Below are 56,096 nucleotides of genomic sequence, written 5' to 3'. Positions count from 1 at the left end.
CGGCTGCGATGATCTCTTGGCTCGCATCCGCGACCGCGACCTGAACTCGTCCGTGGTTGAAGTCAATGCCGACGACCTGACCGGCGCCCGGGTCAAGAACCAACCGGTCGGCGGGGCGACCCCGACCGACGCGATCGGCGGCATCCGGAGCAACCGCAACGATCGCACGCCGCTCGATGAGCTCACCGGTGATCTCGGAGGTGGTCGTGCGTGAGAGGCCGACACGGTCGGAGATCTCGCCGCGACTGAGGGGGCCGAACTCACGCAGAGCACGCAGAATGCGCTCCTCGTGGGTTCTTCTCACGAGGGTGTGCACTCCAGCGGGCTCGGACATATTTGGAACTGTAGGGAGGGTGATTTTTTCCGTCAACACTCCGGCAAAATTACAGCATTATTTCGTCAGATTCTTCGCAAATATGCCTCGCTGGCCGTCGCTGGCGCTGCCCTGCCGGCGTCGCTGAAGCTGTCTTTGCGGGTGCTGCCGCCGCTACGCGAACGCGTTCAGCCCCGTCAGCGCCCGACCAAGCACCAGCTGGTGGATCTCATCCGTGCCCTCATAGGTGCGCACCGACTCCAGGTTCGCCAGGTGACGCATCACCGGAAACTCGCTGGTGATGCCATCGCCGCCGAGAATGCCGCGGGCCTCCCCCGCAATCTTGATCGCCTCGCGCACGCTGTTGAGCTTGCCGACACTGATCTGCGCCGGGGTGAGCGTGCCGCGTTCCTTCAGCCGTCCGAGGTGCAGAGCCAGCAGCACGCCCTTCTCATACTCAACGAACATGTCGGCCAACTTGGCCTGGATCAGCTGCATCGCCCCGATCGGCTTGCCGAAGACGGTGCGGGAGGTCGCCCGCCCGATCGCCGCGTCGAGGCAACTGCGTGCCGCCCCCATTGCACCCCAGACGATGCCGAACCGTGCCTCGTTGAGGCAGCCGAACGGGCCGGACAGCCCGCGCGCATCCGGCAGCATCGCGTCGCCCGGCACGCGCACACCCTCAAGCAGCACGTCGCACTGGATCGACGCGCGCATCGAGAGTTTCGTGTCGATCGGGGTCGCGGTGAAGCCGACGGTCTCGGTCGGCACCAGAAAGCCGCGCACCCCCTCGTCAGTTTTCGCCCAGACCACGGCGACGTCGGCGATGCTGGCCAAGCCGATCCACCGCTTGGACCCGTCGATCACCCATCCGTCGCCGTCGCGCTGAGCGGTGGTCAGCATCCCGGCCGGGTCGCTGCCGCCACTCGGCTCGGTCAGCGCGAAACAACCGATCAGCTCGCCGGCGGCCATGCCAGGCAGCCAGCGCTGCTTCTGCTCTTTGGAGCCGTACTTGTAGATGGCCGACATCGCCAGCGAGCCCTGCACCGAGACGAAGGTGCGCCAGCCACTGTCGGCCGCCTCGAGCTCGAGACAGACCAGCCCGTAGCTGACGGCCCCCGCGCCCGAGCAGCCGTAGCCGGTGAGGTGCATGCCGAGAAAACCTGCGGCGCCCATCTCAGCAACCAGCTCCCGGCGAAAGTACTTGTCTTCGAAATCTTGCTCAATCGTCGGCAGGATGCGCTCGCGCGCGAAGGCGCGCGCCTTCAGCTGCCACGCGCGTTCCTCCGCGCTGAGCAGAGCGTCAATGTCGAAGACGGCATCGACCAGCGGGGCAGCGGCTGCCTCCCGTGCTGAATCCGGCGTCGTGGGTGCTGCGGCGTCTGATGTGGTCACGGTGTTCCTTCACGGGGTGGGGTGGCGGGTCGGGGCAGTGGGGCGACGGGCGAGTCGGTGGCGGGTGGGGTGGCGGGTGGGGTGGCGGGTGGGGTGGCGGGTGGGGTGGCGGGTGGGGTGGCGGGCCGAGCAAGCCAGTCGGCGCCGGCATGCTCGCCCAATCGGGGCGGCAACAGACGGTAGTCGGCGGGCAGCCCCGAGAGGTGGATGGGGTTGGCGACCTGGCGGCTAATCCGGGGCGTGCGGGTCTCGGCGCGCAACCCGTCGGCCCGCGACACCTCGGCGCGCACCTCGTCAGCGCGCAACTCGACGGCTGCCTCCAGTCCCAGCTCGGCGGCAAACGCGAATGCCTCGTCAATGGAGTTGACGAGTCCGGCCGGCACGCCGGCATCCGTCAGAATGCCCACCCAGTGCGCCGCCGGTTGCACCGCGAGCAGACCGTTGATGCGCTCGCGCAGCACGGCACGGTGCGCGACCCGGGCGCTGTTCGAGCTGAACCGCTCGTCGTCAGCACCCTCTGGGGAACCGAGCAGTCGCATCAGGGTGCGAAACTGCCGGTCGTTGCCGACCGCGATGACGAGGTCGCGATCCAATGCCTGAAACAGCTCATAGGGCGCGATACTGGCGTGTGCATTGCCGAGCCGCGCCGGCGTCTCACCGGTCGCGAGGGTGCCCGCCGCGAGGTTCGTCAGTGCGGAGAGCAGGGTCGTCAGCAGGTCCACCTCGACGAGGCGCCCTGCGCCGGCGGCCGAGTTGACGGTCGAGTTGGCAGCCGAGTTGGCAGCCGAGTTGGCAGCCGAGCCGTCGCGATCACGCAACGCGAGCAAGATGCCGGCGAGCGCATTCTGCCCGGTGAGCACGTCGACGAGCGCGACGCCGACCTTACTCGGCTCGGCGTCGGGCTGCCCGGTCACGCTCATCAGCCCTCCGACCGCCTGCACCAACAGGTCATAGCCGGGGAGCGCGGCGCCGGCCCCGGAACCGAATCCGGTGATGCTGCAATAGACGACACCGGGGTTCACCGCGCGCACGCTGTCGTAGTCGAGTCCGAACTTCGCCATCACGCCCGGCCTGAAGTTCTCAATCACCACGTCAGCGGATGCGGCGAGCCGGGAAGCCTCGGCCAGGCCCGCCTCGGTCGTGAAGTCGCAGACGATTCCGCGCTTATTGCGGTTGACGCTGCCGAAGTAGGTGGAGTCCCCCTGCGCATCGACGGGCGGGCGCCACTGCCGAGTGTCATCGCCGGCCGGACTCTCGATCTTGATCACGTCTGCGCCGAAATCGGCCAGCATCATCGTGGCGTACGGACCGGCCAGCACCCGGGAGAAATCGGCGACACGGATGCCGGCCAATGGGCCGGCGAGCGGGCCGGAAAGCGGACCATCGGGACCACCATCGAGCGGGCCGGAAAACGGTCCATCGGGACCACCGGCGAGCGGGCCGACGCGTGGGCCAGTGCGCCCTGTCGCGTTCTCCTGCATCGAGTCCTCCACCGTTGGCCAACCGAGTCGTGCTGCGCGACCAGGATCACACATCACGCCGGTCGCGTGAAATAAATCCTATACCGGATCTTTGCGTGCCCAGTAGATTGGCAGCATGGCGGCTGACCGACGACCCGGAGCGCGCGAAGCGGTCTTCGCGCAGCTCAACGACGCCGGGCGCGCCGAACAGGTGGCCCAACGACTGACCGACGCCATCATCCTCGGCGTGCTGTCCCCCGGTGAACGCCTGCCGAGCGAGCCGGAGCTCGCCCGACGTTTCGGGGTGGCTCTGATCACCGTGCGCGAGGGTCTCGTGATCCTGCGGGACACCGGCTTGGTCGAGACGCGGCGCGGCCGCGAGGGCGGCAGCTTTGTGATCGCCATCGATGCTCAGCACCACGCCCTGCTGCGCACCCGGCTCCGCGGGCTGACCCAGGTCGAACTCTCTGACATCGCGGTCTACTTCAGCGTGATCGTGGAGGGCTGTGCCGCCCGAGCGGCCGTGCGCACCTCGACCCTTGACGCCGAACGCCTCGCCGCCTGGCTGCAGAAAGCGGATTTCACGTCGACCGCTTCCGCCCGCTCCAACGCCGGCGGCTTCTTTCTCGAACTTGCCGTGCTCACCCAATCGGCCCGTCTCGTGCGCGAACAGATTCAGGTGCAGGCCGAGTTCGGCCCGCTCCTCTTTCTCGGCATGGATGATCCGGCGCTCCGTGAGCGCATCGCCGCGGGTTTTCGGGCCGTCGTCCCCGCACTCCAGGCCGGCGATGGCGCTCTCGCCCGCCGTCTGGTCGGCGACCAAGTGCAGTCTCTGGCGGAATGGTTACTCGCGGCGAAGGCGCGTGTCGAGCGAGGAGGGCAGCTGGATGAGACATCCGTTGACGACAACAACGCCTGAACGGTGCGCGGCGGCCGTCAGCGACCTGTTCGACGTCGTCTTTCAGGATCTCGAATCGTGGCGCGACAGCATCGCTCAGGCCGGTGCCTCGACGCGGCCGGCTGAACTCGATGCACTCGTCGAATCGCTGGTCATTCCGTCGCTCACACTGCCCCACCCCACCCTGATCGGCGCTGGATTCATCGCGGCACCGGAGTTCGTGCACGGCCGCGATGTTCACTTCTCCTGGTGGCTCGGCCCCCTCGAATCGAACCCGCTGCTCGGCATCACGACGGTACCGACGCGCCTCGACCTCGGCGCCCGGATCTACACCGAATACCTGCGCGACGTGCGCCAACTCGAGTGGTATTCGATCCCGGAATCGACACATCAACGGCACGTCACCGGCCCCTACGTCGACCATCTCTGCACCTGCGACTACATCTTCACCGTCACGATGCCCGTGCGGGTCGGTCAGCAAATGATCGGCGTGGTCGGGGCGGATGTCTCGGTGCGCCGCCTCGAGACCGCCCTGCTTCCGCTTTTTCTCGCGGCCGACCAGCCGCTCGCCCTCGTCAACGCCGTTGGTCGGGTCGTGATCTCGACCGAACCCACGGTGCAAGTCGGCCAGCTCGCCCCGCACGACGGGGCCGCAGTGGACTGCGCGGGTGTGCCGTTTCGGGTTCTCATCTCCCCTGCAACGCCGTCTCGTGATTAATCATCCGTTGTTATATCTTTGACAACGAGAGTTTGCATCGGCGCCGGTTCCTTAGGCGCACCGACCTGTGAAGGATAGGCCTATGAGTAACTACGCAGTCATCAACCCGGCTACCGGAGAGACCGTCAAGAAGTACGAGACGATCACGGATGCCGAACTCACCGCAGCGATCGCAGCCGCCGATGAGACGCACCGCACCTGGTCTCGCTCAACGAGTGTCGAGGAGCGCGCAGCGCTCATCCGCCGCGTGAGCGAACTGCACCTGGAGCGTCGCCAGGAGCTCGCCGAGATCATCGTGCGCGAAATGGGCAAGCCCATGGACCAGGCGCTCGGCGAGGTCGACTTCAGCGCCGACATTTATGCCTACTATGCCGATAATGCGGCCGATCTGCTGAAGGACGAATCCATCACGCTGCTCGCAGGCGAGGGTTCGGCGCTCATTCGTCGCAGCTCGCTCGGGGTGCTGCTCGGCATCATGCCGTGGAACTTCCCGTACTACCAGGTCGCCCGCTTCGCCGGACCCAACCTGATCATCGGCAACACCATCCTGCTCAAGCACGCCGAGCAGTGCCCCGAGTCGGCCGCCGCGATCGCGCAGATCATGCACGACGCCGGTTTCCCGGCTGGCGCGTACACGAACATCTACGCGTCGCACGATCAGATCGCGACGATCATCGCCGACAAGCGTGTGCAGGGTGTCTCGCTCACCGGCTCGGAGCGCGCCGGTGCCGCGATCGCTGAGATCGCCGGCCGCAACCTCAAGAAGGTCGTGCTCGAACTCGGCGGCTCAGACCCGTTCATCCTGCTCTCGACCGACGACCTCGACGAGACTGTCGGCGCCGCCGTCGCCGCCCGCCTCGACAACAACGGTCAGGCGTGCAACGCCGCGAAGCGCTTCATCGTCATCGAGGAGCTGTACCAGCCGTTCCTCGACAAGTTCTCCGCGGCGATCGCTGCGGTCGAGCTGGGTGACCCGACTCAGGACGGCACCGGCCTCGGCCCGCTCTCCTCTGCAAAGGCCACCGAGACGCTCATCGAGCAGGTTGACCGCGCGGTCGCGCAGGGCGCAACCCTGGTCACCGGTGGCACCTCCGAGGGCAATTTCTACGCCGGCACAGTGCTCACCGATGTGCAGCCGGGCTCCGACGCCTTTCACGAGGAGTTCTTCGGCCCGGTCGCTCAGGTGTTCAGCGTCGCCGACGAGGCTGCCGCGGTCGCCCTGGCCAACGACACCCCGTTCGGCCTGGGTTCCTACGTCTTCACGACCGACCCGGAGCAGGCGCTGCGAGTCGCCGACGGGATTGAGGCCGGCATGGTCTTCATCAACGTGGTGGGTGCCGACGGCGCCGAGCTGCCCTTCGGAGGAATCAAGCGTTCGGGTTCGGGCCGCGAGCTCGGCCGTTTCGGCGCCGACGAGTTCGTCAACAAGAAGATGATCCGCATCGGCTAGCACTGCGTTTCGCCGCTTTCGAGCCCGTCGAGTTCCGCCCCGCGCGACTCGACGGGCTCGATCTGTTTCGCCGCCCTGTTTCGTCGCCCTGTTTCGTCGCCCTCTCGCCCACTCTCGTCTCGCGCGCGTGCGCTCAAAACGTCGCCTCGCCGGGCATCCAGGCGACGATTCGGGCGCACGCGCGAAATCTTCCCCGTCTCTTCTTCGAGTGCGGGCAATCGGTGCTCTGACCTGACGCAGAGCGGCCATCTGGCTGCCCTGGCGAACCTGACAGTCGCCATCCGCCCGCTTTCACTGGCCCTCTCGCGTCGCTTCTGCCCACGCGTGCGCTCAAAACGTCGCCTCGCCGGGCATCCAGGCGACGATTCGGGCGCACGCGCGAACCTGGCTGTCGAAACCGGCGCGGATGCGTAACCAACTCAGCCGGAATGACAGCACGACGTCCACTCCCATTCGACGGAGATATTGCCTCAAACAGCCCCTTTACGGCCAAAACAGGGTGATTACGTGAAAATCTCCGTCGAATGGGGGCTCCCAACCATGCGAAGGCCCCGACGATGCGAGGTTGCGACGATGCGCAAGCTACGGAGACGGCTACGGCCATAGCCACCGCTCTCGACAAGTCCGACCTTCGAGGCGGATGATCAGGGTGAAGGCCATGAGGGAGGTCACCATGGAAATTCTGCAGGTCGCCCAGCACGCCGACAATCTCGACCGCGCTGCTGCGTTCTACGAGGCACTGCTCGGCGGACCGCCGGCCGCTCGATTCGACCCGCCTGGCCTCCTCTTCTTCAACGTGGGCCGGTCCCGGCTACTGCTCGAGACGGCTGCAGCCCCTGCGCTGATCTATCTGCAGGTCGACGATGTGCGCGTGACCGTCGACGCCCTGCGCGCGCGTGACGTCGAGATCATCGATGCGCCGCACGTGATCTTCACTCACACCGATGACACCCTGGGCCCCGCCGGCACCGACGAATGGATGGCCTTCATCCGGGACAGCGAGGGCAACACTGTCGGCCTCGTCAGCCACGAACCGCGCCACGACCCGTAACGGGCTAAGAGATCGACTCGCCGGGTCTCGAGCGCAGGGGCCGCTGTGCTGCATGGTGTTGGACGAATATCACCATTTCGGTGGTCGAGCGAGCGTCAGCGAGTGTCAGCGAGTGTCTCGAGACCTCGCGAGCCGACGTTCAAACGCAACCCGAGCTCAACGATTGGCGCGCGAGATCTCGAGCTATTGGGCCGCTGCGCGGCATTGTGGTCAACGAATTTGACCATTTCGTTGGTCGAGGAGGCCGCCCGCGATCGGGTCGAGACCTCGCGAGCCGACGTTCAAACGCAACCCGAGTTCAAGGATTGGCTCGCGAGATCTCGAGACGCGTGCTCGCAAGCTCGCGCGCTCCTCGATCAACGAAAAGGCCATATACCCCATAGAAATGGCCCCTACACCTCATAGACACGGCCGACTCCGTCGGCTACTCCTCGACCAACGAGATTGCTACAACGCGCCCGTCAGCTCCTTCAGCAACGCGATCTGCTGCAACCGACCCACGGCATCCTGCGCCAGCGGCGCGACATTGAGCGACGTCACCCCGGCCTCGGCGAACGCGGCAAGGCGCTCGGCAACGAAACTCTTCGGGCCGATCAGCGAGATCGCTCTGACCAGCTCATCGGGCACCGCCGCCACGGCCTCTTCTCTGCGGCCGGCGAGATAGAGGTCCTGAATCGTCTCGGCCTCCGCCTCATAGCCATACGAGCGAACCAGGTCGTTGTAGAAGTTCTTTCCGCGCGCGCCCATCCCCCCGATGTAGAGCGCCAGTTGCGGCTTGACCGTGGCGAGCAACGCCTCGGTGTTCTCGCCGATCGAGAGAACCGGGCTGGCATGGATGTCCAGTGGTGGCAGCGCGGCATCCCGCAGCGCAGCGCCGGCCGCGAGCGACGCGCCCCACACCGACTGCGCCTTCTCGGGGTGGAAGAAGATCGGCTGCCAGCCTTCGGCGATCTCGGCGGTCTGCGCCACGCTCTTCGGCCCGAGCGCCGCGATGATGATCGGGATGCGTTCGCGCACCGGCTGGTTGATCAGCTTGAGCGGCTTGCCGAGGCCGGTGCCCTGGCCGGCCGGCAACGGAATCGTGTAATGCTCGCCGTGATATTCGACCTTCTCGCGGCGCCAGACCATCCGGCAGATCTCCACGATTTCACGGATGCGCGACACCGGCGCGTCGTAGGGAACCCCGTGGAACCCTTCGACCACCTGTGGTCCGGATGCCCCGAGGCCGAGCGCGAAGCGCCCGTCAGACACATAGTCGAGGCCCGCCGCTGTCATCGCCGTCAAGGTGGGCGTGCGGGTGAAGATCTGCACGATGCCCGACGCAATGGTGATGGTGTCGGTGACGGCAGCCAGATAGCCGAGCTGGCTGACCGCATCAAAGGAGTACGCCTCAGGTACCGAGATCTGGTCGAGTCCGGCCTTCTCGAGTTCTGCCACCTCAGCCGCCGCCTCACGGAAGCCACTGGAGTAATTGATCGCCATTCCGATGCGCATCTCGCTCCTTCGCGTTGTCGCCCCCGAGTCTACGGTCAGGCCGAGTCGGCGTGGGACTGCACTTTCGACCGGCACGAGCGGTGCCGATGGCTGCGCGAGCGGCGCCACCGAATTCAATCATCCGGTTCTATAGCTTTGGGGGCGCCCCCGGCAGTATGTTTGGCACACACAATGAGGTGTCGCTGGCCGCCCTGGCCCGTGCGCCTTGCGGCTTGAACCGAAAGGTCACCATGTCAGTGAAAGTGCCAGCCCAGGAAGGCCTCGGCGACAGCGAGCACCTCAAGGTTCTCGGTTACGACGACTCCTTCAACCGTTCAATGACCCTCTGGGCGAACTTCGCCCTCGGCTTCACCTACCTGTCGCCGCTTGTCGGCGTGTACTCACTCTTCGCCGTGGCACTCTCGATCGGCGGCCCGCCGTCGATCTGGTGGCTCGTCATCGTCGGGTCCGGTCAGCTGCTCGTCTCGCTCGTCTTCGGCGAGGTCGTCTCGCAATACCCGATCCACGGCGGCATCTATCCGTGGACACGGCGCCTCTGGGGCCGACGCTACGCCTGGATGGCCGCCTGGGTATACATCTGGGCCATGATCGTGACGATCACCGCGGTGGCCGAGTTCGGTTCGGGTTTCGCTGCGAGCCTCTTCGGCATCGAACACACGAACGAGTCCACCCTGTTCATCACGCTCGGGTTTCTCCTCGTCGCGCTGGCCATCAACTTCACCGGCACCAAGTGGCTCTCTCGGGTCGCCCGCATCGGCCTGGCTGCAGAGCTCGTCGGCGTGATCGGCGTCGGACTCTACTTGCTCATCTTTCAGCGTAAGCAGGAGTTCAGCGTGTTCTTCGACACGATGGGGGTGCAGGGCGACGGCAGCTATCTTCCCGCCTTCCTCGGTGCCGCTCTCGCCGGCCTGTTTCTGTTCTACGGCTTCGAGGCCTGCGGCGACGTAGCCGAGGAGGTCGAGAATCCGGCCAGACGCATTCCGGTGGCGATGATGATGACGATCCTCGTCGGCGGGGTCTCTGGCCTGCTCGCATTCGGCGGCTATGTGATGGCCGCACCCGATCTGGCGTCGATCGTCAACGGCACCGACACCGATCCGATCCCCGGCATCCTCGAGGCGAGCCTCGGATCGGTGGGGGCGAAATTGTTCCTCGTGATCGCCATCACGGCCTTCCTCTCCTGCGTGCTGAGCCTGCAGGCCGCGGCGAGCCGTCTGCTCTTCTCGTTCGCGCGCGACGGGATGATTCCCGGCCACCGCTGGCTCTCGAAGGTGTCGCCGACGAGCAAGGTGCCGAGAAATGCGCTCATCGTGGCATGCACCGTACCCGCCCTGATCTGCATCCTCATCTGGGTCAACAACGACCTGCTCGTTCCCGTGACCTCGTTCGCGGTGCTCGGCATCTACGTTGCGTTCCAGATGGTCGTGCTCGGCGCGCTGCGGCAACGGCTGAAGGGCTGGAAGCCGGCCGGACCGTTCTCCCTCGGGCGCTGGGGCTTCGTCATCAATGTGGTCGCCCTGGCGTACGGCATCTTCGCCATGGTGCTGTTGGCGATCCCTGGCACCACAGGCGACTTCTTCACCGACTACGTCGTGTTGATCGGCCTCGGCATCGTGGCCGGAACCGGGTTGCTCTATCTGTTCATCGCCCGGCCTGACAAGAAGTCGGATGCGCCGGAGGGCGACGCCATCCTGGTGGCCGAGAAGCTGCGGGCGATGGCCGACTGAGAAACGGATGCGCTCGGCCAAGCCGGCCGGGCGCATCCGTTGGTCAGCAACGACAACGCACCCGTCAGCATCCGGCAGTTGACGACGCCAACGCACCCGCCAGCAGTTAACGACGAAGGGCCCGTCTGACGACGGGCCCTTCGAACTATGGTGCGACTACTTAGATGCTGTTCACATCGAGCGGGATGCCAGGACCGAACGTGGTCGAGACAGCACCCTTCATGATGTAGCGGCCCTTGGAGGAGCTCGGCTTCAAACGAACGATCTCTTCGAGAGCGGTCGTGATGTTCTCGTTGAGCTGCTCAGCGGTGAAGGATGCCTTACCAACGACGAAGTGCACGTTGGAGTGCTTGTCGACGCGGAATTCGATCTTTCCACCCTTGATGTCAGAAACGGCCTTCGCGACGTCAGGCGTCACGGTGCCGGTCTTCGGGTTCGGCATCAGACCACGCGGGCCGAGGACCTTACCCAAACGGCCGACCTTACCCATGAGCTCAGGGGTCGAGACGGCGGAGTCGAACGCGGTGTAACCGGCGGCCACCTTCTCGATGAGCTCGTCGCCACCCACCTCGTCGGCGCCGGCTGCGATTGCAGCCTCGGCGGCCGGGCCGGTTGCGAAGACGATGACGCGGGCGGTCTTACCGGTACCGTGAGGAAGAATCACGGTGCCGCGGACCATCTGGTCTGCCTTGCGCGGGTCGACACCAAGCTTGAGGGCAACCTCAACGGTCGAGTTGAACTTGGCTGAGCCGGTCTCTTTTGCAAGAGCGACAGCGTCGGTGGGGGTGTAGAACTTGTCGGCTTCGATCTTCTCGGCCGCGGCCCGGTAGGCCTTTGACTTCTGTGCCATTTGAATCTCCTGTGATGGAACTTGAGAGTGTGGTGCGAGCCTGGCTGGCTCTTCCACGTGCCTGTCGGCGAAATACCGGTCGGCGCAATGCTTGGTGGAGGTGGAGGGGTTAGCCCTCGACCGTGATGCCCATGGAACGGGCGGTGCCGGCGATGATCTTCGACGCAGCGTCGAGGTCGTTGGCGTTGAGGTCAACCATCTTGGTCTCGGCGATTTCGCGAACCTGAGCCTGGGTGAGCTTGGCAACCTTGACGGTGTGCGGGGTTCCGCTGCCCTTGGCAACGCCAGCGGCCTTCTTGATGAGCTCCGCGGCGGGCGGGGTCTTCAGAATGAACGTGAACGAGCGGTCCTCGTAGACCGTGATCTCAACGGGGACAACGTTGCCGCGCTGGGATTCGGTTGCTGCGTTGTACGCCTTGCAGAACTCCATGATGTTGACGCCGTGCTGACCGAGCGCCGGACCAATGGGCGGTGCGGGGTTGGCGGCGCCGGCCTTGATCTGAAGCTTGATCAGACCAGTAACCTTCTTCTTCGGTGCCATTGTTCTTCCTTCTTTTGATGTTCGAGTGGCCACACGGACCACTCTCCCGGTACCCGGATGGGCCCCGGTGGTTCAGAAACCGAGGGGCATGAGCCCCGTCGATACTAGAGCTTGGTGACCTGGTCGAAGCTGAGCTCGACCGGGGTCTCACGCTCGAAGAGCGAGACGAGCACGATGAGCTTGCCGCTCTCCGGCTTGATTTCGCTGATCGAGCCGGGCAGGCCCGCAAAGGAGCCTTCCTTGATGGTGATCGTCTCGCCGATTTCGAAGTCGATCTCGGCCGCGATGACGCGAACCGGAGCCTTGCCGCCCTGGCCAGTTGCGCCCTTGGCAGACGGGACATCCTTGATCTCAACCAGGCTCTTCAACATGCCGAAGGCCTCTTCGAAACGCAGCGGCGTCGGGTTGTGGGCGTTGCCCACGAAGCCGGTGACGCCCGGCGTGTGACGAACGACAGACCAGCTGTCTTCGTTCAGGTCCATGCGAACGAGCACGTATCCGGGGATACGAACGCGGGTGACCATCTTGCGCTGGCCGTTCTTGATCTCGACGACATCTTCCATCGGGACCTCGACCTGGTAGATGTAATCTTCCATGGCCATCGACTGCTTGCGGTTCTCGATGTTCGACTTCACGCGGCGTTCGAAGCCGGCGTAGGAGTGAATCACGAACCACTTGCCCGGTGCGAAGCGCAGTTCCTTGCGGAACTCTTCGTAGGGGTCGTCGGAAGCTTCATCTTCGTCTTCGACTGCTTCGACGGCAGCGTTGGCCTCATCGAGGGAATCGATGTCGAGCGCATCGTTCACGAGGGCGTCGGCTTCGGGATCTGCGGACTCGGCGAGGGCGTCGAGTGCGGCATCGAGGCCGTCTTCGTTCTCGTCGATCATGTGTACGGCAACCTGCTCGGCGGCTTCTACAGAGTTTTCCTCGGCAGCAAGGGTGTTGCCCTCCTGCGCCTCGTCATCCTCGGCGGACTGCTCAGCGGCGGTCGCCCAGTCAACGTCGTCGTGATTCGTCTCAGACACAAAATCTCAATTCTTCTCTATTGCACAGGGCACGAATGCGTGTCCCGAACAGCGTTGCCATGACTACGGTTGACGATCAGTCGCAAGCCGCCGCAGGCAGCGGTTGGTTAACCGCCCGGAGTTCCGAACACCCATGTCACGGCTAGCGCGAACACCCAGTCCATTGCGTACACCAGGGCCATCACGATGGCCACGAAGACCAGCACGACGCCGGTGTAGCTCAGGAGTTCTTTGCGGGTCGGCGTTACTACCTTGCGGAGTTCGGCCATGACCTGCTTGATGAACAGGGTGAACCGACCGAAGGGGCCGCGTTTGGAGTCGCGGGCCGTCTTCGCGTTGGCGACGATTTCCTCACTGGGTTCGTCGATAACTTTTCGGGCCACCTGTTACACCTTTCATGGGCCGGTAGAAAGACCACCGACTTGCAGGGCGGACAGGACTCGAACCTGCAACCTGCGGTTTTGGAGACCGCTGCTCTACCAATTGAGCCACCACCCTATGGATGTGAAACCGGTTTGCTCCGCTACACCCCCATTTGGCGAAGGGCCAAAATGGGCGCAAAAAAGCATGGTCGATTTCAACTACCTCGGTCAAGTGTAGGTGACTGAGCCGGCTCTGTAAAGCTGAGCCGCCGGCCAGGTCACCCAGCCCCGGACATCCGTGGCTGTCTGCTTCACCTGAACCCCGGCGAAACGCCCCTGATCCGAAATATTCTTCGGGGAGTGATTCGCGCGGTGCAGCTTCTATCGTAACCGCTCTGTTCGAGTGCCGCACGCCCCCGTATGCTCGTACCGTGACACACGAACTCAAGCGAATCTCTACCCGCGTCGGCTCCATTGCAGAGTCGGCAACCCTCAAGGTCGACGGTAAAGCGAAAGCCCTGCAGGCTGCCGGTCGTCCGGTGATCAGCTTTGCCGCCGGGGAGCCTGACTTCCCGACGCCGCAGCACATCATCGACGCAGCTCTTGCCGCGGTGGTCGACCCGAAGAACCACCGCTACACCCCGGCGGCCGGTCTGCCCGAGCTGCGCGAGGCCGTCGCTGCGAAGACGCTGCGCGACAGTGGCCTCGAGGTCTCTCCGAGCCAGGTCGTCGTGACCAATGGCGGCAAGCAGGCGGTCTACCAGGCGTTCGCGACGCTGCTCGACCCGGGTGACGAGGTTCTCGTTCCGACGCCGTATTGGACCACCTACCCAGAGGCCATCAAGCTGGCCGGCGGTGTGCAGGTCGACGTCTTCGCCGGCAGCGACCAGAACTACCTGGTCACCGTTGAGCAGCTCGAGGCCGCGCGCACCCCGCGCAGCAAGGTGCTGCTCTTCGTCTCGCCGTCGAACCCGACGGGCTCTGTGTACTCACCCGAGCAGACGAAAGCGATCGGCGAGTGGGCTGAGGAGCACGGCCTCTGGGTCATCTCCGACGAGATCTACCAGAACCTCACCTACGACGGCGTGCGCGCGGTCTCGATCGTCGAGGCGGTTCCGGCCCTCGCCGACCGCACCATCCTGGTCAACGGTGTCGCGAAAACCTACGCCATGACGGGTTGGCGTGTGGGCTGGATGGTCGGCCCGGCCGACGCCATCAAGGCCGCCTCGAACCTGCAGTCGCACCTTTCGTCGAACGTGTCGAACATCTCGCAGCGTGCGGCGATTGCCGCGTTGAACGGGCCGCAGGATGCCGCGCTCGAGATGCGGGAAGCCTTCGACCGCCGTCGCAAGGTGATCGTCGCCGAGCTCAACAAGATCCCCGGAATGGTCACTCCGACGCCGCAGGGCGCGTTCTATGTCTACCCCGACGTGTCTGGCCTGCTGGGCCGCACCTGGGGTGGCGTCACGCCGACCACGTCGCTGGAGCTGGCCGACCTCATTCTCGACCAGGCCGAGGTGGCTGCGGTTCCCGGCGAGGCGTTCGGCCCGAGTGGCTACCTGCGCTTCTCCTACGCGCTCGGCGACGCACCGCTGCTGGAGGGCATCCAGCGCTTGCAGCGCCTGTTCGCGTAGCGAGCCTCACTTTCCGTGAGGTGCCAACATTTGCTAGTTACACGCGCGTCTGACTAGTAAAAGCTGGCACCTCACGAGCCCTGTGCATAACTCGCGCGCGGCAGAGGTTGAGTCGGGCATTCTGCGGGAGTGAACGCACGGATCCCCCTTCCCTCTGGTCTGCCTGCGACGGGCTTCACCGTTTCGGCAGCCCGGGCCGCGAAAGTGCGTGGGCATCGGCTGCGCGCGAAAAATCTGGCGCATCCGCACTGGGGAGTTCGCCTCTCGGCGTCGCTCAACCTCACGTTTTTCGACCGATGCCGCTTGCTGGCCGCGGTGCTTCCGGCGCACGCGTTCTTCTGTGGGGCGAGCGCAGCCGCCCTCTGGGGCATGCCATTGCCTCTGCGGTTCGATAACGACAGACAGCCCAATCTTGAGATCGGGGTCGCACACCCAGCCCGCGCCATCCGTCGCCAGAATGCACGCGGGAGACGCATGCAGATCTCACCGACGGATGTGACGGTGCAGCGGGGTGTGCCGCTCACGACCCCGGCACGCACCTGGTGCGATCTCGCTCTGACCCTCTCGCTCGGGGAACTTGTGGCGGCCGGCGACTACCTCATCTTTCATGAGCAGCCAATCGTGAGTCGCAGAGAGCTCCTCGACGCAGTGATCTCGCATCCGGGCCGTCGCGGACGCCGAGTGCTTCGGAGAGCGCTGGAGCTGCTGAGTGAGTTCTCGGAATCGCCGAAGGAGTCCGAGCTGCGCGTGATCGTCGTGACCTCCGGTCTGCCGACTCCCCAAGTCAACCCGGAAATCTACGACGAGCACGGCCGTTTCGTCGCGCGCGTCGACCTCTACTTTCCTGAGGAACGGGCGATCTTGGAGTATCAGGGCGATCAACATCGCACCGACATTCGGCAGTGGCGTCGCGACCTCACGCGTCGGTCCGAGCTGGAGTCTCTCGGCTACCACTACGCCGAGGTCGCAGCCGACGATCTTGAGAACGTCGCGCCTCTCATCCGTCGCATCGAACGAAACCTCCGCGCCCGTGGATGGCGCGGTCCCGCGATTTCTGACCCGTGAGGTGCCAACTTTCGCTAGTGCAGAGCGCGTTCAACTAGCGAAAGTTGGCACCTCACGGGTGGATGGGGCTTTCGAGGGCATCCATCGACCGGTTGATAGCGGAATCAGCCGGGTCACGGCTACCGCCGAAGGGCACCGGCTGGGAGTCTGGGACTATGCCTCTGAACAGAGTGAACCAGAACGAACCGGTTGTGCACGTGCGCGACCTGCAGAAACGCTACGGCGACGTCGACGCGGTGCGCGGCATCAGCTTCGATATCCGCGCGGGTGAGACGTTCGCGCTGCTCGGCCCGAACGGTGCGGGCAAGAGCACGACGATCGAGATTCTCGAGGGTTACCGGGATCGCTCCGCCGGCGAGGTCTCGGTGCTCGGCATCGACCCGCGCCACGGCAACCGCAGCTGGAAGTCGCGGCTCGGAATCGTGCTGCAGTCCACCGGCGAAAGCGGCAACGTCACGGTGACCGAACAGCTGAGCCATTTCGCCGGCTTCTACCCGCATCCGCGCAGCGTCACCGAGGTCATCGAAGCCGTCGGTCTCGGTTCGAAAGCGAAGACCCGCATCAGCAAGTTGTCGGGCGGGCAGCGTCGTCGAGTGGATGTCGCGCTCGGCATCATCGGACGCCCGGAACTCCTCTTTCTCGACGAGCCGACCACGGGCTTCGACCCGGAAGCACGGCACCAGTTTTGGGATCTCATCCGTTCATTGAAGGCGGAGGGCACCACGATTCTGCTCACTACCCACTACCTCGACGAGGCGGCGCAGCTCGGCGATCGGGCCGGCGTGATCGCCGGCGGGCGCCTGATCGACCTCGGCGGAATCGACGAGATCGGCGGGGCAGCCGCCCGCATTCCCTTCGTGCGCTGGCTGGATGCGACGGGGACGCGACAGGAGAGGCGCACCGAGCATCCGGGCCGGGTCGTCGCCGAGCTCGTCGCCGCACTGGGCGGGGAACCCGCCGAACTCGAGGTCGTGCGTCCGAGCCTGGAAGACGTCTATCTCGATCTGGTGCGCACCGCCGACGCGGCAGATGCCGCTGCTGAGCAGGCAACGCAGGCAACGCAGGCAGCTGCGCACGCAGCCGGACCGAGCGCCGGTGCCGCCCCGCAGCCCGGCCGAGTGAACACCGGTCGAGTGAACACCGGCCGAGTGAACACCGGTCGAGTGAACGCCAGCCAGGTGAACACCAACTTCACGGCAGCCGACCGCGCGACCACTGACATCCCTCGCACCGACCGCGCCCGAGACTCCGCGACCGATTTCGACGCCGACGCCGACGCCTACACAAACACTGACGCCGACACAGACACCTCGACGGAGATCCGCGCATGAATGCCCTCGCCCTCGGCGCCTCTCGCGTCAGCTACGAAACCCGGGTCTACTTTCGCTCGCCCGACACGCTCTTCTTCACGTTTCTCTTTCCGGTCGTCATGCTCGGAATATTCACCACGGCCTTCGGCTCGGCCGGCAACGTCGGCACCGCCCCAGACGGCACCGGCGGCATCAGCGTCGGCGCGTATTACCTGCCCGGCATGCTCGCGGCCGGCATGCTGCTCTCCGGCCTGCAGAACCTCGCTGTCGACATCGCGACAGAGAAGGGCGACGGCACCCTCAAACGTCTCGGCGGAACCCCGCTCTCACCCCTGAGCTATTTCATCGGCAAGATCGGTCAGGTCTTTGCGACCGGGATCCTGCAGGCCGCGCTGCTGTTGGCCGTCGCCCACTTCGTGTTCGGGGTCGACCTGCCGCAGAATGCCGGCAGCTGGATGACCTTCGCCTGGGTGTTCGTGTTCGGCACGATCACTTGCGCTCTGCTCGGGATCGCCCTCTCGTCGGTTCCGCGTTCGGGCAAGAGTGCGACTGCCGTTGTCATTCCGATGGTGCTGCTGCTGCAGTTCATCTCGGGCGTCTACCTGCAGTTCTACATGCTGCCGGAGTGGATGCAGAACCTGGCCAGCCTGTTTCCGCTCAAGTGGATGGCGCAGGGAATGCGGAGCGTCTTTCTTCCCGAGAACTTTCAAACGCTGGAGCCGTCTGGCTCCTGGGATCTGCCGCTCGTCGCCCTGAACCTCGGCATCTGGCTGGTCGTTGGTGTGGTGCTCAGTCTCGTCACGTTCCGGTGGATTCGAAAGGATGCCTAGCCCGCGCGTGCGCTCAAAACGTCGCCTGCGCGCACGGCAAGGCGACGATTTGAGCGCACGCGCGAGGGAAGTGGGACGAGAGCGCGGCGAGCAACAGAGCGTGGGAAAGTAGACGAATGACAACCGTGCGCTGGTGGGACCTCGCGTTCATCGGCACGCTCGCCATCATGGCGGTCGTCGCCGTCTTCGCCTGGGCGCCCAGCGAGGCCTCCCGGATCGGCGCCCTCATCACCCTCGCCGTGATCGGGATCTGCTATTTCGCGTTCGGTCGCCGTGGGCTCGACGAGCAGCGCGCATCCGTCGCCTTTCGCGTCGTACTGATCGTGGGCTGTGGCGTCGCGGCGTTCTTTTCGCCCAGCCTTGCGTCGATTCAGGCCTTCGCCTTTCCGTTTCTCTGGGCGCTGACCCCGTCGCTGATCGGCTGCATCGTGTTGAGCGGAACGCTCGCCGTGTCGGTCGGCCTCGGGCTGGCCCTCGGCCAGGGCGGCAGCCCGGATGCCGTCATGCAGGCCGTCGGCATCGAGTCGCTGTCGTTCGTCTTCGCGATCGTTCTCGGCCTGTGGATCACCCGCATCGCCCTGGACGGCGAACGCAACCGGAGCCTGCTCGAACACCTCACCGCGGCCCAGGGCGAGCTGGGCGAGATGCACCGCGCGGCCGGACGGACGAGTGAGCGGGAGGCCTTGGCCCGTGACATCCATGACACGATCGCGCAAAGCTTGACGAGTCTGGTCATGCTGGCCGAACGCGCGCAGGGCGAGCTGGCGGCGATCCCCAGCGACACCACGCGGGTGAACGCGACGACGCAGCTCATCGAGTCGACCGCGCGCGATGCCCTGGCCGAGGCCCGCAACCTCGTCGCCTCGATGTCGCCCGTGCGCGGCAACGATTCGACTCTGGCCGAGACCGTCGGCCGCTTGGCCACCCGGTTTCAACAGGAAACTGGCATTCAGGTGGATGCCACGGTGACAGCCACAGATCTCGATCGCGAACTCGAGGTGGTGCTGTTGCGCTGCGCCCAGGAGGGCTTGGCGAACGTGCGCAAGCATTCGCGGGCAAGCGTCGCGTCGGTCACGATTCGCACGGAACAGGGAACGACGATGCTGGAAGTGCGCGACAACGGACGGGGGTTCGCGGCTCGGCGGAGCGGGGCCGGACGCGGCAGCGCGAGCGAAGGCGCCAGCGAAGGCGCCAGCGAAGGCGCCAGCGGCACCGATACCGGCACCACGGAGGCGAGCGCGCCGGGGTCCGAGACCGGGGTTGCGTTTCCAGACGGAGCCGACGGCGGCTTCGGTCTGGCGGGCATGCGCGACAGGGTCGGACTGGTCGGTGGCACCCTCGATGTCGGCCCCGGCGACGACGGCGGAACTGTGCTGCGCGTGAGCCTGCCGGCCGAGCAGGAGTTCTGATGATCCGGGTGCTGGTGGCCGATGATCACCCGATCGTGCGCTCCGGAATCGTGGGATTGCTCGGAGCGGCCGACGACATCGAGGTCGTCGGCGAAGCGGCCGACGGTCAAGAAGCCGTCGAGCTCGCCGCAGCGCTCGCCCCCGACCTCGTGCTGATGGACCTCCGTATGCCGCGTCTCGACGGCGTCGCCGCCACCGCGCAGATTCTGAGCGGTGGCCCGACCATTGCCGGCACCCCCATCCGTGTGCTCATCCTGACCACCTATGAGACCGACGACCAGATTCTCGGCGCGATCGAGGCCGGCGCGAGCGGCTATCTGTTGAAAGCCGCGCCGCAGGCCGAGATCATCGAGGGCGTGCGCCAGGTCGCACGCGGCCAGAGCGTGCTCGCGCCGTCGATCGCAGCCCGGCTCGTGCGTCGAGCGACGACACAGGCGACGGATGCGCCGGCTCCGCCCCGGTTGTCGGAGCGCGAGCTGCAGGTGCTCCGGTTGGTTTCTGCCGGGCAGAGCAACCCCGCGATCGCGCGATCGCTATTCATCAGCGAAGCGACGGTCAAGACGCATCTCGTTCACGTCTTCGAGAAGCTCGACGTGCGCGACCGAACGCGAGCGGTCACTCGCGCGATGGAACTCGGCGTGCTGTAGCGCGGCATCCGTCGTCGAGTGCGTGACAACGCGTCTCGTAGCTCGCGCTGCTCGCCTTCGCGCCCGCACTCGCGAACTGATCGCCCACAAAGAAAGGCCGGGCCGGGTGGGCAACAAGCTCGAAGGCTGGCCCGCGACCTCGAAGGTCAATAAATTACCGGTCCGGTGGTGTGACCCATTCGACGGCACAACCATCGAGTGGAAACCTACGTCTATTTTAGCGCCGACGTGCTCGTTCGAAAAGGGGCATTCCAGCGCAGCGAGCTGAGTTAGAGCAGCTTGCGCTCCAGCGCCCAGGCGGTGAGTTCGTGCCGCGACGAGAGCTGCAGTTTGCGCAGCACCGCCGAGACATGCGTTTCGACGGTTTTAGTGGAGATGAAGAGGGTGCCGGCGACCTCCTTGTAGGTGTAACCGCGGGCGATGAGCCGCATGACTTCCTGTTCGCGAGCGGACAGCCGGTCGAGTTCGTCGACGCGTTCGGCAACCTCCCCGGCCACGGCGCCGAACGCGTCGAGCACGAAACCGGCGAGCTTGGGCGAGAACACGGCGTCGCCTTCTGAGACGCGGCGGGCGGCATCCGACACCTCGGCCCCCGACGCGCTCTTGGTGATGTAACCGCGGGCCCCGGCCCGGATCACACTGACCACGTCATCGGCGGCATCCGAGACGCTGAGCGCCAAAAAGAGGGTGTGCGCTGCATGCGGGGCCGCCTCCCTGATCACTTCGGCCCCACCCCCGCCGCGACCGCCGGGGAGGTGCACATCGAGCAGCACGACGCGCGGCTGCAGTGCGATCACGAGCTCGATCGCCTCGTCGACGGTTGCCGCTTCGCCGAGCACCTGGATGCCATCGTCGAGGTCGGCACGCAGGCCAGAGCGAAAGATTGAATGGTCGTCGACGATCACAACCGGCAGGGCGACGGATGCGGCGGGTGCGGGGTCGGTCACGGGGTGTCCGTTCGTGAGGGGGTGGCGGGCGGGGTCTGCGCGGGCGGCAACATGACCGGTGGTTGAGGAGCAGCCGACGAAGGAGGCCGCGTCTCGAAACCGCGCGAGCCGATCTCTGAACCGGGGTCGGGTTTGGACGTTGGCTCACGAGGTTTCGAGACGCTCGCCGGCGCTCGCTCCTCAGCCACCGAGGGCTGCTCGACCCCCGGGCCGGAGGGCGACGCCGCAACCGTCGGCAGAACCAGCAGAATCTCCGTGCCGGCGCCACCGGGACCGCGTCGCACCGTCGCGCTGCCACCCACGCGGCGCATCCGCCCGAGAATGGATTCCTTGACGCCGAGTCGGTCGTCGGGAATGTCGTCGATGCGAAAGCCGGGGCCGCGGTCGGTGATGCTCAGTTCGATGCTCGTCGGGCCGGACTCGAGGTAGACCGACACCATGCCACCGGCGTGCCTGGCCGCGTTCAGCATCGCCTCGCGAGCCGCGGCGACGAGCGCATCGGGAACGTCGTCTGGACTGGTTCCGGCCGTCACGACCTCGAAGCGCACCGCGAAGTCCTCTTCGATCACGCCGGCGATGCGTCGCAGTTCGGTGGCCAGGTCGACGGTGGTCGTGTCGGATCCGGTGAACAGCCACTCGCGCAACTCCCGCTCCTGCGCGCGCGCCAGCCGAGCGGCATCGCTGTGCGGGCCGGCCTTCTGCTGAATCAGAGCCAGAGTCTGCAACACCGAATCGTGCAGGTGGGCGGCGATCTCAGCTCGCTCCGCCTCGCGCACGCGGGCGGTGCGTTCGTCGGCGAGGTCCTGCGAGAGTCGGATCAGCCACGGCGCAATGACGACACCGACGCCGAGCAGCACAGAGACGGCGGCCACGACGACGGTCCAGATGTTGGGGGCGTCGCCGGTGACGAAGAAAAGGAGGATGCCGACGGCCACGAGCACGAGAGCGCCGAGCGTGCGCACCATCAACGCCGACGAACGCTGGGCTGCACCGCTTCGAATGTCGGCGAATTGGCGCCAGGCCAGCGCAACGCCCGCCAGCACGACGATGGCGGGGATGACGACCGCCAGCGGGATATCGGCGCCCAATCGACTCGCCACGAGCGCAACGCCGGCGGCGAGCAGTGCGATGCCGAGCAGAATTTCGGTGACAGGGGCCGAGCGCGCGAGCGCGGCATCCGTTGTCGCGGCATCCGTCGCCGCCTGCGCCGCGGCCTGTGCCGAAGGCCGGGCCAGGCTGACCTTCGGCAGGGCGCCGGCTTCGGTCGTCGCTGACGGCGTCGTCACCCACAGCCAGACGTAGAGCAGAATGCCGGCCCCGCCGCAGAGCGCGAGAATCAGCGTGGCCGTGCGCACGGCGCTCACCGGAAGCCCGGTGTGCTCGGCGAAACCCGCGCAGACTCCACCGATCAGGCGCAGCCTGGGTCTGGTCATCCGCGGAGTGTTCACACTCACGATCAAAGCATGTCGCCGGACCCCGAGATGCCCCTGGGTCGCGAAGTCAGGGTCGAATCAGGGTGATCCCCCATGGCAGCGGCCCCGGCGCCCCGCCAGACTCGAAGCATGAACGATGCACCTCACAGCACGGCGAGCTCACCCGCCGCCTCACCGCAAGTCACCCGCTTCTTCGATTGGGTGCGCTCCACCGGCATCGACCGCGGACACGATCGCTGGTTCGCCGGCGTCTGCGGCGGCATCGCGTTCCGCACCGGGCTCGACCCGCTGATCGTGCGCGGCATCGCCATTGTGCTCGCGATCCTCGGCGCTCCGGTGCTGTTCGCCTACGCCATCGGCTGGGCCTTGCTGCCCAACCAGTCGGGACGCATTCACGCCGAGCAAGCGTTTCGCGGCGTCTTCGAACCGGCCATGATCGCCATCGGCGCGCTCGTGCTGTTCACCATTGTTCCGTTCACGCGTGGGCTCTGGTGGGAGGGCCCGCCTCTCGCCTGGGGCATGCCCGACTGGTTGTCCACCACCTTCACCGTCGGCTGGACCATCGCGGTCATCGTCGGCATCGTCTGGTTGGTCATCTACTTGCTGCGCCGGGTTCCGGCGCCGAACAGCGCGTTTCGCTCGCCACCGCCCGCTGCACCGTCTGGGCCGCCGGCGTCGCCTTACTCTCCCCCGTCGCCCGCAGCCTCGCCCTCGGCCCCGCCCTCGGAGCCGTCGTCGAGTTCGGCAGCCTTCGTGACCACCCCGTTTGTCACCGACCCGAGCGGCACAACGGATGCCCCGGCCAACGCGGCGAACAGCTCTGGTTTCGGTTCCGCCGCCTTTGACGGCGCAGCAACGACTGATGCAGCCTCGACAACGGCCACGCCCGCCTCCCCTGCCTCCCCCGCCGCCAATTCCGCTTCCGGCCCCGCCGCGTTCGGCGCGACCGCAGCCGGCGCGACGTTCGGGGCAGGGGCGGCCGGCGCGACGTTCGGAGCGGCAGCCGGCCCAACGCCGCCGTCCACTGCGCAGCCGCGCAGCGCCTGGGATGCCCTCGTCGATCAGTCCCACGGCACCGCCGGATCGAAGACCGATTGGAACTCCTCCGCTGCTGCCCACAAGAACCGCCACCCCGGCGCCGGCTTCACCGCGATCATGCTCGGCATCGGTCTGACCCTCGGCGCCGCGGCATCCGCCGTCTATTCCGGCGTCTTCGACGGCGGAACCTGGTCGGGCGCAGCCCTCCTCGTCGGGCTCGCCTTCACCCTCGGTGTTCTCGCGCTCGGCATCATCATCGCCGGAATCCGGGGCCGCACCAGCGGTGCCATGGGTGGCTTCGCGTTTCTCGCCGCGGCGACCCTGCTCGTGCTCGGGGTGTTGCCCCAGGGCACCCAGTTCGCCCTCGTCGGCGCACCCACCTGGTCGGTCAGCAGTTCTGCGGCCGATGCGGTGAGCGGCTACGCCGTCGTCGCCGGTGCACCGACGATCGATCTCACCGCGCTCGACAACGCTCGGGCTACCGACGGGCGCACGATCGACGTCTGGCTCGGCTTCGGTGAGACCGAGCTCGTGCTGCCGGACGATCGCCCGGTGACCGTCGAAGTCAACACGTTCATCGGCGGGCTCGACTACCAAGCAACCTCGGGCAGCACTCGCTCAAGCACCGAGCGCGGCGGCATCTTTCTCCACGACTCCCGCACGTTCAACGGGTCTGATGCACGAGCCGTTCCGCACATCCGCGTCTGGACCTTTATCGGCCAGGTCACCGTCGTCGACGCCCGCTAGGAGCTCTCATGTCTGACTTCCCCACCACCCCGCTTCCCGGCTCGACGCCCGAGCCGAGCAACACCGATGTTTCGCCGGACAGTGCGCCCGACTCGCAGCCCACCGTGCCTTTGAACACGAATGCCGCTGCACCTACCGCGCAGCCGACGGTGCCACACAACACGAATGCGACTACCGCACAGCCGACAGTGCCACTCAACACGAATGCGACTACCGCGCAGCCGACGGTGCCACACAACACGAATACGACTACCGCGCAGCCGACGGTGCCACTGAACACGGATGCCTGGGCGTCTGTTTCGCAGGCCGCCCCCGTCGCGCCGGGCGCGGCATCCGCCCCTCGGCGCAACCGGCCACGATTCTCCACGATCCTCTGGGGTGTGCTGCTTCTCGTCTTCGCGGGATTCATGGTGGCCTGGACGGTGTTGCCGACGGCTCCCGACCCGACGCTGCTTCTGATCGGCGCGGTCATCGCGATCGGAGTGGCTCTGGTCGCGGCTGGAATCGCGGCCGCCTCGCGTCGGGCCGGCTGAGTACCGGCCGAGTCCCACTCGGATTGCCCCCAACGCCTCCCGTGCGCTCAAATCGTCGCCCTCACTCTCCCGAGGCGACGGTTTGAGCGCACGCGTGCTGCCTGCACGCGGATGCACACGTGCGCACGCCCCTGACCGCGCTGCCTGACGACTCGTTGCCCGCTCATAGCAATCCCATAGCGGCGTGGGCGAAGGTGGGAGCCTCCCGAGTCACCCCGAACTGAAGAGGCAGCCACAATGAGTCGCATTCCCGAACCAGAATTCACCCCGGACGGGCCCGCGTACGAAGGCCGCCTGCTCGATCGTGCCGACGAGGAGGTCGTCGATCAAGGCGTGGCCTTCGACATCCGCACCCTGGTCAGCCGACGCAATGTTCTGAGCCTGTTCGGTTTGGGAATCGGTGCGGTGGCACTCGCTGCCTGCACTGACACCTCTGGTTCAGGAGCGTCGGCGTCGGCGTCGGCTTCCAGCTCCGGCGAGATCCCCGACGAGACGGCGGGCCCCTACCCGGGCGACGGCTCCAATGGCGCCGATGTGCTTGAGCAGTCTGGAATCGTGCGCAGTGACATCCGCTCAAGCCTCGACGGCGGCACGACGGCCACCGGCGTTCCGATGGCCCTCTCGCTGACCATCCTCGACATGGCGAACAATGACGCTCCGTTCACGGATGTCGCGGTGTACGTCTGGCACTGCGATAGCGCCGGCGGCTACTCGATGTACTCCTCCGGAATTGAGAATGAGACCTACCTCCGCGGCGTGCAGGTCGCCGACAGCAAGGGAACTGTCTCCTACACCTCGATCTTTCCGGCTTGCTACACCGGTCGTTGGCCGCACATCCACTTCGAGGTCTATCCCACCGTCGACCAGATCACGGATTCGACGAACGCCATCGCCACGTCACAGGTTGCGCTGCCCGAAGAGGTCAGCAAACTGGTCTACGCGCTTGACGGCTACGAGGGCTCGTCGGCCAATCTGGCACAGGTCAGTCTCGACACCGACAATGTATTCAGCGACGACGGTGGCGCGCTGCAGCTGGCGACAGTCAGCGGCGACGTCAAGTCGGGCTACCAGGTCTCGCTCACGGTGCGCGTTGATACCCGCACGACACCGACCGCGGGTTCGGCGCCGTCGGGCGGCGCCGGTGGTGGTGGCGCTCCTCCGGCCGGTGGCGGCCCCGGCGGCGGCGGAACTCCCCCGACCGGTGGCCCCGGCGGTGGCGGAACTCCCCCAACCGGTGGCCCCGGCGGCACGCCGCCTACCGGGGCGCCGTCGAGCTGATCGCAGGTTGACCCGCAGGTTAGACCCGCAGGTTAGACCCGCAGGGCGAAGGAGAAGTGCTCCGGCACATCCGTGCGTGCGCCCAAATCGTCGCCAACACACGACACGAGGCGACGATTTGAGCGCACGCACGAGGATTCTCGGCACTCACCTCCCGCAACGCGACGAGCGGATGCCCGAGCGGGCGAACACGCGCCACGAGCTCGCGAGTGCGGCCAAATGGCCGCTCACCGGCATCGCAGAGCAACCGTTTGCCCGCACTCGCGAAGGAAAAGTGCTCCGGCACATCCGTGCGTGCGCCCAAATCGTCGCCGACACACGACACGAGGCGACGATTTGAGCGCACGCGCGAGGATTCTCGGCACTCACCTCCCGCAACGCCCGCGCCGAGCGGATGCCCGAGCGACCGAGCACTCACGCCTCACGTCGAGCTAGAGCTAGAGCTAGAGCTCGAGCTAGAGCTAGAGCGATACCCCGATCAGCACCGGCTCCGGCTGCAGGATCACACCGAACTCCGCCGCGACGCGGCCCTGCACAAAGCGGGCCAGCTGCGCGATCTCGTCAGCGGTCGCCCCGCCCGTGTTCGTCAGGGCGAGAGTGTGCTTGCTCGAGATCGCCGCCCGCGAGCCGGGCAGCCTAAACCCCTTGGCGATGCCGGCCTGTTCGATCAGCCAGGCCGCACTGAGCTTCGTCAGGCGCACCTCCTCCACGCAAGGAACCGGGCCGACTCCGGCATATTCCTCGAGGGGAATGACCCGGTCGGCCAGCACAGATTGCTGCGACCAGCGGGGGGCGTCGTCGGGAAGCTGACGGGCAAAGTTCTCGGTGACGATCGGGTTCGTGAAGAATGACCCGGCGCTCGCGGTGTCGGGATCGTTGGCGTCGAGCACCATTCCCTTCGACGCTCGCAGCGCGAGCACCGTCGAACGCACGACATCGAGGGCGACGCGGTCACCCTGCTGCACGCCGAGCGCGCCGGCAAGCTGCGCATAGGCGACCGGGCGTCCGAGGGCACTGCCGAGCACCGCCGCCTCAGCATGGGTGTCGTGCAGCTCCAGCTCGACGGCCAGCACGATACCGATCAGACCCTGCTTAAAGGCCGAGGTGCGGTAGTCCAGCTTGAGGTCGGCGGCACCGATCCGGCGCACGTCTCCGCTGTCGAAGTCGAGAAAATCCACCGCGACGAGGCAGGACGCGATCTCCTGGCCATACGCACCGATGTTCTGCACCGGGGCGGCACCGACGGAACCGGGGATGCCGGAGAGCGCTTCGATCCCGGCCCAGCCCTGGGCCGCGGTGAAGGCGACGAGCTCGTCCCACGACTCACCGGCCTGCACCCGCAGCCGAACACGGGCACCATCGCCAGCGCCATCGCCACCGAGAGCGCCACCGAGTCCGCCACTCGCTTCAGCGCCGACCGCACCGGCAGCCTCGCCGTGAGCGATATCGGCTGTGCCGCCGAGCACGCTCCCGCTATATTCCGAAACCGGAATGACCTCGATGCCCCTGGTCAAGATTCGGATGACTGTGCCATCGAACCCCTCATCGGCCGCGACGGTGTTCGACCCGCCGCCGAGCAGCATCCATTCGTCGCCCTCTGCCCAGACCTCAAGCGCAGCGGCGACGAGCTCCTGCTCGGTCTTCGGGGTCACCATGGCGGCCGGAACACCGCCCACCCGCAACGTGGTCAGGTCGCGGAGCGCGATCGGAGGCGTCTGAAATTCAGAGATCATCGGAGCCAATCAACTAGACCAGGCTGACGCGGGCCTGCGCCTTGCCCAGTACCGTCTGCTCGTTGAACGTGACGGTGAGATCGATGCGTGCGACGGCGGCATCCGTGTCGATGGCGCCAACCTTCGCGACGACCGTGACGAGCGCACCCTCAGAAGCGTCGACCGGAACCGGCCGGGTGAACCGCACCTGGTAGTCGATGACGCGTGCCGGGTCGCCGGCCCAGTCGACGACCGGCTGCACGGCCAGGCCCATCGTGAGCATGCCGTGCGCGAGAACGCCGGGCAGCCCCACCGACTGTGCCACATCGTCGCGGTAATGGATCGGGTTGAAGTCACCGGATGCTCCGGCGTAGCGCACGAGGGAATCGCGCGTCAGCGTGTAGCTGGCACCGGCAACCACCTCGCCGACGGTCAGAGTGTCGAGGGCTGGTGCGGCGTTCATTCGTCTCCCCTGACGACAAGGGTGGATGTCGCGGTGACGACGTGGGCACCGGTGGCGTCGGTGATCGCCGATTCAGCGGTCACCATCGAGTGGCCGCCGAGAGTTTTGACGCTCGATACGGTCAATGTGGCGGTCAGCTCATCGCCCGCGACGATGGGTCGGCTGTACGTGAACTGCTGGTTGCCGTGCACGACGCGGCTGAAGTCGATGCCGGCGTCTGGCTCGGCGAGCAGCTGGGCGAGCGTGAACTCTTGCAGCACCACGGCGAAGGTCGGCGGGGCGACGACATCGGCGTGGCCGGCGGCACGCGCGGCCTCCGGATCGTGGTTGATCGGGTTGGTCGCGAACACGGCACGCGAGAACTCGCGCACTTTTTCGCGGCCGACCAGGTACGGCGGAGCGGGCGGGAAGACCCGGCCCTGAAGTTCGGGGTTTACTGGCACTCGCCCAGTCTACGGGGGCAGGTTCGCTCGCGTGAGGGGTCGCAAATCGACCTTCGTTGGGACAGGGAAGGTCGATGTGCGACCCCTCACGAAAGAAGCGGCCCCAGTCTCGGGGGCCCCCACCTCGCGGAGGCAATCCCCCGTGTGGATCGGGCAAACTTGGTCACATGGAATTCGCACGTGTTCGTCTCCTCGACCCTCGGGCCGAGCAGCTTCTGTCCGGTCTTCGCCACGAGTACGAGGTGCGCTACGGGCCCGGCGACGCCGCCGACGATGTGCCCGCCGCAGAGTTCGACCCGCCCCTCGGCACTTTTCTGGTGCTGATGGATGGCGACGTGACCGTCGCCGGTGGCGGCATCCGTCGTTTCGACGATGAGACCTGCGAGATCAAGCGCATGTGGACTCACCCCGACTACCGCCGCCAGGGTCATGCGAAGGCGGTGCTCGCCGAGCTCGAGTCGATCGCCCGAGAGATGGGCTACCGCCGCGTGCGCCTCGAGACCGGTGACGCCCAGCCCGAAGCACTGGCCCTCTACCCGAGTTTCGGTTTCGTCGAGATCGACAACTATGGGCACTACGCGACCGCTACCGGATTCGAACGCACGCTGACCGACGCCTAGGCACGGCACAGCGACACAGCGGCACACAGCAAAGCAGCACCGCCGCCACCCCACACGCAGAAACGACGGATGCCCGACCAGCCAGTGGTCGGGCATCCGTCGTTAACGAGAACCTCGCGAGAGGCCCCCGCGGCGAACGAGCAGGTCGACTAGACGGTCGGGATGACCAGGCCGTCCCAGGTGTCGTTCATGAACTTCTGCGTCGCGGGGTCGAGCAGCAGCTCCTTCAGCTTGAGAACACGGGGGTCCTTTTCGAGCTCAGGGGTGGTGGCGAGCACGTTGGAGTACGGGCTGTCCTTGCCCTCGATCAGAATCGCCTGCTTGGCGGTGAGCCCGGCCGGGAGTGCGAAGGAGATCGTGACGAACGCGGCATCAACGTCTGGAACGGCCTGCGGCAGGGTGGCGTTCTCGATCTCGACGAACTGCAAATCCTTCGAGTTCTTGGTCACGTCGGCGAGCGTGGTGGGCTCGTCGGTGGTCTCGATCAAACCCTCGGCCGCGAGAATCTTCAGCGCACGACCCTCGTTCGTCGGGTCGTTCGGGATCGCGATCTTCGCGCCCTTCTTGAGACCGTCGAGTGAGGTCACCTTGTCGCTGTAGAACGCGGCGCTCGGCAGGTAGATGCTGCCCAGGCTGACGAGGTCGCCGCCGGTCTGCGCGTTGAAGTTCGCCAAGAATGTGGCGTTCTGGAACAGGTTCGCGTCGATGTCGCCGTCGGTCAGCGCCACGTTCGGGGTGTTGTAGTCGGTGAAGTCCTGGAACTTGATCGTCAGCCCGGCGTCGGCGGCCAGGTTGTCCTGAACGAATTTGAGGATGTCCCCCGCCGGCGTGGCCAGCGCACCGACGGTGATCGTGCCGAGATCACCCGAAGCCGCGGCGGCCGTGGAGGCGGGCTTCTCGTCCGAAGCCGCAGCGCACGCGGACAGGCTGAGCAGCGCGGTGGCGGCGAGTGCCGCACCAGCGATGCGGATGCTACGGGAGTTGCGAGCGGTGAACTTCATCAGTGATCTCATTTCGACAAGAAAACGGAACGTGACCGGAGGGGCCACGCAGAACAGCAGGGAGAAAAGAAGCGGGAAAAAGAAGAACAGGCGCCGAAGCAGCGCTAGGCCACCACACCCGCAGGCTGCATCTCGGCACGCGCATCCGCTCCGACCGCCCGACCGGAGGAGGTACGCGAGCGGTGCGAGAACCGGCGGGCCAGGCGGGTGGCGATCGCTTGCAGAACCATCACAATCACGAAGATCACGATGATCACCGCGACCATGTGAATGGTGCTGTAGCGCTGGTAGCCGTAGCGCACCGCCACATCGCCGAGCCCTCCGCCGGCGACGGTGCCGACCATTGCCGAGAAGTTGATGATGGAGGTCACCGTGGTCGACAGGCCGAGAATCATCGGCGAGATGGCCTCGGGCACGAGCACCTTCGAGACGATCTGCCAACGGGTCGCACCGAGCGACTCGGCTGCCTCGACCAGGCCGGTGTCGACCTCCTTGATCGCGATCTCCACCATCCGGGCGAAGAACGGCACCGCGACAACGGTCAGCGGAACGATTGCCGCCGTCGGGCCGATGAACGTGCCGACCACGGCACGGGTGAAGGGGATCAACGCCACCATCAAGATGATGAAGGGCACCGAGCGGCCGAGGTTGACCAGAAACTCGAGCACCTTGTTAATGGCTCGGCCGAGTGCGCGCGACCCGAACGGTTTGTCGAACAGCCCGCCGGCCTCTGTGCCGACCAGAATCACGCCGAGCGGCAACCCGATGATCACGGTGAGCAGCAGCGAAACGCCCACCATATAGAGGGTCTGCCCGGTGCCGACCAGCAGCACCTGAAACAGTCCGGGCCAGAAGCCGGGGTCTGAGGGGTCGATCATGACGCTTCTCCAACGATCTCGACGAGCAGGCCTTGTTCGCGCAGATCCTTGATCGGCGCAGCATTCTCGGCGACGCTGCCAGGAAGTTGAAGTCGGGTACGTCCGGCCTGGCTGCCGCCGATCGTTTCGATCGCAGCGCCCAGGATGCTGATGTCGAGCCCGTAGGCGCGGGCCAGCTGCGAGATCACCGGTCGGTCGGCGGTGCCACCGCTGAAGGTGATTTCGACGATGGTGTTTCCGTCGCTCGGTGGCACTGCGCCGAGCGGGAACAGGTCGTGCGCCAGCCGAGATCCCGGGGTCGAGATCAGCGAGACGATCGGGCCGGACTCGACGATGCGACCGCCTTCGATCAGCGCGGCCGAGTCGCAGACGCGCTTGACGACATCCATCTCGTGGGTGATCAGCAGCACGGTGAGGCCCAGTTCGACGTTGATCGTCTTGATCAGGTCGAGAATCGACCGGGTCGTTTCAGGGTCGAGAGCGGATGTCGCCTCATCGGAGAGCAGCACCTTCGGGTTTGCGGCCAGGGCGCGGGCGATGCCGACGCGCTGCTTCTGCCCGCCAGACAGCTCTGACGGGTAGGAGTCGCGCTTGTTGACCAGGCCCACCAGGTCGAGGATCTCGAGCGAACGGCGGCGCCGCTCGGCCCCATCGACACCGATGATCTCGAGACCGAGCTCCACATTGCCCTGCACCGTGCGCCCGGAGAGCAGGTTGAAGTGCTGAAAAACCATGCCGATCTTGCGGCGGGCCGCGCGCAGGCCGGCCGGGTTCAGCGCGGTCAGCTCGTCGCCGTCGACCGTGACGGTGCCGGAGTCAGGGCGTTCGAGCAGGTTGATCGCCCGGATCAGGGTGCTCTTGCCTGCACCGCTCTGGCCGATGACGCCATAGATTTCGCCGGGAGCGACCTCAAGACTGACGTCGTTCAATGCATATGTGGTGGATCCGCCCGACTGAAAGGTCTTCGAGACGTGTCTAACGGAAATCACTAAGAAAATCACCCGGAGTTCAAGAGAGAGCGGTACGCGTTACCGCAGTCTGATCAAGTGTGGCGAGGCCGCGCGGCATCCGCCAAATCGGCGCGTCACAGTGCGACATCTGCGCTCTGTGCCCTCCTTTCAGGCGGTTGACCAGGTGCGGCAGATAAACTGAATCCCGCCATGGCAAACAAACTTGAGACGCACCCCGATATTCCCCTCGACCTTCCGACCGCTGAGCGCATTCAAGCGGCCGTCGCCCACTACGGCGAGGACGTGGTGAGTGCGAACGCCGTCACGCTGCTGCGCGCCAAGAATGCCGGCAAAGACTTTCTGCTCTACGCCGGTGGGCGCCACGCGCTCGGCATCCTCGAAGGCGCTCCGGCCCTGTACTGGCCTGAGCTCTGGGGTGCACGCACGCTCCTCTATGTCTGGAACGATTCGGCAGCCCCCTACGTCGTCGTCGGACTGACCAACCAGGCCTGGCGCATCCGTGAAATGTGCGCCCGTGTTGTCACGCTGCGCGACCTGCAGGTCGCCCCGAAGCTGGTTCGTCTCACGACGGATGAGGTTCCGCGCGTGCGCTCCGCCGCGCTCACTGCCCTCGCCGCGCAGGGAACCGCCGAGCACCTCGACACCATCGCGCAGCGTCTGCGCGACCCGGACAAAGAGGTGCGTCGCACGGCACGCGCCGCACGCGAGACGCTCACCGCCCGAATCGTAGCGTCGGGTGGGACGATTCCGTCGGCCGAAACGGATGGCGCAGAGTCGGCAGAGCTCGCACCGGATCCCGACTCCGTCGAGTAGCCACGCCCTCGAGAACGAGTAACACCAGAAACACCCGTACCACCCGCGGCACTGCCACCATCAGCAGGGCGGAGTAAGCTCTCCCAGCCGGGCGAGTTCGAGGTCGTTCCGACACCGAACTTGCGCGGGGAGAAGCACGATGTATTTGCGATATGTGGCAATGGGCGACAGCTTCACCGAGGGCGTCGGCGACGAACGTGCCGATGGCCAGGTGCGCGGCTGGGCCGACCTGGTGGCGCTCGGGCTCGCCGCAGCAACCCCCGAACCGGTGGGGTATGCCAACTTCGCCATCCGCGGCAAGCTGCTCGGCCCGATCGTCGCCGAGCAGCTGCAGCCGGCTCTCGCGCTGAAGCCTGACCTGTTGACGATTGTCGGCGGCGGCAACGACATCATGCGACCCAAGGTCGAAATCTCCTACGTCGTCGACCTGCTTGAGCAGGTCGTCGACGCCGCCCAGGCCACCGGCGCCCGCGTTGTCATGTTGAGCGGAGCGAACCCGTCGCGGCATCTGCCGATGGGTTCACTGATGCAGAAACGGGGCGATCGATTGGCGGATGCCGCGCGCGCCGCGTTCGTTCGGCCGGGGGTCACGCTCGTCGACAATTGGGCAGACACCGAACTCGAGCACAAGAAGTACTGGTCAGCGGACAAGCTGCACATGAATGCCCTCGGCCACACGCGGGTCGCGAGCAACGTTCTGCGGGCACTCGAGGTGCCGATTCCGACCGCATGGGGCGAGATCGCTGCCGACGAGGTGCGTGCGCAGAGCACCGCCGCCTACTATCGCGAGTTCGTCTTGCCCTGGATCGGTCGCCGCCTCAGCGGGCGCTCGTCGGGCGATGGCCGGCCGCCGAAGCGGCCGACCCTTCAACCCGTCGATCTGAGCTGATCTGGGCTCTTCTGGCCTGATCGCCCAGCCTCAGAATGAGTTTGCCCAGAGGTCATTCGTGGGTCGACCGACGATTAGACCTTGCGCCCGGAGATCGACCGCATCAGGAACATGATCACTGCAACGATCGCGAGCGCGATCCCGACCCAGAGCAGAAACTGCAGGGACTGTACGAGGCCTCCGGTGATGGCCAGAAGGATGGCGACGATGATGATGATGATAGTCAGCAGATTCATTTGTACCCCTTCTCGAAGCTGGAGAAACCTTCTCCAATCTTTCGAGCCTATCGGTGGGGACAGGGCGGAAGTCAAATTGGGAGCGCCACGACGGCCGACTCCGAGAGCCCACCGGCGCCACGCCGCAGCCCCTGGGAACGGCGCAGAAAAACGCCGCAATAATCGCAGCTATGCGACCGATTGTGAGTCGGGGATGGCCGCAGTGACGGCCAACCCCCTGCGTTCGACGGGCACGACTTTCACTGCCGCAACCGATTGATCGGGGCCGACCCAGACGGTCTCGGCTGATTCGGTCAGGCGCCCTTGCGTCCGGAGAATGCACGCACGATGAACATCACCAGTGCAATAAGGATGAGTACGAATCCGACCCAGAGCAAGAACTGCAGTGAGTTCACGAGCCCGCCGGTGAACAGCAAGACGACGGCGACAACGACGATGATGATGAGCAGCGCATTCATGAGTAACCCTTTCCTCGACGGACAAGACTCTCTCTTCTCTGGAGTTTAGCGCCGCCCCCTCTCCTGCGCTGGGTGGCCTCGCTCGCCGAGCTTGACACCTGCGGTCGAGTTTCCCTCGTGTGCCAGGCGAACTCGACCGGAATGGTCAAACTCGGCGATACCGGAAGCGTCGTCGGCCGAGGTCCAGACTCCGGAGCTTCCGCGTCGGTGGCTGTCGACGAGGTGGGTGTCAACAATGCCGATCGCTTCCATCAGGGCGAACATGGTGGTCGGCCCGACGAACGCGAAGCCCTTGGCACGCAGCCCCTTCGAGAGTGCCACCGACTCGGCCGACTGCGTGGGGACATCCGCGAAGGTGACCGGCGTTGGAGTCTCGGTCGGCTGGAACGACCAAACAAAGTCGACAAGACCGCCCTCGGCGCGCAGGGCGATCGTCGCCTGCGCGTTCGTGATTGCCGCCCTGATCTTCATTCGGTTGCGCACAATGCCAACGTCGTTCATCAGCCGTTCGACATCGGCCTCGGTGAAGGTGGCGACCCGATCCGGATCGAAGTTCGCGAAGGCGAGGCGAAACGCCTCACGCTTCTTCAGAATCGTCGCCCATGACAGCCCGGCTTGAAACGCCTCGAGGCTGATGCGCTCGTACATCCCGTGCTCGTCACGCACCGGGATGCCCCACTCGGTGTCGTAGTAGTCCCGCATGAGCGGGTCGGTCGCGGCCCAGGTCGGGCGCAGGAGTCCATCGTCACCACGGACGACGCCGCTTCCGGCATCGGGCTGCGCCAGCGCGCCGGAAGGAGGGGTCACCGCCTCGGCTCGCTCGTTCATTGTGGTCATTGCTCAGACAGTCCAGTCACTTGCTCGATGGTCATTCGTCGGCCAATCCGGTTACGCGCATGGTGATATTGATTCTGCCCCGTGCGAGCCCTGTCGCTCGGCTTCCGGTGTCGGGATACACCTTGGGCACGCCGTGAAAAGCGAATCGGCTCGGCCCGCCGAACACGAACAGGTCACCAGATTCGAGGTCCAGATCGGTGTACGGCTGGCCCCGATCGGTTGTATTCCCGAAACGGAATTTACACGTGTCGCCGATGCTCAGTGAGACGACCGGGGCATCCGAGATCTCGTCTTTGTCTTGGTGCATCCCCATCTTTGCGGTGTCGTCGTAGTAGTTCACGAGCGCGGCATCCGGGTGATAGCCGGCGCCTGCCTGCGGATCCTGCAGAGCCTCGGCCACCGCACGCCGGCCAAGATCGGCCAACCAGTCCGGAAACTCCAGCACGCGCACCCCGTTCACATCCCCGGCCTCGCGCGTGTAGCGATAGGGCTGCCAGTGCCAGCCGAGGCAGACGGTGCGCACCGACATCTCGTGGCCGCCCGGGAGTTTCGCCGCACGGATCGGCACCGGGCCGCGAGCCCAGTGCATGAACTGAGCAACAATGCCCTGCTGCTCCTCGAGTGACAGCCAGCCGGGAACATGCACGGCGCCGGGCGCGACCTCCCGCCGCTCCGCCGGAAAAAGCGCGTCGGTCACGCTGCTCCCTCGAGGTGAAGCAGCAGCTGCTTGGCTTCGACACCGCCCAGGTAGCCGCCGAACGAGCCGTCGGAGCGCACCACCCGATGGCAGGGCACAACGAGCGGCAACGGGTTCGTGGCACAGGCGGTGCCGACGGCACGCACCGCGCGGGGGCTCCCGGCGGCCAGCGCCACTTGGGCATAGCTTTCGGTGTGGCCGTAGCCGATCTCGGGAAGGTGCGCCAAGACGCTCTCCTGAAAGCCCTTCGACAGCCGGCGATCGAGCGGCAGGTCGAACCGTTGACGGGTGCCGGCAAAGTACTCGTCGAGCTCGCGCGCAACGGCATCGAGTCGGGCGGGCGCACGCAGAATGCGCGGGCTGATTGCTGTCGCCAGCCGTTCCAAAACCGCGTCATGGTCTTCGCGTTGAAAGGCGACGCGCACGAGTCCCTGCTCGGTGGCAGCGAGAAGCAGCACGCCGACCGGGGAGTCGAGGGTGCGGTAGGCCACGTCGAGGTCGCCGTGAGCGGATGCCGCGGCCACGAACGCCAGCCGCAACCGGTCAAGGTCGGCCGGGTCGACGGAGTCGAGTGGTGCGAGGACCTCAGCAATGGTGTGGTCAGTGGTGTTCATGGGTGCTGTCCCTTCTTTCTTCGGTGTTGTCCATCTCGTTGATCGAGGAGCAGCCGACGAAGGAGGCCGCGTCTATGAGGTAGATGGGCCATTTCGTTGATCGAGGAGCAGCCGACGAAGGAGGCCGCGTCTCGAGATCTCGCGAGCCGATCCATAAACGCGGCTTGAGTTCAAACATCGGCTCGCGAGGTCTCGAGACACTCGCTGGCGCTCGCTCCTCGACCAACGGAAGGCTCATGCCAGCCTCCGACGCAGGGTCTTGATGCCGTCGGCGGCAGCCCGGCGGGCGGCATCCGTTGTTCCGCCGAGAATCTCGGCCACCTCTCGATAGGGCAGCCCAACGACGTGGTGATAGGCGACGGCCTGCCGTTGCGTGGCGGGCAGGGCCGCGAGGGCCGCCCACAGATCGCCGTCGTTCGCATCGGGGATGCCGTGGCGCGAGGAACGCTCGGGCAGCGCATCGACGGGGATCGGCAACCGCGCGCGAACCCGGGTCACATCAATCGCTTTGCGGTGGGCGATCGTCACGAGCCAGGCTTCGACGTTTGCCCCCTCGGCGAGCGCCGGGTAGGCCTGGAGCGCAGCGAGGAATGTCTCAGACCAGGCATCGTCGGCGTCGACCGGTCCGAGCACCGCGCGGCAGACGCGCAGCACCGTCGCCCCATACTCGGCGACCACGCGTTCAAATGGTTGCATGCTCAGCCTCGACCGCGACCGAACGATCCGGATGCACCGGGTGCGCTGAGTGCGCTGAGTGCGCGACGCGACGCCTCAGAAAAGTCGTTCAAGACTCGCCTCAGCCGGTTCCTCGTGGGTGAGTAGAAATCGTTTGCGGTCGAGCCCTCCGGCGTAGCCGACAAGGCTGCCGTGGGCACCGACCACCCGGTGACAGGGCACGATGATACTGATCGGATTCTTGCCGTTTGCCGCGCCGACCGCCTGCGACAGGTTGCGATCGCCGAGTTCAAGAGCCAGCTGACCATAGCTGCGCGTTTCGCCGAACGGAATCTCGCGCAACAGCGCCCAGACTCTCAGCTGAAAGTCATTGCCGGTCGGAGCCAGCTGCAGGTCGAATGTCGTGCGCGTTCCGGCGAAGTACTCACCGAGCTGCTCGGTCACCGCGCCGAACGCGCTGGCGTCGCGCGGCCCGAACGTGTCGGCATCCGGTCGGCGCTTGTGCTCGTCGAAGTAAACGGCAGCCAACGCGCCGCTTTCGGCGGAGACCAGCGTGAGTTCGCCGAGGGGAGAGTCGATAACGCTGTGTGAGACGCCCATGCCGCGCTCCCGTCAGTAGTGGTTCCGCCTCCATTCTCTCGAATGTGGCGCCGTTCTACTGTGAAGACGCTGGCCGGGCACCAAACGTGAGATCAGGCATCCACATTTCTTGCGCAGATGGTTACGGTGATGGCGAGACCTCACGCGAGCGCGAACGCGACCCTGGGCAGACGGAGTCCGGCGGCGTAGCCTGACGGTACGGAGGTGAGCTGCCATGCATGCAACTGAAGGCGATCGGATTCTGATTCGCGGCAAGACGGTTGAGACACCGGACCGGCACGGCGAGATCGTGGAGGTGCGCGGGGAAGACGGGGGTCCGCCCTATCTGGTGAGGTTCGAGAACGGCCACGAAACGATCGTGTTTCCGGGCTCGGATTTCGTAATTGAGCATCCGGCCTGACCGGGTGAGCGGGCGAACTGACACGCGATGACCGAAAGCTCCCCACCCTCCGATTCGAATGAGCCGGCCGAGGCGCCAGCTCATTCATCCCCCGTGCCTCGGGCCGCTCCGGCGTCTCAGGCAGTTCCGGCATCTCAGGCAGCCCCTGCGCCTGACACGCCGCGCATGTCTCGCGCTGATCGGTCGGTCGAGGTGCGTGAGATCATCGCCGTGTTCGTGCTGTCGGTGACTGCGATTCTGACCGCCTGGTGTGGGTTCGAGTCGTCGAAATGGGGCGGGGAGATGTCGATCGAGTTCTCGCAGGCATCGAGTGCGCGCATCCGATCGCTCGACTATGCGAACGAAGCGCGCGCTGCGAAGTCGGTCGATCTCGCGATTTACACGCAGTGGGTGGATGCGACGGCTCGAGGCGACCAGGCGTTTGCCGACTATGTCAGCGCCCGCTTCCCCCCAGCCTTCGCTGTGGCGTTTGCGAGCTGGCAGGCGGCGGGCGAGAACACGAAGTCGCCGTTCGCTGAGCCGTCTTATGTTCCGCCCGGGCAGGTGGAAGCGGCGAAGTATTCGGATCTGGCCGATGAGAAGTTCGCGACGGCGCTTCAGAGCAATCAGCGTGGCGACAACTACGCGATTCTCACCGTCTTGTTCGCACTGGTGCTCTTCTTCACCGCGATGTCGGGGCGAAACAAGGTGCTCTGGGCCGGCTGGTTTCTGCTCGGCCTGGGTGTGGCGGTCGCCGTCTTCGGTTCGGTGATTCTGGCGACCTATCCGGTGTTGGTCTGAGCCGGCCGGCTCAGCTCGCGCCGGCGCCGTACTCCTCGTCGGTCACATGCTCACCCCAGGTGGCGTCGTCGTCTTCCCACATCGCTAGGTGGCACATGAACGAGTCGGCGGTGGCGCCATGCCAATGCCACTCTCCCGGCGGGGTGTAAATCGTGTCACCGGGATGCATGACCGTCACCTCGCCCCCGCGCGCCTGCACCAGACCGACACCGTCGGTCACGTGCAGGGTTTGCCCGAGGGAGTGACTGTGCCAGGCGGTGCGGGCGCCGGGTGCGAATCGCACCAGGTTGACGCGGATGCGCGACGGCGCGTCGCCGCGGGCGATCACGTCGAAGTACACGTCGCCGGTGAACAATTCGGCCGGCCCCTGAGTTGTGGGGGTGGCGGGTTGTAATTCCATGGGAAATCTCCTCGTAGCTGTCGGTGACGGTGGTGGACGTCGACTAGTCATTCGAGACGGCGGGGTCGCTCGAGGCGGCGGCGTTCGAGACGGCAGCGTCGCGCGAGGTCGCCGCCCAGCTCGCCAGCAGCGTCAACGCGTCGGCGGATGTCGACCCCGGCTCCGCACTGTAGGCCAAGATGGTGAGCCCATCATCAGCCGGCAGCTCGAGCGCTTCGAATGCCACCTCGATGCGCCCGACGGCCGGGTGGTTGAAAACCTTGACGCCGGTGCGATGGAACTTGACGTCGTGCGACGCCCAGAGAGCCCGGAAGGCCTCACTGCGCGTCGACAGCTCGCCGATCAGATCGGTCAACGCCCGGTCGTAGGTGTTCTTGCCCGCCTCAGTGCGCAGGATCGCGACGGTGTCTCGCGCCGCCCGGTCCCAGTCTCCCCAGAACCGGGTGGCCCGCGGGTCGAGAAAAGTGAATCGGGCGTGGTTCACCGGCCGGGCCGGGTTGACGTACATCTCGGAGTACAACGCCTCCCCGAGCGGGTTGGCGGCGAGCACGTCGAGCCGCCCGTTGCGAATGAACGCGGGAACGCCATCCATCGAATCGAGGATGCGCTGGATCACCGGTCGCACCGACGGAGGCGTCGGGCGCCGGGCCCGCGGCCGGGTTCCCGCGTTGGCGGTACGTGCCAAGTCGAAGAGGTGGGCCCGTTCGGCCTCGTCGAGTTGCAGCGCCCTGGCGAGCGACTCGAGCACGCTCTCCGAGGCCCCGGCGAGGTTGCCCCGTTCGAGACGCGTGTAGTAGTCGACGCTCATTCCGGCGAGCATGGCGACCTCCTCCCGACGGAGGCCCGGCACACGGCGGTTGCCGCCGTAGGCCGGCAGCCCCGTCTGGTCGGGGGTGATCCGTGCGCGGCGACTTGCGAGAAACTCGCGCACTTCGGTTTTGTGTTGCATGTCACCGGTTTGCATGTCATCGACGCTACGCCGTGACCGCGCCGGGTGGGAGGCACTGGCAGTACCCGGAACGCTGGTGACTCCCCCGTACGCGCAGAGAGGGGTGGGATAGAACAACACCCGAGACATCCCGATTGAAGGACTTCACCCATGCGAGCAGCATTCATGTACGGCGCCGGCGACGTGCGCGTCGAAACCGTGCCCGACCCCATCCTGAACCAGCCGACCGACGCCATCGTGCGGATCGTGCGTGCCTGCGTCTGCGGCAGCGACCTGCACCCGTTTCACGACATGCCGGCCGGCGCCGTCGGCACTCCAATGGGTCACGAATTTCTCGGCGTCGTCGAAGAGGTCGGCAGCGAGGTGCGTACCCTGGCCCCCGGCGATTTCGTGATCGCCCCGTTTGCCTGGTCTGACGGTACCTGCGACTTCTGCCGCGAGGGTCTGCAGACCTCCTGCCGACATGGCGGTTTCTGGGCGGGCAACGGCATCGGCGGCGGTCAGGCCGAGGCGATCCGCGTTCCTCAGGCCGACGGCACCCTCGTGAAAATTCCGGCCGGTGTCGATGCCGCGCTGTACCCATCGCTGCTGACTCTGTCGGATGTCTACGGCACCGGTTACCACGCCGCCGTCAGAGGCCGCGTCACCGCTCGCACCACCGTCACGGTCATCGGCGACGGAGCGGTGGGCCTGATGGCGGTGCTCTCCGCCCGCCAGCTGGGCGCCGAACGCATCATCCTGATGGGCCGGCACACCTCCCGCACCGACCTCGGCCGCGAGTTCGGGGCAACGGATGTCGTCGCCGCGCGAGGTGAGGAAGGCATCGCCCTGGTACGTGAACTCACCGGTGGCGACGGCACCCACGTCGTGCTGGAAGCCGTCGGCCATCTGCCCGCGTACGAGCAGGCCGTCGGTGTGGTGCGAGCGGGCGGCGTGATCAGCCGCGTCGGCGTGCCGCAGTATGAGCAGGCTCCGGTCGGTTTCGGCAGCTTGTTCGGCCCGAACGTGACGCTCACCGGCGGCCCGGCCCCCGTGCGCGCCTACATCGACCGGCTGCTCCCCGGTGTACTCGACGGCTCGGTGCAGCCCGGCAAGGTCTTCGACCGCACGGTCAGTCTCAGCGAGACGCCGGAGGGCTACCGGCTGATGGATTCCCGCGAGGCGCTCAAGGTGCTCATCGCGCCGTAGTCGGCTGCGCGAAGCGGATGCCGCGGCCGAACGCGGCTGAACGCGGCCGACCGCGCAGAGGCATCCGTCGAGCTTGACACTTGCGGTCGAGTTTGCCCGGCGTATCGGGGAACCTCGACCGCAACGGTCAAGCTCGGCGGAGGAGGCGCACCTGTGGTCGAGCGCACCCGGGCGTATGACGCCAGCGTGACCGGCACGGGCTCGAACTCTGCCGATCACTACGCCCCCACCGGCACTCGGCGCTAGGGTATACCTCAGTATTTCTACGTTGCAATTTTCAATGATGAGGATGCCATGGGTCTGAATATCGAACCTGCCGCGCCATCGACAGCGGCTTCGACAGCGCCATCGACAGCGCGGGCGACGCGCACGACGCGACCGAAGCTGGGAGGTCGCACCTGGTTGGCGATCGTCGTCGTCGGGCTGGTCGGTCAGCTCGCCTGGACGATCGAGAACATGTACCTCAACGTGTTCGTCTACGACACGATCTCGCCAGACCCGAACGTCATCGCCCTCATGGTCGCCGCCAGCGCGGTGGCCGCGACAGTTGCCACGCTTCTCGTCGGAGCCTGGTCCGACCGGCTGGGACGCCGCCGTGCGATCATCGCCATCGGCTACATCGCCTGGGGTATCTGCACGGCCGCGTTCGGTTTCGTCGGAGTTCCCAGCGGAACGGAGACCCTCGCCGGAGCCGCCGTCATCGGGGCGATCGTCGCGGTCATCCTGCTCGACTGCATCATGAGCGTGTTCGGCTCCGGTGCGAACGATGCCGCGTTCAGCGCCTGGGTGACCGACTCGACCACTCCCGCAAATCGGGGGCGCGTCGACGGAGTGCTTGCCGTACTTCCGCTCATCGCAATGCTGCTCGTCTTCGGGCTCCTCGACGGTCTCACTCGCGCCGGCGACTGGAAGCTGTTCTTCGCCCTGGTGGGCGCGGTCACCACGATCACGGGCGTACTGTCGTGGTTTCTGATTCGTGACAGGGGCGTGCCGGCCCGACGTGATCGCATCCTCACCGCCGTGGTGCACGGCTTGCGCCCGAGCACGATTCGGCGGCAGCCCGGGCTCTACCTGACACTGCTGATCTGGACCGTGATCGGAACGAGCAGCCAGGTCTTTCTTCCCTACGTCATCATCTATCTGCAGCGCTACCTTGAGATCGAGTCCTACGCGCTCGCCCTCGGAATCGTTCTGATTCTCGCGTCGGTGCTGAGCATCATCGGCGGACGAGTGATGGACCGCGTCGGCAAAACCCGCTTCCTTCTCCCCGCCGTCGCGGTGTTCGCGCTCGGCCTGATCGCGATGACGTTCGCCAGAGAGGTCCCCGCCGTGATCGGGGCGGCGACGCTGATGATGGCAGGCATGATGTCCTCCATCGCCACCGTCTCGGCGATGACCCGCGACGCCACCCCCGCCGACCGCGCCGGAGCGGTGCAAGGCATCCGGATGATGCTCGCGGTGATGATCCCGATGATCGTCGGCCCGTTTCTCGGAGCGGCGGTGATCTCTGGGGCGTCCCACACCTACACGAACCTCGGGGTTCTCCAACCCGTTCCGGGCCCTGAGATCTTTCCGACCGCCGCGGCGGTGTTGCTTCTCGTGCCCGTGCTCGTCGCCATCCGCGCGAAGCTGGTTCGCTGATGAACCTGAGGAGCGCGAGCTCGAAGACGAAGAGCTTGACGACCACGAGCCTGAAAACACCGTGGGCGCACACGCTCGACCCCGATGCCGTGCTGCAGGAGTACCCCCGGCCACAGCTCGCTCGCGAGAGCTACCTCAACCTCAACGGCCGGTGGGACTACGCGATCACCGACAGCGCGGAGCATCCGCGGGGCTGGGACGGCGCGATCCTCGTGCCGTTCTCGCCAGAGGCCGCACTCTCCGGGGTAGAGCGTCAGCTCTTGCCTGGCCAGCACCTCTGGTATCAGCGCACCGTGCACCTGCCCAGCGACTTCATCGACGAGCGCGTGCTGCTGCACTTCGGCGCCGTCGACCAGGACTGCCGGGTCTACATCGACGGCGAGCTGGTCGGCAGCCACTCGGGCGGCTACCTCCCCTTCAGCTTCGATGTCACCGCGGCCCTCTCCCCCGACGTCGACCACGTGCTCCGGGTTGACGTCGTCGACGTCAGCGATTCCAGCTATCGCTCACGCGGCAAGCAGTCGCTGCGCCGCGGCGGCATTTGGTACACGGCACAATCGGGCATCTGGCAGACGGTCTGGCTGGAATCCGTGCCGCAGCTGTATGTCGAACGGCTCGACATCCGCGCGCTGCTCGGCGAGCGCGCGGTTGAGGTCGTGGTTGTCGCTACCGGCACCGGAACCGACAACGCCGTCGCGACGGTCGTGCTGCGCGCCGACGGCGAGACCGTGACGAGCGCAACCGGGCCGGTCGGGCAACCGATCAGGCTGGTGCTCGACGAGGTACGCGAATGGAGTCCGGAAGACCCCTACCTCTACGACCTCGAGGTGCGCCTTCGCGCCGACCGGGTCAGCAGCTACGTCGGGATGCGTTCGGTCGGTGTCGAAAACGACGCGGCGGGCATACCCCGCCTGCTGCTCAACGGCCGCCCCTACTTTCACGCCGGGGTGCTCGACCAGGGCTACTGGCCCGACGGTCTCTACACCGCGCCCTCTGACGACGCCCTGATTCACGACATCCGTTCGATGAAAGACCTCGGCTTCACGATGCTGCGCAAGCACATCAAGATCGAGCCGCTGCGGTGGTATCACCACTGCGATCGACTCGGGATGCTCGTCTGGCAGGACATGGTCAGCGGCGGCCGCGCCTACAACCCGGCGGTCATCACGGCGCCCGTGCTGCTGCCGGTGCGGCTGAGCGACCGGCGACACCGTGCGTTCGGGCGTCAGGATGCGGCGGGGCGCGAGGAATTCACCGGCGAACTCATCGAGACGGTGCAGCTGCTCACAAGCGTGCCGAGTGTCGTCGTTTGGGTGCCGTTCAACGAGGGCTGGGGGCAGTTCGACTCGCTCGACGCGGTGCGGCGGATCCGCGCGCTCGACCCGGATCGCATCATCGACCACGCCAGCGGCTGGCACGACCAGGGCGGCGGCGACCTGCAGAGCCTCCATATCTACTTTCGTCGCGTGCGCCCGAGTCGCGCCTGGGGGCGCGACGGCCGGGCCGTGGTGGTGTCGGAGTACGGCGGCTACAGCCTGCGGCTGCCCGGGCACGAGTTCAGCAGTCGTGAGTTCGGCTACAAGCGCTTCAGCTCGATGGCGGCCTTCACGGATGCCTTCGCCGCGCTGCATCGCGAACAGATTCTGCCGGCTATCACCGCAGGTCTTTCTGGCGCGGTCTACACGCAGCTCTCCGACGTCGAAGACGAACTCAACGGGCTGCTCACCGCCGATCGCACGATCGTCAAGGCCGATGCCGACGTCGTGCGCGCCGTCAACCGGGAGCTCGCCGAGCAGTTCGCTCGCGTTGCCGGAGCGAACGCGGCGACGAACCAGGCGCATGCGACCATCCCGTCTGCTCGCGGCGGACAGCTCGAAGGAGAACGCGATGAGTCGCACGATCGTCGAGCGTGAAATCACCGCGCCGGTTGCGCTCTGCCTGCCGAACGGGCGACTCAACCCCGCCGCCGTCGGCTGGAGCAGACGGCCCCTGCACGACACCTCGGGCATCAACGGCCGCACCAACTGGGGCCGCAACAAGCGCTGGGAGTACTGGGCGGTCACCTCGCCCACCCACATCGTCTCGCTGACGGTATCCTCGCTCGACTACGCGGCGGTGCATGGCATCATGATCCACGATCGGCGCTCAGGGGTGACGGTGGAACGGGGAGCCGTCGCACCGCTCGGTCGCAGCGCGACGCTTCCGGCGACGCTCGGCGCAGCATCTGCACCCAGATCGAGCGCCACGCTCCCCGCGACACCGAGCGCTGCATCCACGCTGAGGTCGAGTGCCACGTTCCCCGCGACGCTCGGCGCAGCATCCGCACCCAGATCGAGCGCCACGCTCCCCGCGAGGATGGGCGTCGCATCTGCGCGGGCACGCACCCGGGCGCTCTCGATCGACATCGACGAAGTGGCCGGCGGCACCCGGCTGCGCGGGCACGCTCCGGGTGTGACCTTTGACATCACTGCCGTGCGGCCGGCCGAGCACGAGGCGTTGGCCGTCGTGGTTCCGTGGTCATCGACGCGGTTCCAGTACACCGTCAAGGATGTTGCCAGGCCGGCAGAGGGATGGCTCGAGGTCAACGGTGACCGGGTTCAGCTCCCGACCGGCGAGAGCTGGGCGGTGCTCGATCATGGCCGCGGACGCTGGCCATACCGAATGACCTGGAATTGGGGCGCGGCGTCGGGAGTCGTCGACGGTCGCACGATCGGCTTGCAGCTCGGCGGCCGCTGGACCGACGGAACCGGCTCGACCGAAAACGCGCTGCTCGTCGACGGCTCCCTACACAAGATCAGCGAAGAACTCGACTGGCGCTACGACGAGTCCGACTGGCTCGCACCGTGGCGCATCCGTGGGGAGAGCCTCAAACTGCAGTTCGACCCATTCTGGGACCATGCCAGTTCGACCGAGCTCCTGGTCTTCGGTAGCCGCGGGCACCAATGTTTCGGCCATTATTCGGGGTGGGTCGACACCGATCGGGGACGCATCCGGATCGACAATCTGCTCGGCTGGGCGGAAGACGTGCGCAACCGCTGGTAGCGGCGTCTCGGTGCGTCTCGGTGCGTCTCGGTGCGTCTCGGTGCGCGAGCCTGTCGAGACCTGGTGGGTCGGCCTCGGAGCCGGCGAACGAGGACTTCGGGCGCTGCGCGGGTCGGGTGCCGCTGCGCGCGTTGGCGCCGGCTAGCGCGGCGGCACCGGACCCGCGCGACGGCATTGTGCACGGAAACGGCCAGCCACCCGACCCGCGCCGCGGCACCCGACCCGCGCGACGGCAGTTCGGTGATCGAACAATCCCTGTGATCGAGCGGGTTGGTGACCCTGCTCGAGACACGCCTGCGGGCCAAATCCATTCGTTGGTCGAGGAGATCGGCTCACCCGGCCTCGACAAGCTCGACCACCGGGTCTGATAAACTAGTTGCCTGATTGGCTACGTGGCCTCTGCGGCCGACCATCGCCTGATGCGTCGTCGGTCCGAGGCTTGAAACCTCCGGCGTTCTTTCGACACCCGGAGGTTTTATATGTCCGCCCCCTCAAGCTCACCCAATCGTTGGTGGGCGCTGGTCGTGCTCTCGCTCACGCAACTCGTCGTCGTTCTTGACGGCACAATCGTGAATATCGCACTGCCCCAGGCCCAAATCGAGCTCGGCCTGTCCGACAGCGAGCGGCAGTGGGTCGTCACCGCCTATGCGCTGGCGTTCGGCGCCCTTCTTCTTCTCGGCGGCAGAATCGCCGACTACTGGGGCCGCAAGCGCACCTTTCTCGTCGGCATGGTCGGTTTCGGAGCGGCATCCGTCTTCGGCGGCCTCGCGCAGAACGGAACCGAGCTCATCGCCGCGCGCGGCCTGCAGGGTCTCTTCGCCGCAATGCTGGCACCGGCCGCCCTCGCCTTGCTCACGATGACGTTCACGCACGGCAAAGACCGCAACACCGCGTTCGCCGTGTTCGGCACTATCGCCGGAGCCGGTGCAGCCGTCGGGCTGCTGCTTGGTGGACTGCTCACCGAGTTCGCCGACTGGCGCTGGTGCTTGCTGGTAAACGTGTTCTTCGTGATCCTCGGCCTCGTCGGCGGCCTGCTCTTCCTCACCGAGAGCAAGGCCGATGGCAACAACCGGTATGACATGTGGGGCGCCATCACGGTCATCCTCGGTCTCGGCTCACTCGTCTATGGCTTCAGCCTCGCCGAGGGCGGCTGGGGTTCCCTCGACACCATCGGTTTCATCGCCCTCGGCGTCGTACTGCTCGTGTTGTTCGTCTGGATCGAGTCACGCGTCGCCCAGCCCCTGCTGCCGCTGAAGGTGGTCGCAAACAAGGTGCGCGGCGGAGCCTTCCTGATCCAGGCTGTCTCCGGAAGCGTGATGATCGGAGCGACTCTCTACCTCACGTTCCACCTGCAGATTGTCTTGGGCATGGCACCGTTCCAGTCGGGGCTGGCCAGTTTGCCCCTCACCCTCGCCATCATGGTCGTGGCAGGAATCGCCACGAATCTGCTGCCGGTGATCGGGCCGCGCCCGATGATGATCGGTGGCCCGCTGTTGGTCGCCATCGGACTCGTCTACCTCAGCCAGATCACCGCCGACGGCAACTACTTCACCCAGGTGCTCCCCGGCCTCGTGATCATGGGCTTCGGTATGGGTTTCGTCTTCGTGCCGTTGCAGAACCTCGCACTCAGCGGTGTCGCTCCCCACGACGCCGGCGCCGCATCGGCCACCGCCAATTCCGCCATGCAGATCGGTGGCTCCATCGGCCTCTCGATCTTCACCGCGATCTACGCAGCGTCAGCGGGATCGCTGGAGGGGCTGAGCGGCAAGCCAGTGCTTGAGGCCTTCGCAAGTGGATATTCCGCAGTGTTCCTCGCTGCCGCCGTTGGCATGGTTCTGGCGTCGGTCATCGCCATCGTTCTCATCCGTGGAACGAAGTCGGAGCTGCTCCCCCAGGGCGATGCACCCGTGATGGTGCACGCGGGCTAACGACGCGCGTCACCCCGCGTACTCCGCTCATAGCAGCCGGATGCGTGGGGTGACGCGCGCGGGTCGGAGCCAGACAGCGTCGGTCGCGTCGTCCTGCGTCACTGCTTGAAGCGTGCACAACGATTCTTCCGGTCGTCGAGGAATCGTGACCGCGGTTGGGCTCTTCGATGTGCTCGATCCCCAGAGTGCCGAGGTGCGCGATGAAGTCATCCCAGTCCTTGATCTCGATCGCGAAGTGGATCAGCCCTATGGCCTCCATGCCCTTCTCGACGGGCGGAAGTGAAGATCAAATTTTCCGTTCGACAGAAGCATCGTGCGGTTGACCGGAATGTTTGCCGGCCTTTGCGCCACGAGGCAAGACTGAAAAAGTGGACGTCCGTGCCGAGTCACCTCGCATGTGGGCCTGAAGCTAAGGCAGCCCCGCCCTAGCCATCAGAGTTGATCGGTTCCTCCCCTCTGGCCTGAGCCAGCGTCGTGAGGCGTTGCTCTCCTTGAACAGGATCAGTTCGCTCGACAAGGATTCCCAGGCCGTCGCCGTCACTGTCTTTCTTGAGAGGGTTTGAGGTGGGTTTATACCCGCCCGAGCCTCCACACTCACAGGAGCGCTGGTGCTCGCCACCGTGAGGCGCCGCATCCGCCCGTCAGAGTGACGACATGAGTGGCCGTTAGTACTGGGCGCGGTGTATCCCCGCCGGCGCGGGCTATACCGCGCGCCCACCGGGATACACCGCGCCCAGCTGAAATCACGGCCAGATACCTCATAGACGGCCGCGAGCGGCCTCCTCGACCTCCGAAAGCTACCCATACGCATCCACTTTTTGCTATCGTGTTCACAATGCGTACAACAGTTCGCATCTTGAACATCGGTGGTGACACGTGCGTTCCAAGCTCAGTTCCGGCGCAATCGAAGCGCTGGCCGGTATCCCCGACGGGGCCACCATCATGATCGGTGGGTTCGGTCGCGCCGGCCAGCCCGTCGAACTCATCGATGCCCTGATCGAACAGGGTGCGACCGACCTGACGATCATCAACAACAACGCGGGCAACGGTGAAACCGGGCTCGCCGCGCTGCTGGCCGCTCGGCGGGTGTCGAAGATCGTCTGCTCATTTCCCAGGCAGTCCGACTCCCAGGTTTTCAACGGCCTGTACGCAGCGGGTCTGATCGAGCTGGAGCTCGTGCCGCAGGGAAACCTCGCCGAACGCATCCGCGCGGCCGGTGCCGGCATCGGCGGGTTCTTCACCCCGACCGGCTACGGCACCCTGCTGGCCGAGGGCAAGGAAACTCGCGAAATCGATGGCCGCGGCTACGTACTCGAACACCCGCTCCGGGCCGACTTCGCCCTGATCAGCGCGCTGCACGCGGATCCGTGGGGAAATCTGGTCTATCGCGAGACCGCCCGCAACTTCGGCCCGATCATGGCCGCAGCAGCGACAACGACCATCGCCCAGGTGGATTCGATGGTGGAACTCGGCGCGCTGGATCCCGAGTCCGTCGTGACGCCGGGCATCTATGTCGACCACATTGTCGCGGTCGGGGAACGCGCCTGGCTACGCGACGGCGCGTTCATTGGAGAACACACAAGCAGCGAACAAACCAGCGGAGAGCACTCATGAGTCTCAGCAGAGAAGAACTCGCGGCAATCGTCGCCCGCGACATCCATGAGGGTTCCTATGTGAACCTCGGCATCGGCATCCCGACCCTGGTCGCGAACTATCTACCGCCCGGTGACGCGATCATCCTGCACACGGAGAACGGCATGCTCGGAATGGGGCCGAGCCCGGTCGCCGGCCAGGAAGACCCCGACCTGATGAACGCGGGCAAGCTCCCGGTCACCGCCCGCCCCGGCGCCTCCTATTTTCACCATGCCGACTCCTTTGCGATGATGCGCGGCGGGCACCTCGACGTCTGCGTGCTGGGTGCCTTCCAGGTCTCCGCACGCGGCGATCTCGCCAACTGGCACAGCGGAGCGCCCGGCGCGATTCCGGCGGTCGGCGGCGCGATGGACCTCGCCATCGGCGCCAAACAGGTCTTCATCATGATGGACCTGGTCGGTCGAGACGGCCGGCCGAAACTCGTCGCCGAGTGCAGCTACCCGCTCACCGGCGTCGCCTGTGTCGACCGGGTATACACCGACCGAGCCGTGTTCGACATCACTGCCGACGGGCTCGTCGTGCGCGAAACCTTCGACACGACGATCGACGAACTCCGCACCCTTCTCGCCCTCGACCTGATCGGAACCCTGTGACCGCGAGCTTTGTCTATGACGCCATCCGCACTCCGTTCGGCCGACTCGGAAAGAATCTGGCTGGCATTCGGCCAGACGACCTCGCGGCCCACGCGATCGAGGCGCTTCTTGCGCGGCATCCCGCGCTCGACCCCGCCCGCATCGACGACGTGATCCTGGGCGATGCCAACCAGGCCGGCGAGGACAACCGCAACGTCGCACGGATGGCCGCCCTCCTGGCCGGGCTCCCCACATCCGTCACCGGCAGCACCGTGAACCGGCTCTGCGGGTCAAGTGTCGAGAGCGTCATCCAGGCCAGCCGCGCCATCGAGGCCGGCGACGCCGACCTCATGCTCGCCGGCGGTGTCGAGTCGATGAGCCGCGCCCCGTGGGTCGTCACCAAGCCGGCGAAGCCGTTCACTGCCGCCTCGGAGACCATGCACTCGACCACGCTCGGCTGGCGGATGGTCAACCCGCGGATGCCCGCGGAATGGACGGTCTCACTTGGCGAGACCGCTGAACTGCTCGCCGACCGCTTCGCGATCACCCGTGAGGAGCAGGATGCCTTCGCGGCGCGCAGTCACCGTCTGGCCGCTGCAGCCTGGGATGCGGGGCTGCACGCCGAGGTCATTCCCGTACCGGGTACGACCCTCACGCGCGATGAGGGGATTAGAGCGGACGCGTCAGTAGAGTCGCTCTCCGGCCTGAAGCCGGTGTTCCGCACCGACGGCACCGTGACGGCCGGTAATGCCTCGCCGCTCAGCGATGGTGCCTCGATGTTGCTCATCGGCGGAGAGAATGCCGGACTCGGCATCGATCCGCTCGCCCGTATCACCGGACGCGGCAGTTTCGGCAACGATCCGCACACGTTCGGCATCGCCCCGGTCGAGGCGGCGAACCGTGCGCTCGCCCGCGCGGGCCGCACCTGGGCTGACGTCGACCTCGTCGAACTCAACGAAGCCTTCGCCGCACAGTCGCTCGCCTGCCTGCGACTCTGGCCAGAACTCGACCCGGAGAAGGTCAATGTGCACGGCGGGGCCATCGCGATCGGGCATCCGCTCGGCGCATCGGGTGGACGCCTCATCGGCCACCTCGCCCACGAACTCGCCCGGCGCGGCGGCGGAATCGGCGTTGCCGTGATCTGCATCGGCGTCGGCCAGGGGCTCGCCGTCGTGCTCGAACGGTAAGTTGAAACCATGGACCCCGAACCGAGCGATCAGTTCGTGCAGTCGTTCGCTCGAGGGCTCGCCGTCATCCGAGCGTTCGACGCCGATCATTCACGGATGACGCTCAGCGAGGTCGCCGAACGCACCGGCCTGACCCGAGCCGCCGCCCGACGGTTTCTGCACACCCTGCTCAGTCTCGGCTACGTCAGCAGTGATGGGCGATCGTTCTTGCTGACCCCGCGAGTGCTGGAGCTGGGCTTCAGCTACCTGTCGGGCCTCACCTTGCCCGAGCTCGCCCAGCCTCACCTCGAGGCTCTCTCCCGCACGCTCGGAGAATCAACGTCGGCGTCTGTGCTCGACGGCGCCGATATCGTCTACGTCGCCCGGGTTCCCACCAAACGCATCATGAACGTCGCAATCACCATCGGCACCCGCTTTCCGGCGCATGCGACGTCGATGGGTCGCGTACTGCTGGCTTCTCTCACCGCCGAGGCGCTCGACGTCTATCTGGCGACCCTGCAGGACGGGCTGCAGACTGAGCCGCAGACCGAGCGCACGGTCTCCGATCCCGAGGCGCTGCGGGTAGTGCTCGGCGAGGTGCGCGCCCAGGGCTGGGCACTTGTCGATCAGGAGTTGGAGATCGGGCTCCGCAGCATCGCTGCTCCGGTGCGGGGCGCCGATGGAAGCGTGCTGGCCGCCGTGAATGTCGCGGGAGCGGCGAGCACGGCCAGCCTCGATCGCATCCTCGATGAGTACCGGCCGGCGCTGCTGAACGCCACCGGCCGGATCGAAGATGCTATTCGGCAGAGCTCACCTCTTTCTGCCCGCTGAATCGCGCGCGTCTCAGGCCGGATCGACAGCGAACGGGACGCATCCGTCGTGCTCGGCTCATTTTCACAGCAACGAGTCTGATAAACCGGTTATCTGATTGGCTACGTGGCCTTTGTGGTCGACCGCACGATGTGCCTTCGGTCCCCGGCTTGAAACCTCCGGCATCCTTTCGATACCCGGAGATTTTTTATGTCCCCTCGTCTTCGCTCACTGGCACCCGCTGCTCTCGCGTTGCTCACGATGACATTCACGCACGGCAAAGACCGCAACACCGCGTTCGCCGTCTTCGGCACCATCGCCGGAGCCGGAGCGGCGATCGGGCTCCTGCTTGGTGGCGCACTCACCGAGTTCGCCGACTGGCGCTCTGGCGTCGGTCATCGCCATCGTGCTCATCCGAGGAAAGAAGTCGGAGCTCCTCCCCCAGGGCGACGCCCCGGCGATGGTGCATGTGGGCTGACAATGCGCCGTACTCCGCGTACTCCGCGTACTCCGCGTACTCCGCGCACTCCGCTCAGCCGGATGCGCGGGGCGAAACGTTTGGGTCGGAGGCGGACAGCGCGGCGTCGTAGTGCATCACCGCTTGAAGGGTGTTGATGTCGTGACGCCGAGACGCCGTTTCGATCGTCTCCGGATCGGCGCGGCCCTCGATGAGGTCGAGAATCCCCTCATGCTCGGCCAGCGAGCTGAGCGCCCGACCCGGGGCGTACCAGAACGCGGATTGACGAACCAGTTCAAGACGCGTCCACTCCGACGCGACCAGATCGTTCAGCCTCTCGTCGTCGCATCGGGAACAGAGCACCGCGTGAAACTCTCGATTCAGAGCGCCGAATCGCCTCGGATCGAAGTTCGCCAAAGCGTCACCCATCTCACGGTTCAGCGCACGGGCATGAGCGATGTCGTCAGGTGTCAGATGCTCGGCGCTGAGCGCTGTCGCAAGAGCGTTCAAGCGCGCGAGCAATCGCATCGTGCGCTGCCATGAGTGGGTGTCGAATGTCTTGACGACGGCTCCGGAATTGGGGACGATGTCGACCCAGCCCTCGGCCTCAAGACGGCGCAACGATTCGCGCCACGGGATCGAGCTGATGTCGTACTCACGCCTGAGCTGGTCAATGACCAGACGCTTTCCCGGCCCGTCCGTGCCGTCCATAATCCGCTGCCTGAGGATCGTGTAGGCCTGCTCGGTCTTGCTGACAGCCACGTTCGCGCCTCCTTTGGCTCGGTCCCCTCATCGAAAACAGAGCTTATCCGCTCTGGCATCGGACAGCCCGACCCGACGGCGCGCGTTCAGTCAAGGAGCGAAGCGCATCCCGACAATCAGCGTCGGCGCAGGTGTCCCATCCTTGACAGGAGCGGCAGCGCGCGAGGCCAAGGCTCCAGCAACGCCACGCAGAGCAACATCCACGCAGAGAAGCGGAGACACCGATGAGAGACTTGAGTGATGCACGGGAACACCCCAGGGCTTCGCCGGAGGGAATCGGATCGGAGCCGCTCCACACCGATGTGCTCGTTGTGGGCAGCGGGCCGGCCGGGGCCAGTGCCGCACTGTTTTTGGCCCGGCACGGCCTCGACGTGACGTTGGTGACCAGGTCGAGCTGGGTGTCGGATTCCCCACGGGCACACATCACCAATCAGCGCACCATGGAGGTGTTGCGGGCCGCCGGCCTCGAAGATGCGACTCGCAGCGCCGCGACACCGGCCGAACTCATGGCCAATCACGTTCTGTGCACATCGATCGCAGGAGAAGATTTCGGACGAGTCTGGTCGTGGGGCAACGATCCCGTGCGCCTGGGCGAGTACGTCACCTCGAGCCCCTCACCCGGCTGCGACATCCCTCAGGACCGGCTTGAACCGATTCTGCTGGGAGAGGCCGCGCGTCTCGGGGTGAGGGTGCGCTTCCAGACAAAGTTCATCGGCCTCGAACAGCACGCCGAGGGTGTGACTGCCCAGGTCACCGACGAGTTAACCGGACGTGCCGACACGATCGGCGCCTCGTACGTCATCGGCGCCGACGGCGGCCAGAGCACGGTCGCAGAAGCCATCGACCTGCCGTTTCGAGGCAAGGCCGGAATGGGCAACGCGATGAACGTGCGCTTCACCGCCGACCTGTCCCGACACGTGTCACACCGACCTGGCTCGCTGTTCGAAGTGATTCAGCCCGGCCGCGCGGACGGCCTGGGGCACGCCATGCTTCGGATGGTGAACCCGTGGAATGACTGGGTGGCCGGTTTCGTGCACCTCGGCGAGCGCAATTCGCGACTCACGCCGGAGGAGGCCGAGTCCGAGGTGCGCCAGTTGATCGGGGACGACTCAATCGACGTCACCGTCACCGGCCTGTTCCCCTGGCGAATCAACCACGTCGTCGCCGAGCGCTATTCGTCGGGACGGGTGTTGTGCGTGGGCGACGCGGTGCACAGGCACCCTCCAATGAACGGCCTCGGCGCCAACACCTGCATCCAGGATGCGTTCAACCTCGCCTGGAAACTCGCCTACGTGATCAAGGGTCTCGCGGGTCCCGCGTTGCTGGAAAGCTACACGGAGGAGCGACAACCGGTCGGCGAGCAGATCGTCGACCGCGCCATCACGAGCTGGCATCAGGGTCGCGACCTTCTGCAGGCCCTCGGGCTCAATCCGACCGCCCCTGTGGAGGAACGACAGGCGCAGATGGCACAGCTCGGCGCTCCCACCGACGAGGGAGAGCAACGTCGCGCCGACGTCGCTCGCGTGCTCGACGACAAGGCCTACATCTTCGAAGCGCACGGCGTGGAGATGAACCAGCTCTACGCATCCGTCGCGATCATCGCTGACAACTCACCGTTCGAGTACGCCCGCGACCGGGAGCTCTACACTCAGCAGACCAGCTCGCCAGGGGCACGGCTTCCGCACTGTTGGGTCGGCCGCCGGGGCCGCACCGTATCAACGCTCGACCTCACCTCGCCTGAACGATTCACCCTGCTCACCCGGGTGCGCGGGGCTGAGTGGGTAGCCGCCGCGGAGACACTTGCCCAGGAGTTCGGCATCGAGCTGACCGCTCTGCGGATCGGACCTGGCTGCGATGTGAGCGACCTCTATGGCGACTTCGCACGCCTCAGTGAGATCGGCGAGAGCGGATGCCTGTTGGTTCGTCCGGACCAGCACATCGCGTGGCGCCGCAGCACCATCGCCGACAATCCTGTCGCCGCATTGCGTGGCGTGCTCGGTCAGGTACTCGACCGCGTCACCGAGGCTCTGTGACTCCCGAGACGGTCCCCATCCGCTGATCGAGCTGATTCGGAATTCGCGTCCGCCCCTCCCATTCGACGGAGATTTTCGCCGACGAGGTCGTTTTCAGGCAAATTTGCCCGGATTTGCCGTCAATCTCCGTCGAATGGGAGAGAAGCGGTGCGACAGGCTCGGCCAACGATTCTGGGCAGCTAGCCCGACTCCGGCGCGCGGAGGGCGCGACGGCGCCATTGCGTGGGCGTCTCGTTGAAGGTGGCCCGGAAGG

The 56,096-nt window shown here is 66.0% G+C and carries 55 protein-coding genes, 1 tRNA gene and 2 pseudogenes (2 of these 58 cut by a window edge); 30 read left to right on the top strand and 28 right to left on the bottom strand.

What is annotated here, in order from left to right; all coding sequences use genetic code 11:
• The 3 genes from ABD791_RS12195 to ABD791_RS12185 form a co-directional block, all read right to left on the bottom strand.
• Positions 1-334 carry the start of an ROK family protein gene (locus ABD791_RS12195; protein ID WP_345066888.1) on the bottom strand. It extends 914 nt beyond the left edge of the window, so only the first 334 of its 1,248 coding nucleotides appear in the window; it begins with the start codon at positions 332-334; its stop codon lies beyond the left edge, outside the window.
• A gap of 153 nt (positions 335-487) precedes the next feature.
• On the bottom strand, positions 488-1,642 hold the full coding sequence (locus ABD791_RS12190; RefSeq protein WP_345067473.1) for an acyl-CoA dehydrogenase family protein: 1,155 nt from the start codon (positions 1,640-1,642) through the stop codon (positions 488-490).
• 62 nt (positions 1,643-1,704) lie between these two features.
• Entirely contained in the window at positions 1,705-3,189 is a 1,485-nt protein-coding gene (locus ABD791_RS12185; protein WP_345066885.1) for a CaiB/BaiF CoA transferase family protein, read from the bottom strand.
• Positions 3,190-3,304: 115 nt separating this feature from the next.
• Here ABD791_RS12185 and ABD791_RS12180 point away from each other — a divergent pair, with 115 nt between their 5' ends.
• From ABD791_RS12180 to ABD791_RS12165, 4 genes are all read left to right on the top strand, one after another.
• Positions 3,305-4,087: a FadR/GntR family transcriptional regulator gene (locus ABD791_RS12180; RefSeq protein ID WP_345066883.1), complete on the top strand. Its 783-nt coding sequence runs from the start codon at positions 3,305-3,307 to the stop codon at positions 4,085-4,087.
• Positions 4,056-4,784, top strand: coding sequence for a cache domain-containing protein (locus tag ABD791_RS12175; RefSeq protein WP_345066881.1), 729 nt, complete (start codon positions 4,056-4,058; stop codon positions 4,782-4,784). Before ABD791_RS12180 ends, ABD791_RS12175 begins: the two co-directional genes overlap by 32 nt.
• 82 nt (positions 4,785-4,866) lie before the next feature.
• Complete coding sequence (locus ABD791_RS12170; protein WP_345066879.1) at positions 4,867-6,234, top strand: NAD-dependent succinate-semialdehyde dehydrogenase; 1,368 nt, start codon at positions 4,867-4,869, stop codon at positions 6,232-6,234.
• 673 nt (positions 6,235-6,907) lie between these two features.
• On the top strand, positions 6,908-7,285 hold the full coding sequence (locus tag ABD791_RS12165) for a VOC family protein (protein WP_345066877.1): 378 nt from the start codon (positions 6,908-6,910) through the stop codon (positions 7,283-7,285).
• Between the two features lie 447 nt (positions 7,286-7,732).
• Here ABD791_RS12165 and ABD791_RS12160 read toward each other — a convergent pair whose 3' ends face one another.
• Positions 7,733-8,779 carry an LLM class F420-dependent oxidoreductase gene (locus ABD791_RS12160; RefSeq protein WP_345066874.1) on the bottom strand — a complete coding sequence of 349 codons (1,047 nt, stop codon included), beginning with the start codon at positions 8,777-8,779 and terminating at the stop codon, positions 7,733-7,735.
• Between the two features lie 230 nt (positions 8,780-9,009).
• Here ABD791_RS12160 and ABD791_RS12155 point away from each other — a divergent pair, with 230 nt between their 5' ends.
• Complete coding sequence (locus ABD791_RS12155; protein ID WP_345066871.1) at positions 9,010-10,506, top strand: APC family permease; 1,497 nt, start codon at positions 9,010-9,012, stop codon at positions 10,504-10,506.
• Positions 10,507-10,666: 160 nt separating this feature from the next.
• Here ABD791_RS12155 and rplA read toward each other — a convergent pair whose 3' ends face one another.
• The 5 genes from rplA to ABD791_RS12130 form a co-directional block, all read right to left on the bottom strand.
• Complete coding sequence (rplA, locus tag ABD791_RS12150) at positions 10,667-11,356, bottom strand: 50S ribosomal protein L1 (protein ID WP_345066869.1); 690 nt, start codon at positions 11,354-11,356, stop codon at positions 10,667-10,669.
• A gap of 109 nt (positions 11,357-11,465) precedes the next feature.
• The gene (gene rplK, locus ABD791_RS12145; RefSeq protein ID WP_345066867.1) at positions 11,466-11,897 is read right to left on the bottom strand and encodes a 50S ribosomal protein L11; all 432 of its coding nucleotides are present in this window, start codon (positions 11,895-11,897) and stop codon (positions 11,466-11,468) included.
• 104 nt (positions 11,898-12,001) lie between these two features.
• The gene (gene nusG, locus ABD791_RS12140) at positions 12,002-12,922 is read right to left on the bottom strand and encodes a transcription termination/antitermination protein NusG (protein WP_345066864.1); all 921 of its coding nucleotides are present in this window, start codon (positions 12,920-12,922) and stop codon (positions 12,002-12,004) included.
• A gap of 107 nt (positions 12,923-13,029) precedes the next feature.
• A complete protein-coding gene (gene secE, locus ABD791_RS12135) occupies positions 13,030-13,305 on the bottom strand; it encodes a preprotein translocase subunit SecE (protein WP_345066861.1) in 276 nt (91 codons plus the stop codon).
• A gap of 42 nt (positions 13,306-13,347) precedes the next feature.
• Positions 13,348-13,420: transfer RNA gene (locus ABD791_RS12130), tRNA-Trp, on the bottom strand.
• Between the two features lie 295 nt (positions 13,421-13,715).
• Here ABD791_RS12130 and ABD791_RS12125 point away from each other — a divergent pair.
• From ABD791_RS12125 to ABD791_RS12100, 6 genes and pseudogenes are all read left to right on the top strand, one after another.
• Complete coding sequence (locus ABD791_RS12125; RefSeq protein WP_345066859.1) at positions 13,716-14,918, top strand: pyridoxal phosphate-dependent aminotransferase; 1,203 nt, start codon at positions 13,716-13,718, stop codon at positions 14,916-14,918.
• Between the two features lie 474 nt (positions 14,919-15,392).
• Positions 15,393-15,983, top strand: a complete 591-nt coding sequence (locus ABD791_RS12120) for a hypothetical protein (protein ID WP_345066857.1) — start codon at positions 15,393-15,395, stop codon at positions 15,981-15,983.
• Positions 15,984-16,138: 155 nt separating this feature from the next.
• Positions 16,139-17,008 (top strand): annotated as a pseudogene (locus ABD791_RS12115) (ABC transporter ATP-binding protein); the annotation flags it as partial.
• 302 nt (positions 17,009-17,310) lie between these two features.
• Entirely contained in the window at positions 17,311-18,123 is an 813-nt protein-coding gene (locus tag ABD791_RS12110; RefSeq protein ID WP_345066854.1) for an ABC transporter permease, read from the top strand.
• Positions 18,124-18,239: 116 nt separating this feature from the next.
• On the top strand, positions 18,240-19,532 hold the full coding sequence (locus ABD791_RS12105; protein WP_345066851.1) for a sensor histidine kinase: 1,293 nt from the start codon (positions 18,240-18,242) through the stop codon (positions 19,530-19,532).
• Positions 19,532-20,179, top strand: coding sequence for a response regulator (locus ABD791_RS12100; RefSeq protein WP_345066848.1), 648 nt, complete (start codon positions 19,532-19,534; stop codon positions 20,177-20,179). The genes ABD791_RS12105 and ABD791_RS12100 overlap by 1 nt, the downstream gene beginning before the upstream one ends.
• Positions 20,180-20,448: 269 nt before the next feature.
• Here ABD791_RS12100 and ABD791_RS12095 read toward each other — a convergent pair whose 3' ends face one another.
• Both ABD791_RS12095 and ABD791_RS12090 read right to left on the bottom strand, forming a co-directional pair.
• Positions 20,449-21,126, bottom strand: coding sequence for a LuxR C-terminal-related transcriptional regulator (locus tag ABD791_RS12095; RefSeq protein WP_345066845.1), 678 nt, complete (start codon positions 21,124-21,126; stop codon positions 20,449-20,451).
• On the bottom strand, positions 21,123-22,559 hold the full coding sequence (locus ABD791_RS12090) for an ATP-binding protein (RefSeq protein ID WP_345066842.1): 1,437 nt from the start codon (positions 22,557-22,559) through the stop codon (positions 21,123-21,125). Before ABD791_RS12090 ends, ABD791_RS12095 begins: the two co-directional genes overlap by 4 nt.
• Before the next feature lie 129 nt (positions 22,560-22,688).
• Between ABD791_RS12090 and ABD791_RS12085 the strand changes: the two genes are divergently transcribed.
• The 4 genes from ABD791_RS12085 to ABD791_RS12070 all read left to right on the top strand — a co-directional run bounded on the left by ABD791_RS12085 (position 22,689) and on the right by ABD791_RS12070 (position 26,495).
• Positions 22,689-24,344, top strand: coding sequence for a PspC domain-containing protein (locus tag ABD791_RS12085; protein ID WP_345066839.1), 1,656 nt, complete (start codon positions 22,689-22,691; stop codon positions 24,342-24,344).
• Positions 24,345-24,352: 8 nt separating this feature from the next.
• The gene (locus tag ABD791_RS12080; RefSeq protein ID WP_345066837.1) at positions 24,353-24,877 is read left to right on the top strand and encodes a RodZ family helix-turn-helix domain-containing protein; all 525 of its coding nucleotides are present in this window, start codon (positions 24,353-24,355) and stop codon (positions 24,875-24,877) included.
• Positions 24,878-25,114: 237 nt separating this feature from the next.
• Complete coding sequence (locus ABD791_RS12075) at positions 25,115-26,155, top strand: intradiol ring-cleavage dioxygenase (protein WP_345066834.1); 1,041 nt, start codon at positions 25,115-25,117, stop codon at positions 26,153-26,155.
• A gap of 118 nt (positions 26,156-26,273) precedes the next feature.
• The gene (locus ABD791_RS12070; protein WP_345066831.1) at positions 26,274-26,495 is read left to right on the top strand and encodes a hypothetical protein; all 222 of its coding nucleotides are present in this window, start codon (positions 26,274-26,276) and stop codon (positions 26,493-26,495) included.
• 121 nt (positions 26,496-26,616) lie between these two features.
• On the opposite strand, the gene ABD791_RS12065 is transcribed toward ABD791_RS12070, so the two are convergent.
• Genes ABD791_RS12065 through ABD791_RS12055 form a run of 3 tightly spaced genes read right to left on the bottom strand, consistent with a single transcriptional unit; the run spans position 26,617 to position 28,773 of the window.
• Positions 26,617-27,888 (bottom strand): UDP-N-acetylmuramate dehydrogenase, encoded by a 1,272-nt coding sequence (locus ABD791_RS12065; RefSeq protein WP_345066828.1) that lies wholly within the window; start codon positions 27,886-27,888, stop codon positions 26,617-26,619.
• Positions 27,889-27,901: 13 nt separating this feature from the next.
• Positions 27,902-28,330 (bottom strand): MaoC family dehydratase, encoded by a 429-nt coding sequence (locus tag ABD791_RS12060; RefSeq protein ID WP_345066825.1) that lies wholly within the window; start codon positions 28,328-28,330, stop codon positions 27,902-27,904.
• Positions 28,327-28,773 (bottom strand): FAS1-like dehydratase domain-containing protein, encoded by a 447-nt coding sequence (locus ABD791_RS12055; RefSeq protein ID WP_345066822.1) that lies wholly within the window; start codon positions 28,771-28,773, stop codon positions 28,327-28,329. The genes ABD791_RS12060 and ABD791_RS12055 overlap by 4 nt, the downstream gene beginning before the upstream one ends.
• A 167-nt stretch (positions 28,774-28,940) precedes the next feature.
• Here ABD791_RS12055 and ABD791_RS12050 point away from each other — a divergent pair, with 167 nt between their 5' ends.
• The gene (locus ABD791_RS12050; RefSeq protein ID WP_345066819.1) at positions 28,941-29,393 is read left to right on the top strand and encodes a GNAT family N-acetyltransferase; all 453 of its coding nucleotides are present in this window, start codon (positions 28,941-28,943) and stop codon (positions 29,391-29,393) included.
• Positions 29,394-29,542: 149 nt separating this feature from the next.
• On the opposite strand, the gene ABD791_RS12045 is transcribed toward ABD791_RS12050, so the two are convergent.
• The 3 genes from ABD791_RS12045 to ABD791_RS12035 all read right to left on the bottom strand — a co-directional run bounded on the left by ABD791_RS12045 (position 29,543) and on the right by ABD791_RS12035 (position 32,261).
• Positions 29,543-30,394, bottom strand: coding sequence for a MetQ/NlpA family ABC transporter substrate-binding protein (locus tag ABD791_RS12045; protein ID WP_345066816.1), 852 nt, complete (start codon positions 30,392-30,394; stop codon positions 29,543-29,545).
• Positions 30,395-30,498: 104 nt separating this feature from the next.
• A complete protein-coding gene (locus ABD791_RS12040) occupies positions 30,499-31,272 on the bottom strand; it encodes a methionine ABC transporter permease (RefSeq protein WP_345066813.1) in 774 nt (257 codons plus the stop codon).
• The gene (locus ABD791_RS12035) at positions 31,269-32,261 is read right to left on the bottom strand and encodes a methionine ABC transporter ATP-binding protein (RefSeq protein WP_345066811.1); all 993 of its coding nucleotides are present in this window, start codon (positions 32,259-32,261) and stop codon (positions 31,269-31,271) included. Before ABD791_RS12035 ends, ABD791_RS12040 begins: the two co-directional genes overlap by 4 nt.
• A 171-nt stretch (positions 32,262-32,432) precedes the next feature.
• On the opposite strand from ABD791_RS12035, the gene ABD791_RS12030 reads away from it, so the two are divergent.
• Both ABD791_RS12030 and ABD791_RS12025 read left to right on the top strand, forming a co-directional pair.
• Positions 32,433-33,056, top strand: coding sequence for a HEAT repeat domain-containing protein (locus ABD791_RS12030; RefSeq protein WP_345066809.1), 624 nt, complete (start codon positions 32,433-32,435; stop codon positions 33,054-33,056).
• Between the two features lie 139 nt (positions 33,057-33,195).
• On the top strand, positions 33,196-33,945 hold the full coding sequence (locus ABD791_RS12025; RefSeq protein ID WP_345066806.1) for an SGNH/GDSL hydrolase family protein: 750 nt from the start codon (positions 33,196-33,198) through the stop codon (positions 33,943-33,945).
• Between the two features lie 74 nt (positions 33,946-34,019).
• On the opposite strand, the gene ABD791_RS12020 is transcribed toward ABD791_RS12025, so the two are convergent.
• The 7 genes and pseudogenes from ABD791_RS12020 to ABD791_RS11990 all read right to left on the bottom strand — a co-directional run bounded on the left by ABD791_RS12020 (position 34,020) and on the right by ABD791_RS11990 (position 38,062).
• The gene (locus tag ABD791_RS12020) at positions 34,020-34,181 is read right to left on the bottom strand and encodes a hypothetical protein (RefSeq protein WP_345066803.1); all 162 of its coding nucleotides are present in this window, start codon (positions 34,179-34,181) and stop codon (positions 34,020-34,022) included.
• Between the two features lie 293 nt (positions 34,182-34,474).
• A complete protein-coding gene (locus tag ABD791_RS12015; RefSeq protein ID WP_345066800.1) occupies positions 34,475-34,639 on the bottom strand; it encodes a hypothetical protein in 165 nt (54 codons plus the stop codon).
• 180 nt (positions 34,640-34,819) lie between these two features.
• A pseudogene (locus ABD791_RS12010) lies at positions 34,820-35,467 on the bottom strand (DNA-3-methyladenine glycosylase I); the annotation flags it as partial.
• A 40-nt stretch (positions 35,468-35,507) separates the two neighbouring features.
• Entirely contained in the window at positions 35,508-36,173 is a 666-nt protein-coding gene (locus tag ABD791_RS12005; protein WP_345066798.1) for an alpha-ketoglutarate-dependent dioxygenase AlkB family protein, read from the bottom strand.
• Complete coding sequence (locus ABD791_RS12000; protein WP_345066795.1) at positions 36,170-36,787, bottom strand: methylated-DNA--[protein]-cysteine S-methyltransferase; 618 nt, start codon at positions 36,785-36,787, stop codon at positions 36,170-36,172. The genes ABD791_RS12005 and ABD791_RS12000 overlap by 4 nt, the downstream gene beginning before the upstream one ends.
• 234 nt (positions 36,788-37,021) lie before the next feature.
• Positions 37,022-37,483, bottom strand: a complete 462-nt coding sequence (locus tag ABD791_RS11995; RefSeq protein WP_345066792.1) for an RNA polymerase sigma factor — start codon at positions 37,481-37,483, stop codon at positions 37,022-37,024.
• 75 nt (positions 37,484-37,558) lie between these two features.
• On the bottom strand, positions 37,559-38,062 hold the full coding sequence (locus ABD791_RS11990; protein WP_345066788.1) for a methylated-DNA--[protein]-cysteine S-methyltransferase: 504 nt from the start codon (positions 38,060-38,062) through the stop codon (positions 37,559-37,561).
• A gap of 214 nt (positions 38,063-38,276) precedes the next feature.
• On the opposite strand from ABD791_RS11990, the gene ABD791_RS11985 reads away from it, so the two are divergent.
• Positions 38,277-38,462 (top strand): DUF1918 domain-containing protein, encoded by a 186-nt coding sequence (locus ABD791_RS11985; protein ID WP_345066785.1) that lies wholly within the window; start codon positions 38,277-38,279, stop codon positions 38,460-38,462.
• Between the two features lie 165 nt (positions 38,463-38,627).
• Positions 38,628-39,242, top strand: coding sequence for a hypothetical protein (locus tag ABD791_RS11980; RefSeq protein WP_345066782.1), 615 nt, complete (start codon positions 38,628-38,630; stop codon positions 39,240-39,242).
• Positions 39,243-39,252: 10 nt separating this feature from the next.
• On the opposite strand, the gene ABD791_RS11975 is transcribed toward ABD791_RS11980, so the two are convergent.
• On the bottom strand, positions 39,253-39,642 hold the full coding sequence (locus tag ABD791_RS11975) for a (R)-mandelonitrile lyase (RefSeq protein ID WP_345066779.1): 390 nt from the start codon (positions 39,640-39,642) through the stop codon (positions 39,253-39,255).
• A gap of 43 nt (positions 39,643-39,685) precedes the next feature.
• Positions 39,686-40,591, bottom strand: coding sequence for a helix-turn-helix transcriptional regulator (locus ABD791_RS11970; RefSeq protein ID WP_345066776.1), 906 nt, complete (start codon positions 40,589-40,591; stop codon positions 39,686-39,688).
• A 150-nt stretch (positions 40,592-40,741) separates the two neighbouring features.
• Here ABD791_RS11970 and ABD791_RS11965 point away from each other — a divergent pair, with 150 nt between their 5' ends.
• The 9 genes from ABD791_RS11965 (at position 40,742) to ABD791_RS11925 (ending at position 52,612) form a co-directional block, all read left to right on the top strand.
• Entirely contained in the window at positions 40,742-41,779 is a 1,038-nt protein-coding gene (locus tag ABD791_RS11965) for an alcohol dehydrogenase catalytic domain-containing protein (RefSeq protein ID WP_345066773.1), read from the top strand.
• A 294-nt stretch (positions 41,780-42,073) separates the two neighbouring features.
• On the top strand, positions 42,074-43,420 hold the full coding sequence (locus ABD791_RS11960) for an MFS transporter (protein WP_345066770.1): 1,347 nt from the start codon (positions 42,074-42,076) through the stop codon (positions 43,418-43,420).
• Between the two features lie 35 nt (positions 43,421-43,455).
• The gene (locus ABD791_RS11955; RefSeq protein ID WP_345066767.1) at positions 43,456-45,333 is read left to right on the top strand and encodes a glycoside hydrolase family 2 protein; all 1,878 of its coding nucleotides are present in this window, start codon (positions 43,456-43,458) and stop codon (positions 45,331-45,333) included.
• Positions 45,308-46,462: a DUF2804 family protein gene (locus ABD791_RS11950; protein WP_345066764.1), complete on the top strand. Its 1,155-nt coding sequence runs from the start codon at positions 45,308-45,310 to the stop codon at positions 46,460-46,462. The genes ABD791_RS11955 and ABD791_RS11950 overlap by 26 nt, the downstream gene beginning before the upstream one ends.
• A 479-nt stretch (positions 46,463-46,941) precedes the next feature.
• A complete protein-coding gene (locus ABD791_RS11945; protein ID WP_345066762.1) occupies positions 46,942-48,390 on the top strand; it encodes an MFS transporter in 1,449 nt (482 codons plus the stop codon).
• 876 nt (positions 48,391-49,266) lie between these two features.
• Positions 49,267-50,004: a 3-oxoacid CoA-transferase subunit A gene (locus tag ABD791_RS11940; protein ID WP_345066759.1), complete on the top strand. Its 738-nt coding sequence runs from the start codon at positions 49,267-49,269 to the stop codon at positions 50,002-50,004.
• Positions 50,001-50,636: a 3-oxoacid CoA-transferase subunit B gene (locus ABD791_RS11935; protein WP_345066756.1), complete on the top strand. Its 636-nt coding sequence runs from the start codon at positions 50,001-50,003 to the stop codon at positions 50,634-50,636. The genes ABD791_RS11940 and ABD791_RS11935 overlap by 4 nt, the downstream gene beginning before the upstream one ends.
• A complete protein-coding gene (locus ABD791_RS11930) occupies positions 50,633-51,802 on the top strand; it encodes a thiolase family protein (RefSeq protein WP_345066752.1) in 1,170 nt (389 codons plus the stop codon). Before ABD791_RS11935 ends, ABD791_RS11930 begins: the two co-directional genes overlap by 4 nt.
• 9 nt (positions 51,803-51,811) lie before the next feature.
• Complete coding sequence (locus ABD791_RS11925) at positions 51,812-52,612, top strand: IclR family transcriptional regulator domain-containing protein (protein WP_345066749.1); 801 nt, start codon at positions 51,812-51,814, stop codon at positions 52,610-52,612.
• A gap of 511 nt (positions 52,613-53,123) precedes the next feature.
• On the opposite strand, the gene ABD791_RS11920 is transcribed toward ABD791_RS11925, so the two are convergent.
• Positions 53,124-53,810, bottom strand: coding sequence for a GntR family transcriptional regulator (locus ABD791_RS11920; protein ID WP_345066746.1), 687 nt, complete (start codon positions 53,808-53,810; stop codon positions 53,124-53,126).
• A gap of 224 nt (positions 53,811-54,034) precedes the next feature.
• Here ABD791_RS11920 and ABD791_RS11915 point away from each other — a divergent pair, with 224 nt between their 5' ends.
• Positions 54,035-55,843, top strand: coding sequence for an FAD-dependent monooxygenase (locus ABD791_RS11915; protein ID WP_345066743.1), 1,809 nt, complete (start codon positions 54,035-54,037; stop codon positions 55,841-55,843).
• Between the two features lie 179 nt (positions 55,844-56,022).
• Here ABD791_RS11915 and ABD791_RS11910 read toward each other — a convergent pair whose 3' ends face one another.
• Positions 56,023-56,096: the 3' portion of an AraC family transcriptional regulator gene (locus ABD791_RS11910; RefSeq protein ID WP_345066740.1), read on the bottom strand. Its footprint extends 889 nt past the window's final position; the window shows 74 of its 963 coding nt (coding positions 890-963); its start codon lies beyond the right edge, outside the window; it ends in the stop codon at positions 56,023-56,025.

The organism is Glaciibacter kafniensis (genome assembly GCF_039538945.1).
GTDB classification, from domain to species: Bacteria; Actinomycetota; Actinomycetes; order Actinomycetales; family Microbacteriaceae; genus Cryobacterium; species Cryobacterium kafniensis.
Note: the sequence above shows the minus strand (reverse complement) of the source record. Positions and strands in the feature narration are given on the sequence as shown.

Coding starts and splice junctions, on each gene's coding strand:
- ABD791_RS12025 (WP_345066806.1), top strand. CDS start 33,196: ATGTATTTGCGATATGTGGCAATGGGCGACAGCTTCACCGAGGGCGTC.
- ABD791_RS11945 (WP_345066762.1), top strand. CDS start 46,942: ATGTCCGCCCCCTCAAGCTCACCCAATCGTTGGTGGGCGCTGGTCGTG.
- ABD791_RS12050 (WP_345066819.1), top strand. CDS start 28,941: ATGGAATTCGCACGTGTTCGTCTCCTCGACCCTCGGGCCGAGCAGCTT.
- ABD791_RS11980 (WP_345066782.1), top strand. CDS start 38,628: ATGTCTCGCGCTGATCGGTCGGTCGAGGTGCGTGAGATCATCGCCGTG.
- ABD791_RS12165 (WP_345066877.1), top strand. CDS start 6,908: ATGGAAATTCTGCAGGTCGCCCAGCACGCCGACAATCTCGACCGCGCT.
- ABD791_RS11915 (WP_345066743.1), top strand. CDS start 54,035: ATGAGAGACTTGAGTGATGCACGGGAACACCCCAGGGCTTCGCCGGAG.
- ABD791_RS12155 (WP_345066871.1), top strand. CDS start 9,010: ATGTCAGTGAAAGTGCCAGCCCAGGAAGGCCTCGGCGACAGCGAGCAC.
- rplA (WP_345066869.1), bottom strand. CDS start 11,356: ATGGCACAGAAGTCAAAGGCCTACCGGGCCGCGGCCGAGAAGATCGAA.
- ABD791_RS12075 (WP_345066834.1), top strand. CDS start 25,115: ATGAGTCGCATTCCCGAACCAGAATTCACCCCGGACGGGCCCGCGTAC.
- ABD791_RS12040 (WP_345066813.1), bottom strand. CDS start 31,272: ATGATCGACCCCTCAGACCCCGGCTTCTGGCCCGGACTGTTTCAGGTG.
- ABD791_RS11925 (WP_345066749.1), top strand. CDS start 51,812: ATGGACCCCGAACCGAGCGATCAGTTCGTGCAGTCGTTCGCTCGAGGG.
- ABD791_RS12160 (WP_345066874.1), bottom strand. CDS start 8,779: ATGCGCATCGGAATGGCGATCAATTACTCCAGTGGCTTCCGTGAGGCG.
- ABD791_RS12090 (WP_345066842.1), bottom strand. CDS start 22,559: ATGACCAGACCCAGGCTGCGCCTGATCGGTGGAGTCTGCGCGGGTTTC.
- ABD791_RS12000 (WP_345066795.1), bottom strand. CDS start 36,787: ATGAACACCACTGACCACACCATTGCTGAGGTCCTCGCACCACTCGAC.
- ABD791_RS12100 (WP_345066848.1), top strand. CDS start 19,532: ATGATCCGGGTGCTGGTGGCCGATGATCACCCGATCGTGCGCTCCGGA.
- ABD791_RS12030 (WP_345066809.1), top strand. CDS start 32,433: ATGGCAAACAAACTTGAGACGCACCCCGATATTCCCCTCGACCTTCCG.
- ABD791_RS11975 (WP_345066779.1), bottom strand. CDS start 39,642: ATGGAATTACAACCCGCCACCCCCACAACTCAGGGGCCGGCCGAATTG.
- ABD791_RS11935 (WP_345066756.1), top strand. CDS start 50,001: ATGAGTCTCAGCAGAGAAGAACTCGCGGCAATCGTCGCCCGCGACATC.
- ABD791_RS11960 (WP_345066770.1), top strand. CDS start 42,074: ATGGGTCTGAATATCGAACCTGCCGCGCCATCGACAGCGGCTTCGACA.
- ABD791_RS12060 (WP_345066825.1), bottom strand. CDS start 28,330: ATGAACGCCGCACCAGCCCTCGACACTCTGACCGTCGGCGAGGTGGTT.
- ABD791_RS12085 (WP_345066839.1), top strand. CDS start 22,689: ATGAACGATGCACCTCACAGCACGGCGAGCTCACCCGCCGCCTCACCG.
- ABD791_RS12065 (WP_345066828.1), bottom strand. CDS start 27,888: ATGATCTCTGAATTTCAGACGCCTCCGATCGCGCTCCGCGACCTGACC.
- ABD791_RS12110 (WP_345066854.1), top strand. CDS start 17,311: ATGAATGCCCTCGCCCTCGGCGCCTCTCGCGTCAGCTACGAAACCCGG.
- rplK (WP_345066867.1), bottom strand. CDS start 11,897: ATGGCACCGAAGAAGAAGGTTACTGGTCTGATCAAGCTTCAGATCAAG.
- ABD791_RS12080 (WP_345066837.1), top strand. CDS start 24,353: ATGTCTGACTTCCCCACCACCCCGCTTCCCGGCTCGACGCCCGAGCCG.
- ABD791_RS11985 (WP_345066785.1), top strand. CDS start 38,277: ATGCATGCAACTGAAGGCGATCGGATTCTGATTCGCGGCAAGACGGTT.
- ABD791_RS11970 (WP_345066776.1), bottom strand. CDS start 40,591: ATGCAACACAAAACCGAAGTGCGCGAGTTTCTCGCAAGTCGCCGCGCA.
- ABD791_RS12175 (WP_345066881.1), top strand. CDS start 4,056: ATGAGACATCCGTTGACGACAACAACGCCTGAACGGTGCGCGGCGGCC.
- ABD791_RS11950 (WP_345066764.1), top strand. CDS start 45,308: ATGAGTCGCACGATCGTCGAGCGTGAAATCACCGCGCCGGTTGCGCTC.
- ABD791_RS11990 (WP_345066788.1), bottom strand. CDS start 38,062: ATGGGCGTCTCACACAGCGTTATCGACTCTCCCCTCGGCGAACTCACG.
- ABD791_RS12105 (WP_345066851.1), top strand. CDS start 18,240: ATGACAACCGTGCGCTGGTGGGACCTCGCGTTCATCGGCACGCTCGCC.
- ABD791_RS12015 (WP_345066800.1), bottom strand. CDS start 34,639: ATGAATGCGCTGCTCATCATCATCGTCGTTGTCGCCGTCGTCTTGCTG.
- ABD791_RS12120 (WP_345066857.1), top strand. CDS start 15,393: ATGCAGATCTCACCGACGGATGTGACGGTGCAGCGGGGTGTGCCGCTC.
- ABD791_RS12185 (WP_345066885.1), bottom strand. CDS start 3,189: ATGCAGGAGAACGCGACAGGGCGCACTGGCCCACGCGTCGGCCCGCTC.
- ABD791_RS12170 (WP_345066879.1), top strand. CDS start 4,867: ATGAGTAACTACGCAGTCATCAACCCGGCTACCGGAGAGACCGTCAAG.
- ABD791_RS12045 (WP_345066816.1), bottom strand. CDS start 30,394: ATGAAGTTCACCGCTCGCAACTCCCGTAGCATCCGCATCGCTGGTGCG.
- ABD791_RS12180 (WP_345066883.1), top strand. CDS start 3,305: ATGGCGGCTGACCGACGACCCGGAGCGCGCGAAGCGGTCTTCGCGCAG.
- ABD791_RS12020 (WP_345066803.1), bottom strand. CDS start 34,181: ATGAATCTGCTGACTATCATCATCATCATCGTCGCCATCCTTCTGGCC.
- ABD791_RS11995 (WP_345066792.1), bottom strand. CDS start 37,483: ATGCAACCATTTGAACGCGTGGTCGCCGAGTATGGGGCGACGGTGCTG.
- ABD791_RS11965 (WP_345066773.1), top strand. CDS start 40,742: ATGCGAGCAGCATTCATGTACGGCGCCGGCGACGTGCGCGTCGAAACC.